General features: G+C 34.2%; 42 protein-coding genes, 1 tRNA gene and 1 pseudogene. 28 read left to right on the top strand and 16 right to left on the bottom strand.

Going from position 1 to position 44,350, the window contains the following annotated elements:
* Positions 1-145: 145 nt before the first annotated feature.
* The 3 genes from aroL (at position 146) to argA (ending at position 3,719) form a co-directional block, all read left to right on the top strand.
* Positions 146-658, top strand: a complete 513-nt coding sequence (gene aroL, locus A9G44_RS06175) for a shikimate kinase AroL (RefSeq protein WP_065609839.1) — start codon at positions 146-148, stop codon at positions 656-658.
* 244 nt (positions 659-902) lie between these two features.
* Positions 903-2,102, top strand: coding sequence for an MFS transporter (locus A9G44_RS06170; RefSeq protein ID WP_065609833.1), 1,200 nt, complete (start codon positions 903-905; stop codon positions 2,100-2,102).
* Positions 2,103-2,390: 288 nt separating this feature from the next.
* On the top strand, positions 2,391-3,719 hold the full coding sequence (gene argA, locus A9G44_RS06165) for an amino-acid N-acetyltransferase (RefSeq protein WP_034913441.1): 1,329 nt from the start codon (positions 2,391-2,393) through the stop codon (positions 3,717-3,719).
* A gap of 101 nt (positions 3,720-3,820) precedes the next feature.
* Here the strand turns inward: argA and mutH are convergent, their stop codons facing one another.
* The 3 genes from mutH to A9G44_RS06150 all read right to left on the bottom strand — a co-directional run bounded on the left by mutH (position 3,821) and on the right by A9G44_RS06150 (position 5,714).
* A complete protein-coding gene (mutH, locus tag A9G44_RS06160) occupies positions 3,821-4,492 on the bottom strand; it encodes a DNA mismatch repair endonuclease MutH (protein ID WP_065609831.1) in 672 nt (223 codons plus the stop codon).
* Positions 4,493-4,568: 76 nt separating this feature from the next.
* Complete coding sequence (locus A9G44_RS06155; RefSeq protein WP_065609830.1) at positions 4,569-5,117, bottom strand: NADPH-dependent FMN reductase; 549 nt, start codon at positions 5,115-5,117, stop codon at positions 4,569-4,571.
* A 60-nt stretch (positions 5,118-5,177) separates the two neighbouring features.
* Positions 5,178-5,714, bottom strand: coding sequence for a Dps family protein (locus A9G44_RS06150; RefSeq protein WP_034913453.1), 537 nt, complete (start codon positions 5,712-5,714; stop codon positions 5,178-5,180).
* A gap of 273 nt (positions 5,715-5,987) precedes the next feature.
* Here A9G44_RS06150 and srlA point away from each other — a divergent pair, with 273 nt between their 5' ends.
* From srlA to srlR, 6 genes are all read left to right on the top strand, one after another.
* Positions 5,988-6,536, top strand: coding sequence for a PTS glucitol/sorbitol transporter subunit IIC (gene srlA / locus A9G44_RS06145; protein ID WP_034913455.1), 549 nt, complete (start codon positions 5,988-5,990; stop codon positions 6,534-6,536).
* Positions 6,537-6,557: 21 nt separating this feature from the next.
* Positions 6,558-7,544: a PTS glucitol/sorbitol transporter subunit IIB gene (srlE, locus tag A9G44_RS06140; RefSeq protein ID WP_065609829.1), complete on the top strand. Its 987-nt coding sequence runs from the start codon at positions 6,558-6,560 to the stop codon at positions 7,542-7,544.
* 93 nt (positions 7,545-7,637) lie between these two features.
* Positions 7,638-8,009 (top strand): PTS glucitol/sorbitol transporter subunit IIA, encoded by a 372-nt coding sequence (srlB, locus tag A9G44_RS06135; RefSeq protein ID WP_257006588.1) that lies wholly within the window; start codon positions 7,638-7,640, stop codon positions 8,007-8,009.
* Between the two features lie 12 nt (positions 8,010-8,021).
* Positions 8,022-8,801 carry a sorbitol-6-phosphate dehydrogenase gene (gene srlD / locus A9G44_RS06130; protein ID WP_034913467.1) on the top strand — a complete coding sequence of 260 codons (780 nt, stop codon included), beginning with the start codon at positions 8,022-8,024 and terminating at the stop codon, positions 8,799-8,801.
* Between the two features lie 78 nt (positions 8,802-8,879).
* Entirely contained in the window at positions 8,880-9,239 is a 360-nt protein-coding gene (locus A9G44_RS06125; protein ID WP_034913471.1) for a transcriptional regulator GutM, read from the top strand.
* A 98-nt stretch (positions 9,240-9,337) separates the two neighbouring features.
* Positions 9,338-10,120 carry a glucitol operon DNA-binding transcriptional repressor SrlR gene (gene srlR / locus A9G44_RS06120; protein WP_034913476.1) on the top strand — a complete coding sequence of 261 codons (783 nt, stop codon included), beginning with the start codon at positions 9,338-9,340 and terminating at the stop codon, positions 10,118-10,120.
* A gap of 136 nt (positions 10,121-10,256) precedes the next feature.
* On the opposite strand, the gene serA is transcribed toward srlR, so the two are convergent.
* Both serA and rpiA read right to left on the bottom strand, forming a co-directional pair.
* Positions 10,257-11,498: a phosphoglycerate dehydrogenase gene (serA, locus tag A9G44_RS06115; protein WP_065609827.1), complete on the bottom strand. Its 1,242-nt coding sequence runs from the start codon at positions 11,496-11,498 to the stop codon at positions 10,257-10,259.
* A 79-nt stretch (positions 11,499-11,577) separates the two neighbouring features.
* Positions 11,578-12,234 carry a ribose-5-phosphate isomerase RpiA gene (rpiA, locus tag A9G44_RS06110; RefSeq protein ID WP_065609826.1) on the bottom strand — a complete coding sequence of 219 codons (657 nt, stop codon included), beginning with the start codon at positions 12,232-12,234 and terminating at the stop codon, positions 11,578-11,580.
* A 210-nt stretch (positions 12,235-12,444) separates the two neighbouring features.
* Between rpiA and A9G44_RS06105 the strand changes: the two genes are divergently transcribed.
* The 4 genes from A9G44_RS06105 to A9G44_RS06090 all read left to right on the top strand — a co-directional run bounded on the left by A9G44_RS06105 (position 12,445) and on the right by A9G44_RS06090 (position 15,574).
* The gene (locus tag A9G44_RS06105; protein WP_034912338.1) at positions 12,445-13,338 is read left to right on the top strand and encodes a LysR family transcriptional regulator ArgP; all 894 of its coding nucleotides are present in this window, start codon (positions 12,445-12,447) and stop codon (positions 13,336-13,338) included.
* 106 nt (positions 13,339-13,444) lie between these two features.
* Positions 13,445-14,518 carry a uroporphyrinogen decarboxylase gene (hemE, locus tag A9G44_RS06100; protein ID WP_065609825.1) on the top strand — a complete coding sequence of 358 codons (1,074 nt, stop codon included), beginning with the start codon at positions 13,445-13,447 and terminating at the stop codon, positions 14,516-14,518.
* Positions 14,511-15,128, top strand: coding sequence for a YjaG family protein (locus A9G44_RS06095; RefSeq protein WP_065609823.1), 618 nt, complete (start codon positions 14,511-14,513; stop codon positions 15,126-15,128). The genes hemE and A9G44_RS06095 overlap by 8 nt, the downstream gene beginning before the upstream one ends.
* Before the next feature lie 173 nt (positions 15,129-15,301).
* Positions 15,302-15,574, top strand: coding sequence for an HU family DNA-binding protein (locus A9G44_RS06090; RefSeq protein WP_034912351.1), 273 nt, complete (start codon positions 15,302-15,304; stop codon positions 15,572-15,574).
* A 169-nt stretch (positions 15,575-15,743) separates the two neighbouring features.
* Here the strand turns inward: A9G44_RS06090 and ybaK are convergent, their stop codons facing one another.
* The 10 genes and pseudogenes from ybaK to A9G44_RS06040 form a co-directional block, all read right to left on the bottom strand.
* Positions 15,744-16,229, bottom strand: coding sequence for a Cys-tRNA(Pro) deacylase (gene ybaK, locus A9G44_RS06085; RefSeq protein WP_065609822.1), 486 nt, complete (start codon positions 16,227-16,229; stop codon positions 15,744-15,746).
* Between the two features lie 121 nt (positions 16,230-16,350).
* Positions 16,351-17,139: a hypothetical protein gene (locus tag A9G44_RS06080; RefSeq protein ID WP_065609821.1), complete on the bottom strand. Its 789-nt coding sequence runs from the start codon at positions 17,137-17,139 to the stop codon at positions 16,351-16,353.
* Between the two features lie 73 nt (positions 17,140-17,212).
* Positions 17,213-19,285 carry a glycine--tRNA ligase subunit beta gene (glyS, locus tag A9G44_RS06075; protein WP_065609820.1) on the bottom strand — a complete coding sequence of 691 codons (2,073 nt, stop codon included), beginning with the start codon at positions 19,283-19,285 and terminating at the stop codon, positions 17,213-17,215.
* A gap of 10 nt (positions 19,286-19,295) precedes the next feature.
* The gene (glyQ, locus tag A9G44_RS06070) at positions 19,296-20,228 is read right to left on the bottom strand and encodes a glycine--tRNA ligase subunit alpha (RefSeq protein WP_034912362.1); all 933 of its coding nucleotides are present in this window, start codon (positions 20,226-20,228) and stop codon (positions 19,296-19,298) included.
* 311 nt (positions 20,229-20,539) lie between these two features.
* Positions 20,540-21,496 carry a tRNA dihydrouridine(16) synthase DusC gene (gene dusC, locus A9G44_RS06065; protein WP_065609819.1) on the bottom strand — a complete coding sequence of 319 codons (957 nt, stop codon included), beginning with the start codon at positions 21,494-21,496 and terminating at the stop codon, positions 20,540-20,542.
* The gene (locus A9G44_RS06060) at positions 21,493-22,266 is read right to left on the bottom strand and encodes a molybdopterin-synthase adenylyltransferase MoeB (RefSeq protein ID WP_065609818.1); all 774 of its coding nucleotides are present in this window, start codon (positions 22,264-22,266) and stop codon (positions 21,493-21,495) included. Before A9G44_RS06060 ends, dusC begins: the two co-directional genes overlap by 4 nt.
* An 81-nt stretch (positions 22,267-22,347) precedes the next feature.
* On the bottom strand, positions 22,348-23,667 hold the full coding sequence (locus tag A9G44_RS06055) for an amidohydrolase (RefSeq protein WP_065609817.1): 1,320 nt from the start codon (positions 23,665-23,667) through the stop codon (positions 22,348-22,350).
* A 20-nt stretch (positions 23,668-23,687) separates the two neighbouring features.
* On the bottom strand, positions 23,688-24,137 hold the full coding sequence (locus tag A9G44_RS06050; RefSeq protein ID WP_065609816.1) for a hypothetical protein: 450 nt from the start codon (positions 24,135-24,137) through the stop codon (positions 23,688-23,690).
* On the bottom strand, positions 24,137-24,925 hold the full coding sequence (locus A9G44_RS06045) for a DUF3100 domain-containing protein (protein WP_034912385.1): 789 nt from the start codon (positions 24,923-24,925) through the stop codon (positions 24,137-24,139). Before A9G44_RS06045 ends, A9G44_RS06050 begins: the two co-directional genes overlap by 1 nt.
* A gap of 34 nt (positions 24,926-24,959) precedes the next feature.
* Positions 24,960-25,395 (bottom strand): annotated as a pseudogene (locus tag A9G44_RS06040) (cysteine hydrolase family protein).
* A gap of 284 nt (positions 25,396-25,679) precedes the next feature.
* Here A9G44_RS06040 and aspS point away from each other — a divergent pair.
* The 5 genes from aspS (at position 25,680) to A9G44_RS06015 (ending at position 31,069) form a co-directional block, all read left to right on the top strand.
* The gene (gene aspS, locus A9G44_RS06035; protein ID WP_065609815.1) at positions 25,680-27,437 is read left to right on the top strand and encodes an aspartate--tRNA ligase; all 1,758 of its coding nucleotides are present in this window, start codon (positions 25,680-25,682) and stop codon (positions 27,435-27,437) included.
* Between the two features lie 9 nt (positions 27,438-27,446).
* The gene (gene nudB / locus A9G44_RS06030; protein WP_065575376.1) at positions 27,447-27,899 is read left to right on the top strand and encodes a dihydroneopterin triphosphate diphosphatase; all 453 of its coding nucleotides are present in this window, start codon (positions 27,447-27,449) and stop codon (positions 27,897-27,899) included.
* A gap of 11 nt (positions 27,900-27,910) precedes the next feature.
* Entirely contained in the window at positions 27,911-28,327 is a 417-nt protein-coding gene (locus A9G44_RS06025; protein ID WP_034912393.1) for a hypothetical protein, read from the top strand.
* Positions 28,328-28,419: 92 nt separating this feature from the next.
* Entirely contained in the window at positions 28,420-29,883 is a 1,464-nt protein-coding gene (gene ubiD, locus A9G44_RS06020) for a 4-hydroxy-3-polyprenylbenzoate decarboxylase (protein ID WP_065609814.1), read from the top strand.
* A gap of 121 nt (positions 29,884-30,004) precedes the next feature.
* Complete coding sequence (locus A9G44_RS06015) at positions 30,005-31,069, top strand: SEL1-like repeat protein (protein ID WP_065609812.1); 1,065 nt, start codon at positions 30,005-30,007, stop codon at positions 31,067-31,069.
* Positions 31,070-31,092: 23 nt separating this feature from the next.
* Here the strand turns inward: A9G44_RS06015 and ppc are convergent, their stop codons facing one another.
* Entirely contained in the window at positions 31,093-33,750 is a 2,658-nt protein-coding gene (ppc, locus tag A9G44_RS06010) for a phosphoenolpyruvate carboxylase (protein ID WP_065609811.1), read from the bottom strand.
* A gap of 345 nt (positions 33,751-34,095) precedes the next feature.
* Here ppc and A9G44_RS06005 point away from each other — a divergent pair, with 345 nt between their 5' ends.
* The 10 genes from A9G44_RS06005 to A9G44_RS05960 all read left to right on the top strand — a co-directional run bounded on the left by A9G44_RS06005 (position 34,096) and on the right by A9G44_RS05960 (position 44,324).
* Positions 34,096-34,587 carry an NADH-quinone oxidoreductase subunit J family protein gene (locus A9G44_RS06005; RefSeq protein WP_034912407.1) on the top strand — a complete coding sequence of 164 codons (492 nt, stop codon included), beginning with the start codon at positions 34,096-34,098 and terminating at the stop codon, positions 34,585-34,587.
* Between the two features lies 1 nt (position 34,588).
* The gene (gene nuoK / locus A9G44_RS06000) at positions 34,589-34,891 is read left to right on the top strand and encodes an NADH-quinone oxidoreductase subunit NuoK (protein ID WP_034912410.1); all 303 of its coding nucleotides are present in this window, start codon (positions 34,589-34,591) and stop codon (positions 34,889-34,891) included.
* 107 nt (positions 34,892-34,998) lie between these two features.
* Positions 34,999-36,735 (top strand): NADH-quinone oxidoreductase subunit 5 family protein, encoded by a 1,737-nt coding sequence (locus tag A9G44_RS05995; protein WP_162162651.1) that lies wholly within the window; start codon positions 34,999-35,001, stop codon positions 36,733-36,735.
* Positions 36,736-36,752: 17 nt separating this feature from the next.
* Positions 36,753-38,297 carry a complex I subunit 4 family protein gene (locus A9G44_RS05990; protein WP_065609810.1) on the top strand — a complete coding sequence of 515 codons (1,545 nt, stop codon included), beginning with the start codon at positions 36,753-36,755 and terminating at the stop codon, positions 38,295-38,297.
* Positions 38,298-38,303: 6 nt separating this feature from the next.
* Positions 38,304-40,040: an NADH-quinone oxidoreductase subunit N gene (locus A9G44_RS05985; protein WP_065609809.1), complete on the top strand. Its 1,737-nt coding sequence runs from the start codon at positions 38,304-38,306 to the stop codon at positions 40,038-40,040.
* Positions 40,041-40,226: 186 nt separating this feature from the next.
* Entirely contained in the window at positions 40,227-40,556 is a 330-nt protein-coding gene (yajC, locus tag A9G44_RS05980; protein ID WP_065609808.1) for a preprotein translocase subunit YajC, read from the top strand.
* A 68-nt stretch (positions 40,557-40,624) separates the two neighbouring features.
* Positions 40,625-42,481, top strand: a complete 1,857-nt coding sequence (gene secD / locus A9G44_RS05975; protein WP_081298275.1) for a protein translocase subunit SecD — start codon at positions 40,625-40,627, stop codon at positions 42,479-42,481.
* Positions 42,482-42,496: 15 nt separating this feature from the next.
* Positions 42,497-43,492: a protein translocase subunit SecF gene (gene secF, locus A9G44_RS05970; protein ID WP_065609837.1), complete on the top strand. Its 996-nt coding sequence runs from the start codon at positions 42,497-42,499 to the stop codon at positions 43,490-43,492.
* 125 nt (positions 43,493-43,617) lie between these two features.
* Positions 43,618-43,693, top strand: a tRNA-Ala gene (locus A9G44_RS05965).
* Positions 43,694-44,015: 322 nt separating this feature from the next.
* Positions 44,016-44,324, top strand: a complete 309-nt coding sequence (locus A9G44_RS05960; RefSeq protein WP_218837544.1) for a chorismate mutase — start codon at positions 44,016-44,018, stop codon at positions 44,322-44,324.
* Positions 44,325-44,350 lie beyond the last annotated feature (26 nt).

Genomic DNA, 44,350 nt, shown 5'->3' with positions numbered 1-44,350 from the left:
GATTTTATAGAGGTTTTGTTTAATTATATAAAAAATATATAGTTATATATTTTTTATATAATATGTAAAAAATTTGTTGCAAAAATAAGAGCGAATCACTAGCATGGTTAATATATTCTATAAATCTGAAAAGATAAAACCCGATATGAATAAAACAATTTTTTTAGTTGGTGCACGCGCTGCAGGTAAAACAACGATGGGAAAGATGTTAGCAAATAAGCTATCGTTTTCTTTCATTGATACCGATAGATATTTACTAGAAACTACCCAAAAGACGGTAGCCGAAATTGTTGAAAAAGAAGGTTGGGAAGGATTTAGAGCAAGAGAGAGCCAGGTGTTGATTGATACAACTAAACCTAATAGTGTCATCGCAACTGGTGGAGGCATGGTATTAGCTGAGCATAACCGGAATTTTATGAAACAAAATGGTACAGTTATCTTTTTATCTGCACCTGCGGCAACATTAGCTGCGCGTTTAATGAAAGATCCTAATATTGCTCAACGACCATCACTAACGGGTCTATCTATTTCTGATGAAATGGAAAAGGTATTGGCTGAAAGATTACCTTTATATCATGATGCTGCACACCATGTGATCAATGTTGATCAAGATGAAAGTTTGATTCTTGCAAAAATGTTTGAAATACTTCAAAACTAATTTAACTTCTTTTAATAAAAATACCACTTTTTAAGCGGTATTTTTATTAATAATAGGAAAAAATAAATTTTTAAAATTTAACCAAGATTCTATATAAGTTTAATTTTTGAATAAAATTTTATTGTTTTTTAGAACCAAATAAAAGCTAAGTAACAAATTTATACTTACTATCTTTCTGATTAATATTGATACTTGTATATTGAATAGAATTATAATTTTATGTTTTACATATGGAGTATGACAAGTGGATAATCGAAAGGTCAATTCTTATGGAATTGCTGGATCTATATATGCGAATTATATAATACAAAGTATTGCATTAATTGTGATCATGCAATTCTCAAATGATATATCGAAACAACTTAATATTGATCTAATCGGTATTGGTAAAATTGCTTCGGGTATAGGAATTGGAAAAATATTATTAATGTTTGTTGGTGGTGTATTGTCAGATAAATTTGGTCGCAAACTATTTATTTGTCTAGGTATGGCTTGTTATGCTATTTTTTTTCTAGGAATGCCTTTTTGTACTAATATAAATATTGCTTTTTGTTTAGCTATTGCTATTGGGGCAGGAAATTCTTTTTTAGATACTGGTTCAATGCCTGCATTAACAGAATGTTTTCCAAACTCATGTGGTACAGCTAGCGTATTGATCAAGGCTTTCATTTCAATGGGGTCTCTTGTTCTTCCATTTATTGTTGTTTTTTGCCATCAATACCAAATATGGTATGGTTGGGTTTTTTTCGGTTTTGTTGCTTATTTAATAATTAATACACTGTTTTTACTTCCTAAGCAGTTTCCACATATAGATACACCCATTAAAAGTAATGAATGCTCACAAAGTTATTTTATTGGAAAACCTAATTTTGGATTTGAAGGTATTTTATTAATTATTATGGGATTTACAACAACAGCAACATTCGTTATTGTTTTGCAGTGGTTGCCAACTATCGCTATCAGAGCTGTTAATATGAGCGAACCTGATGCTAATCAACTGATTAGTTATTATAGCACTGCCTCAATTATTTCTGTATTTGTTACGGCTTTTGTAGTCAAGCATCTATTAAAACCTATCTTTTGTATCATTATTTTGCCTGCCTTATCTGCGTTGATATTAATTATTTTTTATTTTAATGTTTCACCAGCAGCGTGTGTTATTGTCGCAATAGGAATGGGATTTACTGCTGCAGGTGGTGTACTTCAATTAACTTTGGTTGTTATGCAACAAATGTTCCCAACAAGAAAAGGTCTTGCTGTAGGTTGTATGTATACTTTTAGCGGTCTATCATTTGTTATCATTCCGCTTATAGTACCAGAATTAGCTATGTTCAATGTAAGTTATGCCATTTTAATTGACTTTTTTATTGCGATATCAAGTGTAATACTTGGCTCAATTATCTTTTATCGTTTTAAAAAGGTCGTTGATATAACAAAAATATAATTTTATATATTTTAAAGGTAATAATGTTAGAAAGTATGCCAATATGGCATGCTTTTTTTCGATATTAACATCCCATAGCATTTTAATTTATTTTCGTATTTAACAATTCAATATTTTGTTAATCCATTATTAATTAATTAAAAATCATTAAGCTTAAGCCATTAACTTTTATTAATAGCAAATTTTAAGCTTATTATTAGATTCTTAAAATATTTCTTGCCATAAAACTAAAAATAAATAAAAATACATAAAAAATGAATAACTATTCAATTTTAGGTGGTTGTAAAAATGAAAGAACGTACAACTGAGTTAGTTGATGGCTTAAGACATTCGGTACCTTATATTAATGCACATCATGGCAAAACGTTTGTAATTTTGCTTACAGGTGCAGTATTAAAAAGTAATAATTATTCAAGCATTATCAGTGATATTGGTTTACTTTATAGTCTTGGTATTAAACTTGTTATTGTTAATGGTGCTCGCAATCAGATTGATGAATCTTTAAAAAATCATAATATCACACCTAAATATTATAAAAATACGCGTATTACAGATGCAACAACACTAGACATCATTAAACAAGTTACTGGTTCATTACAACTCAATATTACCGCAAGTTTATCAATGAGTTTAAATAATACTCCACTACAAGGAGCTCATATCAGTGTTGTAAGTGGTAATTTTGTGATTGCACAACCTTTAGGAGTAGATGATGGGGTTGATTATTGTCATACAGGTAAAATCCGTCGTATAAACAACGAAGCTATAGCTGAACAATTAGATCGTGGCTCAATTGTGTTACTAGGCCCTGTTGGCGTTTCGGTTACTGGTGAAAGTTTCAATTTAGCGTCTGAGGATGTCGCAACCGAAGTTGCTATTCGCTTAAAAGCGGATAAATTAATCAGTTTTTGTGCTGAACAAGGAGTACTTGATGAAAACGGTTGTGTTATTACCGACCTTTATCCTGTTGATGCGGATAATTATGTCAACAAAAAAGAGCAGCAAGGTAAACCTTTATCTAGTGAAGCACGTTTTTTACGTGCAGCATCTAAAGCATGCCGTAGTGGAGTCAGACGAAGCCATTTGGTAAGTTATTTGGTTGATGGCTCAATTTTACAAGAATTATTTTCTCGTGACGGGATTGGAACACAAGTAGCGATGGAACATTCTGAACAAGTGCGTTTAGCAACTATTAACGATATTGGAGGAATTTTAGAACTCATACGCCCACTTGAAGAACAAGGTATTTTGGTTAAACGTTCACGTGAGCAGTTAGAAATGGAGATCGATAAATTTACTATTATTGAACGTGATAATATGACAATTGGTTGTGCTGCGCTTTATCCATATCCTGAAGAAAAAATGGGAGAAATGGCCTGTGTAGCTATTCATCCTGATTATCGCAATTCATCTCGAGGAGATGACTTAATTGAAAAGTTAACAGAAAAAGCAATCCAGCTAGGGCTCGAGAAAATATTTGTTTTAACTACACGTAGTATTCATTGGTTTAGAGAAAAAGGTTTTAATCCAGCAGAAGTAGATGATTTACCTATTAAAAAGAAAAAACTTTATAATTATCAAAGAAATTCTAAAATTTTAATGCTTGATATTCTTTGAACTATATTTAAAATAGATCTGGGAGCAACTAAAATTTTTAATATTATAAATTAGGTATTAAATAATGGGATATTAATGCCAGCTATAAAAAGTAATTAAAATTAGTATGTTACAACAGTATTTAAAATTTGCATTGTAAATGCTTTTTTTAAATAAAATCCACGTGGTCGAGTTAAAATGATATCACCATTTTCACTAATTGCTTCCGTAAGAGCTTGTCCATTGGCTGCTTTAGGTCTAATTTGTAAATAAGTACCATATCGAGCGGTAATTTTTTCAACATGCCCTAGTGCTATCATATCCATTAACTCTTCCCAGTCTTGTTTGAGCTGTTGTTCTTGTTCTTGAGTTGGTGTCCACATAATAGGTTTTCCAACTTTTCTATTTGCGAGAGGAATAGTTCTTTCACCTTCTATCGGAATCCAAAGCACTTTTGCAAGTTTATATCTGACATGGCTTGTCTCCCAAATAACGCCATGATTAGCCATTAATGGTGTGACACTAACAAAGGTTGTTTCAAGTGGTTTAGCGTGTTTATCAACAGGAATAGTTTTAAGCTCTATACCAAGATTAGCAAAATCTTGCTCAGCTTTACTACCAGCATTTGCTCCTAAAAAAGTTTCAATAAGATTGCCTACCCAACCCTTTTGTTTATTTAAATTATTCGGTATAGGTATGTTTAAGTATTGTGCTATCTCGCCAAAAGTATAACCTGCTGCTAACTGAGCTCGTTGCAATAATTCTTGTTCACTATTAGGAAAAAATATAGGCATAGCAAAAAATAGTTAACTTACTTGTTAAGAAAACACAGTCAATTATATTGACTGTGAATATTAAAATAAAGAGTTATTAGCTTAACTTTTCAATCCAACTTGCATAGCTATTAATAATAAGGGATAAGAATTCTTTACTTTTTTCAGTAATATTACCACTTTCATCAAAAGCAGAAGCTACATTACCAATATAAGCTTCAGGCTGTTGTAATGTCGGCATATCAAGAAATACTAATGATTGACGAAGTTGATGGTTAGCGCCAAACCCACCAATTGCACCTTGTGAAACGGAAACAATTGCAGCGGCTTTTTTAGACCAAATGCTCTTACCATAAGGACGAGAACCAACATCTATTGCATTTTTGATAACAGCAGGAACTCCACGATTATATTCTGGTGTCACAAAAATAACACCTTGACAATCGGCTACTTCTTTGCGGAAACGAGTATAAGAGGCAGGAGGGGTATCATTATCAATATCTTCATTATATAAAGGTAAATCGCCAATTTGAATAATTTGTAATGAAAGTGATGGTGGTGCGATTTTTTGAAAAACTTTTGCTACTTTTAAGTTATAAGAGTCTTTGCGTAAACTCCCTACTAGTACAGCAATTTTTTTACTCATCTTAAATCTCCACTTTTTTATAAGAGGTATTTTTAATACCTCTTAAATTAATAGTATTTGTTAATGTCCTGATGAGTCGACTTTTCGGCCTGCTTCAAATAAGAACCACGCACGTTGTTCTGTTTGATCGATCCACTCTTCAATTAAACTGGCAGTAGCGGTATCATTGTATTTATCACAAATATCATGTGCAACACGCATACGTTCTGTTAGTTTGACATTATCTTGGCATAGCTCGGCAAGCATATCTGATGGTTCAACGAAATCTGCATCATTATCAGAAATACTTTGTAATTTAGCAATGTGACCAATTGAGCGTAGAGTTGTGCCACCTAACTTACGGACGCGTTCCGCAATCGGATCTGTCATTGCAAATAGCTCTTCACCTTGATCATCTAACATTAAGTGGTAATCACGGAAATGAGGGCCACTAACATGCCAATGAAAGTTTTTAGTTTTTAAATATAAAGCAAATACATCTGCTAAAACAGAATTCATTGCTCCAGAAATATCTTTTGATGCCTTTTGTCCTAAATCAGTAGGAAACAAAATAGCTGATTGTTGTAGTTTTTTAGCAGAAGCCGTACTTTTAGCCATGATATATTCTCCTTTAAATTGAATAATAAATACCCGTATTGACAAAATTACGCCAACTTAATGTGAATGTCCAATAAAAAACGTTAATTTTTTACTATCATTGCTATTTCAGTAACCTATGGCTTTTTTATCTCTTACTTTTTCTTGTTTCTATTTATTTGAAACAATATCTTTCAAAATAAAAGAAAATGTTTCAAAGTGTGATTTAGTTAAAAGTTTTTGTGTTTCAAAATTGATAGCATTAATGCGAAATTTAACTCAATAGGAGACAATATGATTGATGCTATTTCATTTGGTGCCGAATGGTTTATTGGTTTATTCCAAGAAGGCGGCAAGGTATTTGTGGGTATGGTAACAAGTATATTACCATTATTAATTTCATTACTCGTTGTGATGAACGCAGTGATTAAATTTATTGGGCAAGAACGTATTGAACGTTTAGCGCAAGCTTGTGCGGGCAATCCTGTTTCTCGATATCTATTATTACCACTTATCGGAACTTTCGTATTTTGTAATCCAATGACATTAAGCCTAGGCCGGTTTATGCCAGAGTTTTACAAACCGAGTTATTATGCAGCTTCATCTTATAGTTGCCATTCAATGAATGGACTCTTTCCACACGTTAACCCTGGTGAACTTTTTGTTTATTTGGGAATAGCGGCCGGTTTAACTACCCTAAATTTACCTTTAGGCCCTCTTGCTGTGAGTTATTTCCTTGTTGGTTTAGGTACTAACTTCTTTAGGGGGTGGATTACTGACTTTTGTACTGCCATTTTTGAAAGAAAAATGGGCATCAAGTTAGAAAGAAAAGTTCATCTATAATAAAAATAAGGAATATAAAAAATGGCAAAATTTATCCAAATTGAAAAAGGCGAAGCAGGTTGGGGTGGACCTTTGGAGCTTCCAGTTATTGCTGGTAAAAAAATTGTTTATATTGCAGCAGGTACTCGTCCAGCCATAGTTGACACTTTAGTTGATCTAACAGGTTGGGAAGCTATTGATGGTTTTAAAGATGGCGAGCCGCCTAAAGAAGAAATTGGTGTTGCTGTGATTGATTGTGGAGGAACATTACGTTGCGGAATTTATCCAAAAAATCGTATACCAACTATCAATATTCATGCCACAGGTAAATCAGGCCCTCTGGCTCAATATATTGCTGAAGATATTTATGTTTCTGCGGTAAAACCTCACAATATCAAGCTAATAGAAAAAGAAGGCGATGTTGTAAGCGAACCAGCAACAAACGATAAATCGTCTGAATTTAAAGATTATGACAGCAGCAAAAAAATTACTGAACAAAGCGATGGTTTGTTAGCAAGAATTGGTATCGGTATGGGGGCTGGTGTTGCTGTCTTCTTCCAAGCTGGCCGAGATACAATTGACACTGTACTGAAAACAATACTTCCTTTTATGGCGTTTGTATCGGCACTAATTGGTATCATCATTGCGTCTGGATTGGGTAACTTTATTGCGCATGGGCTAGTACCACTGGCAAACAATCCGCTTGGATTGGTTATTTTAGCCTTAATTTGTTCATTTCCATTACTTTCCCCATTCTTAGGTCCTGGTGCGGTTATTGCTCAAGTTATTGGGACATTAGTTGGTGTTCAAATTGGACTTGGTAATATTCCACCTCATTTAGCATTACCAGCATTATTTGCCATTAATGCACAAGCAGCATGCGACTTTATTCCTGTTGGTTTATCACTTGCTGAAGCTAAACAAGATACAGTTCGAGTAGGGGTACCATCGGTGTTAGTTAGCCGCTTTTTAACTGGTGCGCCAACAGTATTAGTTGCATGGGCGGTATCGTTATTTATCTATCAATAGATTGTTTAAAAAATGGGATGGTTCCATCCCATTTTAAACTAACGTTAAAAATAAAAAGCTTGGATTAAGTGAAAGCAAGAAATAAGAAGGTTAATGATGTCAAATATTATCTATCAATCAAAAATTAGTCAAATTGGTGAGTTTGCTCAAGATGCATTAACGGATGGTATGTTAATCCTGTTTAAAACTGGAGCACCAGCAGATTTAGCGGATTATTGTTTTGTGCATAGTCATGATGATTTAAAACAAGATTTACAAGTTGGGCAGACCATTTATCTAGGTAAACAGAGTTACAAAATTACCGCGGTGGGTGATGTTGCTAGCGTTAATTTCCGTGAATTAGGTCATATCACATTAAAATTTGATGGTAATAGTCAAGCCGAATTACCAGGAACCATTCATATAGAAGGTGAAACTCCAAGTCAGCTTTTTGTGGATGATGAAATTAGAATTGTAAATGATTAAGGAACATAGAAAATGAAACAAGTAGCAGTTGTTATAGGTGGCGGACAAACTCTTGGTGAATTCTTATGTAAAGGTATCGCTGATGCTGGATACAAAGTTGCCGTTGCAGACTTGAATGCCGCTAATGCAAACAAAGTTGCAGATGAAATAAATCAAAAATATGGCGCTGGCACAGCAAAAGGCTTTGTTGTTGATGCAACCAAAGAAGCTAGTGTCATCAAGTTAGCGCAAGACGTTGAAGCTATATTTAAACATTCTGACTTATTAGTCTACAGTGCAGGAATTGCACGTGCAGCTCCAATTACCAGTTTTGCATTAAGTGATTTTCAATTATCGGTTGATGTCAACTTAACTGGTTATTTCTTATGTGCGCGTGAATTTGCAAAATTAATGGTAAAACATAATACCGCTGGTCGTATTATCCAAATCAATTCGAAATCTGGAAAAGTGGGTAGCAAACATAATTCGGGATACAGTGCAGCCAAATTTGGTGGTGTAGGATTAACACAATCACTAGCCCTAGATCTTGCTGATTGCGGTATTACTGTAAACTCATTAATGTTAGGTAACTTATTAAAATCCCCTATGTTCCAATCGTTAATACCACAGTATGCTAAAAAATTAGGTATTCCTGAAAACCAAGTGGAACAAGTTTATATTGATAAAGTCCCTTTAAAACGAGGTTGTGATTATCAAGATGTACTTGATGTATTGCTATTTTATGCAAGTGATAAAGCATCATATTGCACAGGGCAATCAATCAACATTACTGGTGGACAAGTGATGTTCTAGTTAAAATAAAGTGCGAAAGTTAATTTAAACTTATCGCACTTTTTATTCTAGCTTAAATAAAATGGAAAAATATTAAATATGACGACCACTCTAGTTGCTATAGCACTTATTGCTTGGTGTATTCAAATTATTTTTAGTTGGTTTCAAATTCGTCGTTTCAATAAAGCGTTTCTAGCTTTACAAAAAGGTTGCTACTTAGGTGTCGGTCGCAGTAAAAGTAAACGATTTAGACCAAGAGTATTAATCGCAATTTCATTAGATGAAAATAAAGTTGTGATTGATTCTATCATAATGAAAGGGATCACGGTATTTGCATTGCCTAAATCTATTTCCCAGCTCCATGGCTTATCTGTATCAGAAATAATCCCAGAAAAAATATTTCCAAACGACCTAATATCACAAAGTGCGTTGATTGTTGCCTTAACAGCAAACAATTAATAATTATCTTTTATTTTGAAAAGTAATTTCTTTCATTATAAAGTATAATGGTTTGCAAAATAAAATTTCCTATATACTAATAATGATGGAATCATAATATGAAAGTAAGGCAACGACAAACAGCCATTTTAGAATACCTGCAAAATCATGGGCAAGTTAGTATCGATGAATTAGTTGAGCATTTCAAAACGACTGGAACTACAATTCGTAAAGATCTTACTCAACTCAGCCAAAGTGGTCTAGTTTTACGTACCTACGGCGGTGCCATGTTAAACCGTGAAATTGGTGATAGAGCTATTGATCATAAAACCTACATCAACATTGGATCTAAAAAATCAATTGCATACGAAGCAGTTAAATTGATCCAAGAAGGTGACTCAATTATTTTTGATTCTGGAAGTACTGTTGCTCAGATGATTCCTATACTGACAAGTTTCAATAATTTGACTATTATGACCAACAGCTTACACATTGTAAATGAACTCGTTGCGCATAATAATGATCATACTATTATCTTATCTGGTGGCACTTTTCGCCGTAAATCGGCCTCTTTTCACAGTAACAGCGCATCAACTGCGGCCATATTTGAATCTTACACTTTTGATAAACTATTTATGGGGGCTGATGGGATTGATTTAGTAGGGGGCGTGACAACATTTAATGAAAGCTATCACGGCAGTGTTGCCATGAGTAAAGCTGCGGCAAAATTAATATTATTAGCTGACTCAACCAAGTTTGGCAGGCGTAGTCCTAATGTTGTGTGTGACTTAAATGCTGTTGATACCATCATCACCGACAATAAATTAGATGACAAATATTATGAAGCACTCATACAACGAGGCATCAAAGTCATTAAAGTAGAAGTAATTGATAAAGAATAAAAAATAGCATTGTTTAAATGTTGCATTAGCGGGAATCTATTTGAGTGATGCAAATTATTAACAAAACAAATTTAATTTACTCAAAATTAAAAACCCGCTAAAGCTGAGCGGCTAACAAGCGTACCGACTTATCACCTTAAAATAACAATCTAGCACGAATTGTTCCTGGCACGTTTTTCAGTTTAGCTAACAATTCTTCAGCCTTACTTTGTTTAACTCTATCGATATCAATAACAACATAACCAATCTGAGGATCAGTTTGTAAATATTGTGCTGAAATATTAAGCCCTTGTTCAGCGAATAACGTATTGATAGCAGTTAGAACACCAGGTTGGTTACTATGAATATTAATAAAACGACTAGAGCCTTTAGCTGGAATAGGTAAAGAGGCTTCAGGAAAATTAACTGCTGAAAGTGTTGCACCAGTATCAGAATATTTAGCTAGTTTACTTGCGACCTCAATCCCAATATTTTCTTGTGCTTCGCTAGTTGAACCACCGATATGCGGAGTAATAATTACATTATCAAATTGACATAATGGAGATTCAAAAGGGTCGTTGTTACTAGCAGGCTCTGTTGGAAAAACATCAATAGCTGCCCCACTGAGTTTATTGGCTTTCAGAGCTTTAGTTAAAGCATCAAGATCGATAACTTTACCGCGTGAAGCATTGATTAAAATTGCGTCTTGTTTCATTGCATCAATTTCGTTATCACTAATCATTTTGATGGTTGTTGGATTTTCTGGTACATGCATTGAAACAATATCGCTTATTGCTAGTAATTCTTTCATTGTTGAAACTTGTTTAGCATTGCCCAAAGGTAGTTTTGTTTCAATATCATAAAAATAAACATTCATCCCTAACGATTCAGCCAAAATACTTAGTTGGCTACCAATATGCCCATAACCAATAATACCTAAATTTTTACCACGAGCTTCGTGTGAACCCGTCGCAATCTTATTCCATTTTCCACGGTGTGCTTTAGCATTTGCATCTGGTACTCGACGAAGTAATAATATTGCTTCGGCTAATACTAGCTCTGCTACAGATCGCGTATTTGAAAATGGTGCATTAAAAACAGGAATCCCTTTTATTGTCGCTGCATCAAGATCAACTTGGTTGGTACCTATACAAAAACAGCCAATGCCAGCAAGTTTAGGTGCAGAATCGATAATATCCTTAGTTAATTGTGTTCTTGATCGGATCCCAATAAACCGAACATCTTTCAGAGCTTGCTTAAGTTCTTCAGGTGATAATGCGCTTTTATGATATTCAATATTGGTAAAGCCGGCGGATTTTAATATTTCAATTGCGCTAGGGTGAACTCCCTCAAGTAATAAAAACTTATTTTCATCTTTGGTTAAAGTTTGAATAACCATTATTTCCTCTCTTTCCTTCAGCATACAAATTGGTACTTATAACTAAATACCATTATTAACTTTATTGTAGTAAATGATTTTATCTCAGCTCTTTTACACCCGTACTGCATCCAACAAGCGCAATATCAGCGCCTTTATTGGCAAATAATCCAACAGTAACCACACCTGCAATGTTATTAATTCGGTTTTCAAGCTCCATTGGTTTGGTAATGACAAGATCATGAACATCTAAAATCACATTACCATTATCAGTTATAACGCCTTGACGATATATTGGTTTACCGCCCAGCTTATATAACTCACGAGCAACATAGGAACGTGCCATTGGGATCACTTCAACCGGTAATGGGAATTTACCTAATACATCAACAACTTTTGATTCATCAACAATACAAATAAATTGTTTAGCAATGGCTGAAACAATTTTTTCGCGCGTTAAAGCTGCGCCACCACCTTTAATCATTTGCAACTGGTGATTAATTTCATCTGCACCATCGACATAGACATCCAAATAATCGACTTCATTACAATCGAGAACAGGAATACCATAGCTTTTTAATTTTTGGGTGGATGCTTCCGAACTAGATACAGTACCTTTGATTTGATCTTTTATTGTAGCTAATGCATCAATAAAATGGGATGCAGTAGAGCCTGTTCCTACACCAATAAAAGAATCAGGTTTGATAAATTTTAAGGCTGACCAGCCTACGGCCTTTTTTAATTCGTCTTGTGTCATAATATCACCCCTATTTTGAGGATAATTTTTCTTAAAAAAAATAAAATTTTGAAAGCAAAATTGTTGAAGATATGGCATAGTACCCAATTAGAAAGCAAAAATCATTAGGATTTTAAGAATTAAATCAACTTTGTGATAGGTTTAAAACTTATTACGATATTAAAGTAGATTAAATATTTGAGCAATGATCAAATCATTAATAAAGAGATTATGAAGCGTCCAGATTATAGAGCGTTACAAGCATTAGATGCGGTGATAAAGGAACGAGGATTTGAAAGAGCTGCTGATAAATTGTGTATTACACAACCAGCAGTTTCGCAACGTATCAAGCAATTAGAAAGCTTTTTTGGTCAACAACTGCTAGTTAGGACCATTCCTCCGAAAGCAACCAAACAAGGTGAGCACCTGCTTGGTTTATTACATCAAGTTGAATTATTAGAACAGCAATGGTTAGGTGATAACGAGCAAAATGCCACACCGCTGTCGTTATCTATTGCGATTAATGCTGATTCTTTAGCAACTTGGTTTTTACCTGCGTTAAAACCAGTTTTAGATAAAAATATCTTACGTTTTGATATTCAAGTCAAAGATGAAGAACATACGTTAGAATTATTGCGTTTAGGGACTGTGGTTGGTGCGATTAGCATTCAAGCTAATCCTTTACCAGGTTGCTTGTCTGATTTATTAGGTGCTTTAGACTATATTTTTGTGGCTTCACCTGATTTTGCTAAAAAGTACTTTCCAACTGGGGTGACTCGATCATCTTTATTAAAAGCGCCTGCTGTTGCATTCGATCATTTAGATGATATGCATCAAGCCTTCTTACAAGAAAACTTTAACCTTACGCCAGGCAGTGTAATTTGCCATATCACTAGTTCATCTGAAGCTTTTGTGCAATTAGCTAAACAAGGTTCGGCATGCTGTATGTTACCAAAGTTGCAAGTTGAGCAAGAATTAAAAAATGGTGAATTAATTAACTTAACTGATGGGTTATATCAAAGACGTATGCTATATTGGCATCGTTTTGCTCCTGAAAGCAGTGTAATGCAAAACATCTCTGAAACCTTGATTCGTTATGCACAACAAACATTATCACAGCCTTAGGATTTAGATCACAAAGAATAAATATATTAAGTGATTTTTATACTGAAACACATACTTACCTGAAACTTTTTAACAAAATAAAGTCTATATTTAAAGAGCTGAAGATATGAGCCAATTAAAAAATGATCGTTATTTACGAGCTTTACAATGTTTGCCTGTAGACTATACACCAGTTTGGATGATGCGACAGGCTGGTCGTTATTTACCTGAGTATCGTCAATTAAGGTCAAAAGCGGGTGATTTTATGACGATGTGTCAAACGCCAGAATTAGCTTGTGAGGTCACCTTACAACCATTACAACGATTTGAGCTTGATGCTGCTATTATTTTTTCTGATATTTTAACAATCCCTGATGCTATGGGGCTTGGCTTATATTTTGAATCGGGTGAAGGACCTAAATTTAAAAAATCGATATCTTGCATATCAGATATTGAACAATTACCCATCCCAGATCCAGAGCAATCACTTAAATATGTGATGGATGCGATTCGATTAACAAAAAAAGAACTCAATGGTAAAGTTCCACTAATTGGTTTTTCGGGAAGCCCATGGACACTAGCCACCTACATGATTGAAGGAGGCAGTAGCAAAGCATTCACCAAAATTAAAAAGATGCTTTATAGTGAGCCCAAAGCGTTGCATCAACTACTTGAAAAACTCGCAAACAGTATCGCATTATATTTAAATGCACAAATTCAAGCGGGAGCACAATCGATTATGATTTTTGATACTTGGGGCGGCGTATTAAGTCATCAAAGCTATCAAACATTTTCACTTGACTATATGCAACAGATCTTATCGCAATTAAAACAAGGTAAAAAAAGTCAAGATATAACCTCGTACATTCCTGTTACTTTATTTACTAAAGGAGGAGGAATATGGCTTGATCGTATTATTAATACTGGTTGTGATGCGGTGGGAGTGGACTGGACTTTAAATTTAAGCCAGATTACTCAAAAAGGGAAAATAGCAGTACAAGGGAATTTAGATCCTTCCGTTTTATATGCAAGAAAGCAAACAATTGAATCTAACGTAGAGGCCGTTCTTAATGAATATGGCTATCACAATGGGCATGTTTTTAATTTAGGGCATGGTATTCACCAAGATATCCCTGTAGAGAATGTACAGCATTTGATTGAAGCGGTACATCGACAATCAAAAAGGTTTCATCATGATTAAAAATCCTGTTCAATTAAGGCTAGAAAAGTTACCACAATGGAAACAACGTTTATTTATGGTCTGCTTATGTGAACGAATGTATCCCAACTTTGTTTTTTATTGTCAGCAACAACATTGCTATCAACAACAAAACGAAGATGATGCTAAGAATTATAAAAAAATACTGGATCTTGTTTGGGAATCGCTATTAGTTGAAGATGTAAAAATTAATTTTGATTTACAGCTTGAAAAATTAGAACTCATTATTCCAACTGTAACAGATGACAGTCCTTATATGGTTTATCCAGCCATCGATGCTTGTCATGCGCTTGGCGAAGTTTTGCACTCTTACTTGAGTGGTGAAATCGCCGAACATACCGCTAAAGTCAGTAGCATATCAGCAACTACTATTGCTGAATTTGAAATGACCAGAACAAATGTTACTCTTTCAGAAGATGAACAGCAAACTTTACCTAGTGTTATTGATGAATTTGATTTGCAGTGGGAAATATTTCGATTGCTACGCGAAGAAAATAATGAAATGAATGAGTTGATAAAAGGCTTGAAAGATGAAATTCGAGCAGCGGGAACTAGCAATATTGGTGTTTTTTTGAGCTATCAAGGCGTTTAAAGTGTAATTTTTAAAATTTTTATTAAATTTTTCTTTAATATTGGACAAATATAGACTACATTTAACAGCAATGTAATCTAAGCAACGTTTACAGTAACGAAGCTAGAATATTAAGTTTTATCTTCGTTTATAATGTTAACTTTAACAATAAAATAATATGTAAGGATATACCCATGAATAAAACAGAACTTGTTGACGCTATTGCTAGCAAAGCTGATATTACCAAAGTAGCTGCAAAAACGGCGTTGGAAGCTACATTAGCCGCTATTACTGAATCATTGAAAGCTGGTGAGCCAGTTCAATTAGTTGGTTTTGGTACATTTAAAGTTAATTCTCGTAAAGCTCGTACTGGTCGTAATCCAAAAACTGGTAAAGAAATTAAAATTGCAGCAAGTAAAGTACCAGCATTCGTATCAGGTAAAACTTTAAAAGAGGCAATCAAATAAGTTGCTTTTTCTTACTGTCAACTTGATTGATAGAAGTATTAGGTCATAGGGTATAGTCTTATGACCTTATCAACTCAATAAAAATACATTATTTTAAGGCAAATTGCTTTCGCTTTTTCTTGTTTATAAGTAGTATTAGAACCAAATTAAAATTATATTACTAATAATTTTAAGTGGTTATTTCAACCCATTTCGCTTGTAATATATCAATCAAATCTTGAGGCACAATTTCAATTTCTAATCCTCTTCGCCCGCCTGATATAAACATTGTTGTGTGCTCACTTGCACTTAAATCAATGAGTGTGGGTAGTTGTTGTTTTTGACCGAGTGGACTAATTCCTCCCACCAAATAACCTGTTACCTTTTGAGCTAAATTAGGATCAGCTAAATCTATTTTTTTACATTTTAGTGCTTTTGCGACTTTTTTAAGATCCAAATGACTATCGACAGGCAATACACAAACCGCTAACGTCTTATTATTACCGTTTAAACTCACAATCAAGGTTTTAAATACCTGTGCTGCTGTAACATTCAAACTGGGATCAAGTTTATCAACCGCTTCTTGCCCATAGTTAGTTTGGTTGGGATCGTGTTTATATTGGTGGATATTAAATTTTATTTTTAACTTTTTAAGTAAATCAATTGCTGGAGTCATAGCTTATATCCAATAGATTTAGTTAAATCAAAATAGTATATGGCAAATGATATCCTTACCAAAATAGAGTTGGTAAGGAAATGAATAACAATTAAAGAATTAATTTGTGGTCTTCTTGATTTTAATTATCACTGTTAGGTGGTGCTACTGAGTTAGAGGAATTATTTGCCAGCGTATAAAGACGATAGAAAAAGCTAGTAACAAAAATATCAAAAAAGATACTACAGAAAGAGAAGATTGTATCAAGGACAAAATTGTCACTATCGAACTCAATAGCTAATTGAGCAAAAACCATCACAAATGCTAGGTAAATTAATACCATCAAAATAGCTGAGCGCCACTGTGTTTTTGATAACTGAATGCTTAATGAAAGTGAGTCAAGAATATTGTTTTGACCAGGTTCAACCAGCGAAGCAAAAAAGAAGTTACAAAAAATAATTAAAATCAGGATTGGAATCAGTAGTACTAAAAAAATTAATATAAAAATAAGTGCTTTAGGTAAAAGTAAATTTAAACTAATAAGCACTATAGATAACATAAATGAGACTAAAAATATAAAGACACCAATGATAAGATAAAAAAGAATAATTTTTAATGTATTTGATAACGCTTTAGACAGTAATAGATTTAAATTAAGTTTATCGCTGATATAAAGGTTAGAAATTGTTGCTATACTAATTGCTTTTAAAATAATTCCAATTAGTAATGTCAACATCACGAATAAAACATAGTTAGTTAAATTTCGTGAAAAATAGATTTGTTCGGCTAGATTTTGTTTGTCAAAGAAAGAATTAAAAAACGCATGAATTAAAGCTAGCGTTAGACTAACAAGAACAAATTGCGTAATGCGATTACGAATAAAATTGCGAGTTTGTGTAAAAGTTAAAGAAAAAGAGATTTTTTTTTGCATTTCTATGTAAGTTCCTTATATGTGGTAACTGGCTTAGTTACCACTATTATTTTTGAATGATTAAATTCGTAAATTAAGCTTGCAATAATGAAATATCAGCTACTTTCAAGAATAAGTTTTGTAGCTTTTTCAAAAGCGCTAATCGGTTAAGTCTAATCTCTTCATTGTCAACCATAACCATGACTGAATCAAAAAATGCATTCACCGTCTCTTTTAATGACGATAATTCAATTAACGCATCTTGATAACGGCTTTCACTAAAGTAAGGTGAAAGTTTATCGGTTAAAATCGCCAATTTTTTAGCTAACTCGCCTTCAGCACCTGCTTCTAGCAAGGCTGCATTGATCTGCTCAGGAATAGTAACCTCAACTTTAGATAAAATATTTGACACTCGCTTATTAGCTTCGGCTAATGACGAGGCTTCGGGCAAGGTTCTAAAGTGAGTGACTGCCTTAACGCGTGCATCAAAATCAGCGGGTTTAGTTGGATTAAGTGCTAAAACTGCTTGAATCGTATCAATTGCAAAGCCTTGTTCTTGATACCAAGCTCGGAAACGACTCTGCATAAAATTAACAATATCGTCAACTATGTTTTTATTATTAAGCTTATCGCCATATAATGATGCGGCATAATTGGCTAATTCAACTAGATCTAAAGGCAGTGCCTTTTCAACAATAATACGTAAAACACCAATAGCCGCGCGACGCAATGCAAAAGGATCTTTATCACCTTTAGGATGCTGACCAATACCAAAAATGCCGGCTAAAGTATCCAATTTTTCAGCGATAGACACTGAACAAGAAACAGCAGTACTTGGTAATTCATCACCAGCAAAACGCGGTTTATATTGTTCTTCAATGGCGGTTGCAACTTCAATACTTTCGCCATCTTTAAGGGCCAAATAACGCCCCATAATACCTTGTGTTTCAGGGAATTCAAAAACAGTATTAGTCACTAAATCGCATTTTGTTAATTTGCCCGCTCGTTTGGCTTGCTCAACATCAGCCCCAATTTTATCGGCAATAAAGCCAGATAACGACTCTATGCGAATTGCTTTATCCTTAACTGTTCCAAGCTGTTGTTGAAATAAAACTGTTTCAAGGCGAGGCAAACGGTCTTCTAAACGTTGTTTTAAATCAGTTTGATAAAAGAATTCAGCATCGGCAAGGCGAGGGCGAACTACTTTCTCATTACCCGAAATTACAACTTGTGGATCTTTTGACTCAATATTAGCCACAAAAATAAAGTTTGGTAATAATTTGCCTTGTTTATCATAAACAGGAAAGTATTTTTGATCGCCTTTCATGGTATAAACCAATGATTCAGCAGGAACCTCTAAAAATCGCTCCTCAAATTTAGCAGTTAACACAACAGGCCATTCAACTAGAGATGAAACTTCTTCAAGCAAATTATCTGTTAAATCTGCTTTACCATTTAATTTTGCAGCTTCTTCTTCAGCTTGTTGTTTAATAATAGATTTACGTTTATCGTAGTCAGCAATTACTTTACCACGTTGTTCCAAAATTTCAGGATACTGGTCTGCATTATCAATAGTGAACTCTTGCTCACCCATAAAACGATGGCCACGAATAATGCGATCTGATTTAATCTCTAAAATCGTACCAGGCACAAGCTCATCACCATACAACATAGTAACAGTATGACATGGACGAATAAATTCAACTTGACGAGCTGCCCAACGCATTGGTTTAGGGATAGGTAATTTACTTAATGCGGTTTTAACCATATCACATAACAAATTAACAACTGGCTGACCTTTTTGATTTTGAGTATAAGAAAGCCATTCACCTTTATCGGTTTGTATACGCTCAGCCTGATCAACTGTAATACCACAACCACGAGCCCAACCTTCAGCAGCTTTAGTTGCATTGCCATTGGCATCAAAGGCTGCGCTGACCGCAGGACCTCGTTTAACTATTTGACTATCGGGTTGCGTATCATTCAAATTCAAAACTTTTAATGCTAAACGACGAGGCGATGCATACCAAAGCACCTCACCATGTTCTAAATTGGCATTATCAAGCTGCTGTATAAAATTAGCCGCAAAGCTTTCTGCTAACGTGCGGAGTGATTTTGGTGGTAACTCTTCGGTACCAATTTCCACTAAAAATGTTTTTTGCATAATCTTCTAATTCCTACTTTGATGCACTTTCGTTAGATTGTGAATTTTGGCACATAGGGAAGCCAAGAGCTTCACGTGATGCGTAATAGGCTTCCGCCACCATTTTGGTTAATGTTCTGATGCGCAAAATATAACGTTGTCGCTCAGTTACTGAAATTGCTTTACGAGCATCAAGTAAATTAAAACAGTGGGCCGCTTTTAAGATGCGTTCATAAGCGGGTAGTGGCAGTGGTTTTTCTAACTCAAGCAAAAACTTGGCTTCTTTTTCGTGTTGTTCAAAACAATAAAATAAAAATTCAACATTTGCATATTCAAAATTATAAGTGGACTGCTCAACTTCGTTTTGATGAAACACATCGCCATAAGTTGTTTTACCAAATGCACCATCACTCCAAACCAAATCATAAACACTATCCACGCCTTGAATATACATTGCTAAGCGTTCAAGTCCATAAGTGATTTCACCAGTAACTGGCTTACATTCAAGCCCACCAACTTGTTGAAAGTAAGTAAATTGGGTTACTTCCATACCATTTAACCAAACTTCCCATCCAAGCCCCCAAGCACCAAGGGTTGGGTTTTCCCAATTATCTTCAACAAAACGGATATCATTAACAGTTGGGTCAAGACCTAATTGTTTTAACGAACCTAAATAAAGCTCTTGAATATTATCAGGAGAAGGTTTTAAGATAACTTGAAATTGGTAATAATGCTGAAGCCTATTTGGGTTCTCACCATAGCGGCCATCGGTTGGGCGACGTGATGGTTGAACATAAGCCGCATTAATAGGTTCTGGCCCCAGCGCTCGTAGGCAAGTCATTGGGTGAGATGTCCCCGCACCAACTTCCATATCCAAAGGCTGAATCACAGTGCATCCCTGATTAGCCCAGTAGTCTTGTAACGTAAGAATTAACCCCTGAAAGGTTTTGACATTAAACTTTTGCATGATGTTATCTTTATGGTTGAATTGATATTTCGATAATTTAAATAGTGCTATATATTATACTTTTTATCAATACTTGTGAAATGCCTAATCAGGCTCTGCCTAATATTGAATAACTAATTGATTTTTCTGCAAAAATAAAAAAATTAAATAAAATCAATACCCTACCTGAACGTTTTTTATGGAAAAGTAGGACAACATATAACCTTTTCTGATTAACATTAATTAATCGTTTAATATCAAATGAATAGACTATATTTTATTAGTAATATGTTATTTAGCTTATTTAATCGTTGGCAAAATATCCTCGATTTTTATGTATTATTTTTGTTGCTATTAGTTAAAAATTGACAAATTTCTTGTTGTGATTTGAGTGTTCTAATGTTTTGTAATATTTCTGACGCTTGAACATAGTGCTGTTTTAAATAAGTAAGCCATTGTTTGATGCGAGCAGAGTGATAAAAAGGTTTAGCATTATCAATAGATGATGTTGCATAGTGAATTAAAATTTCCATCACTTGTTGCCAATTTAATGCTGACTGTTTAGTTCGAATCATATTAGCTAGGTTTGGAATAGTTAAAATACCTCGCCCTAGCATAATGTCATTAGTTTGGCTTTGGCTTATGCAATTTTCTGCATCTGCAATAGAGAAAATTTCACCATTAGCAATAACAGGAGTTTTTAAGTGCTGTTTGATTTGGCCTATTGTTTGCCAATCTATTTTTTCAGTTTTATAGCCGTCTTCTTTGGTCCTTCCGTGAATTGCTATTTCGTTGGCTCCGGCAAGTTCAATTGCGTTGGCAATTTCGTGGCAATGTGATTTATTATCCCAACCTAAGCGAATTTTGACTGATAATTTATTTGTTGCACCTATAGCTTGTCGTACTTGGCTGACAATATTAAATATCTGCTCTGGATATTGTAATAAATAAGCGCCACCATGGCTGCCAACTACAGTTTTGGCAGGGCAACCAAAATTGATATCTATGCCATAAGAACCTAATTCGATAGCTTTAACGGCATTTTCAGCCATCCACTCTGGCGACTGTCCTAAAATTTGGACACGAACTGGCGTGCCAGATTTGGTTTTTCCATTATTGTAAAGTTCAGGACATAGGCGATAGAAAGTCCTATTTGATAATTTGTGATTGGTCACTCTGATAAATTCTGTAACACAATAATCAAATTGGTTAATTTCAGTTAAAAGTTGTCTGACTTGATAATCAAGTACTCCCTCCATAGGAGCTAAAATAATTCGATTAATTTTCATTGAGAAACCTGATTGGTATTACCATTACCACAAACAGGACAATTAGGTTGTTTGGTAAATTTAACTTGGCTAAACTCCATTGTCATTGTATCAATCATTAATACACGACCAATTAATGGTTTTCCATATTGAGTTAACACTTTTATCGCTTCTAAGGCTTGCATGGAACCAAACATTCCAACAAGCGGAGCCATGACGCCGGTCTCAACACAAGTGAGTTGATCTTTACCAAATAAGCGACTTAAACAGTGATAACAGGGTTCATTAGATTGGTATGTAAATACACTTAATAACCCCTCCATACGGATTGCCGCTCCAGAAACTAACGTTTTTTTTACTTGAAAGCAACAGCGGTTAATTTGCTCTCGTGTCACTAGGTTATCCGTACAGTCTATGACAATATCATGTTGTTTAATAAGTGAAATAAGCTTATTATCATCAAGTCGCTGATTTACTGTTTCAATTAACGTATTGGCATTTATATTGGTTAAGGTCTCTTTTGCCACCTCGACTTTGTATTGATTAATAAAGCTTTCGGTATATAAGATTTGTCGATTTAAGTTGGATTTTGATATGGTGTCAAAATCAACTAACGTTAATTTGCCTAAACCTGATGCGGCTAAATAGAGTGATGCAGCGCAACCAAGTCCGCCTAAACCAATGATCAGTGCTGAACTGTTTTTCAATATTTGCTGTTTATCAATATCGAAATCACGCAATGTGATTTGTCTATCATAACGAAACAATTCTTGATCAGTAAGTTCTAGCATATTGTGCGACTATTATTGTGGTTAATTATGAAGAAGCATTATAACAGAAACTTGGCACAACAATATGCCAAGCTATTAAGATTATTTGTCAAAGCCAGATAGAAAGGTTAAATATTCATCTTTGGTCATTAGTGGTTTATATTCTGACATCAGCTTCTGTGCAGGTTTGGCATCATCATAAAGTAAATCAATAATTGTACATGCCATCATTTGCGCAGGACGGATGTAAGCCATTTCTTCATCAAATACCGTATAATCTTTACCATGTAAAACACCTCGAACTGAACCAATCCATGGGTGGCTAACAGGCATAATGTGAGATAAATCTCCAGTATCCGTACTACCTGTCATATGAGGCGCAATCCAAACATTATCAGCACCAATTAGATCTTGTGCATTACTTTGTAAAAAGTCATTAAGCGTTGGGTTGTTTTGCAAAGGTAAATAACCTGGTAGATCTTTAATTTCACACGTTGCCCCAACAGCCATTGCTCCAGCTTTTAATGCTTGATTTATTCGCTCATTGGCATCAATCATGGCAGGCACATTGCCTGCGCGCACATAGCTTTCCATTCTGACATCGCTTGGAACTACATTTACTAAATCACCACCTTGGGTAATAATTGGATGGAATCTAATGTAGTCTTTTTCTTGAAATGTTTCACGAATAGCATGCACCCCCATCATTCCCATCATCGCAGCATTTAAGGCATTCACGCCAGCATGAGGCGCTGCAGCTGCATGTGCTGCCTCACCTTTATATTTAATTAATTTTCCGATAAAACCATTGCTAGTTGTTGATATTTCGATAAAACCATTTTGGCGTTCATTAGGTACACTAGTTAAATGTATTTGTAATGCCATATCAATATCGTCAAACTCGCCACGTGAAATTAACTCTGGTTTGCCACCAATATATTTGATTTTACCTTCTTCTATTAAGCGATTTCGATAAGTTATTTCAACATATTCTTCTGCTGGAACGGCAAATGGTACGACATCGCCAGCTAAAAATTGCATAGCCCCTGAATCAATTAATCCCATCGTTACTGCCATCATATTGGCAATTTGAGCATTATGTCCACAGCAGTGCGCAGCACCAGATGTTTCGTCAGCAGCAGGGTGATCTGCACAAATAATAGCATCAAGCTCGCCGATAACGGCAATGCTATATTTACTACCTTTTCCTCCTTTTAGGCGACCTTTTACTCCTGTTATTGCTAATTTATTTTTAAATGGAATACCTAGTTTTTCAAAAGTTTGCTCAACTTTTTGAGCTGTTTTGTGTTCTTTATAACCAAGTTCAGGTTCTACCCAAATTGATTCAGCAATCGCCTTAATATCGGCTTTACGGTTTGCAATTGCACTACAAACCTTTTTTTTAAGTTCTTCTTTTGTCATAAATTAAATCCTAGTGCAAATTAGATAACACCTTCCCAATGCAAGGTGATTTGAGCAATGATTGCTGCCAAAATAAAAGTGCCTGAAAATACCGCTAATGAAACAGGAATAATTCGCCATGAGATACTTTTAAATAATGCTAAATCTTTACCAATAGCCAATCCAGCATAAGCAAGCACTGGGGTACAAACCGCCAATAAAGAAACCTTGTCAGTAAGTGAAACAACTTGTTCATGAAAAGGGAAAATAGGTGATGAAGCCACTGCGGCTACAACTGATACCCATAAAATAACTGGAAATTTGTTTAATACTGGAATTTTGCCAACAAAATAACCAACAATTGATATAACAACTAAAATTGATAACGCTTCTAATGACAGTATAAAATCAATTTTGTAACCTACTGTATTACCAGCAGCCATAATAATGGCAACTAAGATCAGTAAAAATATTGTTTCTAAACTTTTCATTATAGTGCTCCTTCTTTGTTACGTCGTAAACGCGAAAAAATGTTATATAAGAAAGAGGCAAATGGTAGTGAAAATAATGTATAAATATAAATGCCAACAACACTCGACATTAAGTTTGCTGTTGTTGCATAGGCTTTGATTTCACTAGCCATTTCTGGATAAAGGTCACTTATTGGAGCAAGTGATGCCGCCATCATACTACCACTTCCAACCCCAGCTCCCATGGCTAAAGCATAAGGATGGAGAATATCTAGTTTTGCCATCACACTGGCTAGTATACTCATCCAAATAGCGCCATAAAGTGTGCCACAAACATACATCGCCATAACGCCTCGACCTTCAGCGGAATCCAATCCATATTTATCTGCAACAATTGCTATATTCGGTTCGCGAGCAACAGAATAAGTTGCACCTACAGCTTCACGTTTCATGCCTAATATCATTGCTAGTGGCAAACCCAATAAAATCGTACCAGCAAAATGGCCTAATTCCTGAAAAATTAATGCTAACTTAGCATCTTTTAGAATCATATCAATCTTAGGACCGACAGAAACGCCAAGCTTGGCAATAAGTAACATCAAAGTTACAATCATAATGGCGCTGGCATTATTCATATTGTTTAGTTTTAATATCTTTAATTTGGGAACACTTATTACTCCACCAATGATCATGGCGTATAACATCGGATACACTGCGATAATCCAAATAGACTGCTTACCGATAAACTCACATGCCAAAACAACGACTAATGCAAGTAAATGCACTTTATAATCTCGTAAAACTTTCATTCTTACTCCTTAATTTATTTAAAATATTTTTAAATTATCGTTGCCCTAATGTATTTTTAAAATGATCTAAAGCCCATTGATGACCGATTGGATCAACGCTGGTTACAGCATTTTTCGCGTAATCGTAAATCAAGATCCGTCTCGCAAAAAGCTGAATAGTGGCGCTTATTTATCCAATAGATATGATTAGTATTTTTATATTTTTGATAAAGGTTATTTAAACTACCAAATAATTGTTGTACTAAAGTAGCAATTATATTATGAGGCGGAAAAAGAGAATATTCAGGGTGAAATCTATCAGAAGGGTCATTAGAATCGATAGCAAAAACGACAAAATTATTATTTTTTATAAATGATTCTGCTACGTTTAGCATTTCTGCTTCAATTTTTTGACCAGCTAGGCCTGTAGTTAAAGCTCCATTATCAGCAACAAAATCATTCGTATAATCAATTGAAATTAACGCTTTCATATCAAGTAAATAAACTATTAAATAATATTAAAGCTTATTAATAAATATTTGATATGACAAGTTATTTTCAATAAGTAATTTGATTATATTTTTTATAAAATTAAGATCTAATTGGTATCTTTTTGAATTTAATTTATTTTATAAAAACTTTTATAAAGTAAATTTATTATCAAAAACTAACTATAAATAAATTAAATGAAAATTATTTTAAATCATGGTCTTTATACCCTGATAAATTGCTCTATAATAATTATTATTTTGCTAATAGTACACAGGATATTTTAATGAGAACAATTTATTGCGGACAACTCAATGCAAGTTATATTAATCAAGAAGTAACATTATGTGGTTGGGTCAATAAACGCCGAGACTTAGGCGGTATGATTTTTATCGATATGCGTGATCGTGAAGGTATTGTACAAGTTTTTTTTGATCCTGATTATCAACAAGCATATCAACTTGCTGGTGAACTTCGTAATGAATTTTGTATCCAAATTAAAGGCAAAGTAAGAGCTCGTCCGGAAGGTCAAATCAATAAAGATATGGCAACCGGAGAGGTTGAAATTTTGGCAACTGAATTGAAAATATTTAACCGTAGCGATGTATTGCCTCTTGATTTCAATCAAAACAACAGTGAAGAGCAACGTCTAAAATATCGTTATATTGACTTGCGTCGCCCTGAAATGGCAACGATCTTTAAAACGCGAGCTAAAATTACCGCATTTGTTCGTTCATTTATGAACGAACATGGTTTTTTAGATATTGAGACACCAATGTTAACCAAAGCAACTCCTGAGGGCGCACGAGATTACTTGGTTCCAAGTCGAATTCATAAAGGTGAGTTTTATGCGCTGCCACAATCGCCACAATTATTTAAACAATTGCTAATGATGTCAGGATTCGACCGTTATTATCAAATTGTAAAATGTTTTCGCGATGAAGATTTAAGAGCCGATCGTCAACCTGAGTTTACGCAAATCGATGTTGAAACTTCATTTATGACAGCAGAGCAAGTGCGTGATGTTATGGAGAAGATGATTCGTGAGCTTTGGTTACATGTGAAAAATGTGGATTTAGGTAAGTTTCCTATTATGACTTTTGCTGAAGCGATGCGTCGCTTTGGAAGTGATAAACCTGATCTGCGTAATCCGCTTGAAATTATTGATGTGGCTGATTTGGTTAAAGATGTTGATTTTAAAGTGTTTTCAACACCAGCTAACGATCCGAAAGGACGCGTTGCGTTGCTTTGTGTTCCAAACGGTGCACAATTAACACGTAAACAACTTGATGAATATACGCAATTCATTTCAGTTTACGGCGCAAAAGGTATGGCTTGGATTAAAGTTAATGAACGTAGCAAAGGGTTAGAAGGTGTACAAAGCCCAGTTGCTAAATTCTTTAATGAATTGCAAATGGAAGCACTGCTTAATCGTGCCAATGCTAAAGATGGTGATATTTTATTATTTGGTGCCGATAGCTATAAAGTAGTGAGTGATGCGTTAGGGGCATTACGTTTAAAAGTTGGTAAAGATTTAGGTTTAACCGATGAAAGTAAATGGGCGGTACTTTGGGTTATTGATTTCCCGATGTTTGAACAAACAGATGAAGGTTTAAGTGCTATGCATCATCCATTTACGTCACCAAAAGATTATACACCAGAAGAACTTCTGAATAATCCTGAAAATGCTGTTGCAAATGCTTATGATATGGTAATCAATGGTTATGAGGTTGGTGGTGGATCGGTTCGTATTCACCGTAGCGAAATGCAACAAGCTGTCTTTTCAATTTTAGGTATTAATGAACATGATCAACGTGAGAAATTTGGTTTTTTACTTGATGCATTAAAATATGGCACACCTCCTCATGCAGGATTGGCATTTGGATTAGATCGATTAAGTATGTTATTAACTGGAACGGATAATATTCGCGATGTAATAGCGTTTCCTAAAACTACAGCAGCAACTTGTTTACTTACTGATGCTCCAAGCCCAGCCAATATTGCAGCATTGACTGAACTTGGTATTGAAGTAAGTAAAAAATAGTGATATTTGATGCGAAAATTCAAAAAACCTGAATCTGTTCTGGTGGTGATTTTCTGCCAGATAACAAACCGTTGTCTTATGTTACAGCGCCAAGACGACCCATGTTTTTGGCAATCAGTAACAGGTAGTATGGAAAATAATGAGCTACCACGAGAAACAGCAATTCGTGAGGTTTTTGAAGAAACAGGCATTGATATTATAGGGCAAAATCTTGAGTTAATTGATGCAAAGTATTCCGTTGAATTTGAGATTTTCCCGCAATTTAGACATAAATATGCACCAGAAGTTAAGCTAAATAAAGAACATTGGTTTTATCTGCCTATTATTAATGAGATAATACCAGTACTTACTGAGCATTTAGATTATCAATGGTTAACAATTGATGAAGCAATCAATCTTACTTTATCTCCAAATAACAGTGAAGCTATTGGTAATATTCACAATTTGATTAAATCTAATTAAGAGGTTTGAAAATGAAATTAAGCCTATATGCCGTTGCGTTGTCCTGCTTATGTTTTTTTGTACCAACTTGTAATGCCGATATAAATATAACAAAGTGTCAACCTAATCAAAATGATTATATTATTTTTGATGAGTATGACGTTAAAATATCAGAGAAGATAATTGATTATAAATTACATGATCAACCTGAAAAACGTGAAAATAGTATTATTCAGATATTTGCTAATGAAAATAGTGATGATCGAAATGACTGGATAGCCTCGTTTCTATTTGATGATCAATCTGAACAATTTTTATTTTATCAAGCTGAGCAAGATAAATTTATTGAAATCGATAAAAAACAATTTGATGCCTTATTACCTAAAATAGTTGAGTGTAATCAAAATAAACAAGTACCTATATATAGTGAAAACTTTGATGCAGACTAGTTAAATATCAAAGCTACATTAGTATTAAGTATTAAAAATGATTTTAGGATTTGGTTAACTAAAGACTATTAAGTAACAGGGAGTAGTAATAAATGAATTTTTCAAATTTTAGAGATTTTTTAGATTATCTTGAACAACAAGGTGAATTAAAAAAAATTACTTTTCCTGTTAATCCTTATCTCGAAATGACCGAAATTGCTGATCGTGTTTTACGTAATGGAGGCCCTGCTTTATTATTCGAAAATCCGATTGGTTATGATATGCCTGTTTTATGTAATTTGTTTGGTACCGCTAAACGTGTTGCAATGGGAATGGGGCGTGAAGATACTTCAGCTTTGCGTGAAATTGGTGAGTTATTGGCATTTTTACGTGAACCGGAACCCCCTAAGGGCATACGGCAATTTTTTAATGTATTACCTAAGTATAAACAAGTACTAAATATGCCTGTCAAACATCGTTCTTCAGCACCATGCCAAGAGGTGATTTTTAAGGATGATGAGGTGGATTTGACTCGCTTACCTATTATGCATTGCTGGCCCGATGATGTAGCACCTCTGTTATCATGGGGACTGACTATTACTAAAGGCCCTTATAAAGATCGACAAAATGTGGGCATTTATCGCCTGCAACTTTTAGGAAAAAATAAATTGATCATGCGCTGGCTTTCACATCGTGGTGGTGCACTTGATTTTGCCGAATGGCAACAAGCACACCCAAACGAAAGATTTCCAGTTAGTATTGCTATTGGAGCTGATCCAGCAACCATTTTAGGTGCAGTGACACCAGTGCCAGATACTCTACCTGAATATGCTTTTTCTGGATTATTACGTGGTAGCCGAACAGAGGTAGTCAAATCGTTATCGAATGATTTAGAAGTTCCAGCTAGTGCAGAGATAATTCTTGAAGGTTATATTGATCCTAATGAGTTAGCATCAGAAGGTCCGTATGGTGATCACACAGGTTATTATAATGAAGTTGAGCAATTTTCCGTATTTACCGTAACGCACTTAACTCGCCGGAAAGATGCGATTTATCACTCAACTTATACAGGTAGACCACCAGATGAACCCGCAATCATGGGACTTGCTTTGAATGAAGTTTTTATTCCAATTTTACAAAAGCAGTTTCCTGAAATTGTTGATTTTTATTTACCGCCAGAAGGATGTTCATACCGTATTGCGATTGTTACTATTAAAAAGCAATATCCAGGTCATGCTAAACGAGTTATGATGGGAATTTGGTCGTATTTAAGGCAATTTATGTATACCAAATTTGTAATTGTCTGTGATGATGATATTAATGCACGTGACTGGAAAGATGTAATGTGGGCTATTTCGACACGTATGGATCCTCATCGGGATACGACTTTTATTGATAATACACCGATCGATTATTTAGACTTTGCTTCACCTGTATCAGGATTAGGATCTAAAATGGGTTTAGATGCTACCAATAAATGGCCAGGTGAAACAAATCGTGAATGGGGAAAGATAATTAAGAAAGATCCAAAAGTCATTGCCCATATTGACGAAATTTGGGATGAGTTAGGTTTATAGAATTATCTTTAATCAATATTAATTGTATAAATAAAATAGTCCAAATAAGAATTAAACAAAAACTATTCCCTTATATTGCATTTATGTATAATTATTAAAATTGCTATAATAATTAAAAAATATGAAAAAAATTCAAATATTGTTAGTACTATTGTTATCTATTTCTTATAGTGCAATGGCTACAAATTATAAGACGCAATCAGATGATACTCAATTAAAGCTTAAAGCGTCAGATTCATTGCTCCCTTCTTTACGTTTGTCTGCAGAAAAAGGGAACTCAGAAGCTCAGTACTCATTAGGAAATATTTATAAACAAGGATTAGGTGTTGAGGTTAGTGATGTTCGAGCTTTTTTCTGGTATAAAAAAGCGGCTGAACAAGGGCTTGCCAAAGCACAAAATAATTTAGCATTTATGTACCAAAGTGGTTTAGGTACTGAACCTGATTTAAATGAAGCATTTAAATATTTTAAATTAGCGGCAGATCAAAATTATGCATTAGCTAAATATAATTTAGCTTTAATGTATAAAGAAGGCAATGGAGTAGAAAAAAACATACCGACTGCGATTGATTATTTTACACAGGCTGGTGATGAAGGTATTTATGACGCTTATCTAAATCTTGGTATTATGTATTTTTTTGGTGATGGCGTAAAAGAAGATCGCATGACGGCAGCTGATTGGTTTAGTAAAGCAGCTAAAGATAATATTCCAGAAGCACAATATTATTTGGGGTTAATGTCTGAAAATGGCGATGGTTTAACCCAAGATTATGTGGCAGCTAGCTATTTTTATACACAAGCGGCAGAGCATGGCCATGTATTAGCGATGTACAATTTAGCAATTATGTATGTAACAGGTACAGGAACTAAACCGGACAATACGCAAGCGGCATATTGGTTCACTAAAGCCGCTGAAGCTGGTAATGCTGATGCTCAATATAATATTGGTGTGATGTATGATGTAGGTGGAGGAGTGCCTAAAAACGAGGAAAAAGCCGTTGAATGGTATCTAAAAGCTGCAGAGCAGGGAAGTGTTGATGCTCAATATAATTTAGGTGTTAAATATCTAGAAGGCGAAGGTACGGATAAAGATCAAGAGCGTGCTATTTATTGGTTTACTAAAGCTAGCGAGCAAGGAGATCAAGACGCTAAAGCTTATTTAGAACAATTATTACCGGAAAATTAAAAAAGGCATTAGCCTTTTTTAATTTATCCAGAGTTTCTCATACCCGCTGCGATTCCTGAGATGGTGATCATTAGCCCTTGTTCAACTATGATGTTTTCATTATTATTATCATTATCGTTGTTTTTTCGTGAACGACTCAGTAACTCTACTTGTAACAAGTTTAATGGCTCAATATAAGTATTACGTAAGGCCACCGACTGCGCTATCCAAGGTAAATCAGCCATTAGGCTAATATCATCAGTAATAGTTAATACTGTATTGATATCTTGGGTTAGCAAATTTCTTAATTCTTCACCTAATGGCCATAATGCAGGATCGACTAAACGTTGTTCGTAATATTGGTGAATATTTGGTGCAGATTTTGCGTAAACCATTTCAAGCATACCTAATCGGGCATTAAAGAAAGGCCAATTGTGGTACATCTCTTTAAGAATGTTTTGTCTGCCTTCTCCAATAACAGCTCTAAGTGCACTACCTGCTCCGAGCCAAGATGGCACCATTAAACGGTTTTGTGTCCAAGCAAAAATCCAAGGAATAGCACGTAAACTTTCAATCCCTCCACCTGTTCGGCGTTTTTGTGGTCTTGAGCCTAGTGGTAATCTGGCTAATTCAACCTCTGGTGTTACTGCTCTAAAATAATCAACAAATTCAGCTCGTTCTCGTACATAACTACGATAACAATGGCATGAAATTTCTGACATTTCATCCATAATATTGCGCCATTCCTGTTTAGGTGCTGGTGGTGGTAATAAGTTGGCTTGTAAAATAGCAGAAGTATAAAGCATAAGACTACTAAGAGCCACTTCTGGTAGACCAAGTTTAAAGCGGATCATTTCACCTTGTTCAGTAACTCTAAGTCCTCCTTTTAATGATCCTGGTGGTTGCGAAAGCAGTGCGGCATGAGCTGGTGCGCCCCCTCGACCAATTGATCCTCCTCGTCCATGAAATAACACTAAATTGATATTATATTTTTCAAATAAATTAACTAATTCCTCTTGTGACCGATATTGTGCCCAAGACGCGGAAAAAGTACCTGCATCTTTAGCCGAATCAGAATAACCTATCATTACCATCTGTTTACCTTGAATTTTATTGTAATACCAAGGGATATCCAGTAGTTTTTGCATGACTGATTTAGCATTATTTAAGTCTTCTAGAGTTTCAAATAACGGTACTATGGGAATGTGTTTGTGGCAGTCAACGATTTTTAATAATAAATAGACCGCTAAAATATCAGAAGGGGCTTTAGCCATTGATATTACGTAAGAGGCAATTGATTCTTCGCCCGCTTTCTTTATTACACGACAAGTATCTAATACTTCTTGAACCATTTGATCTGGTTGCCAACTGTAAGGTAATAATGGTCGATTTGATTGTAATTCTGCTAATAAAAACGCTTGTTTTTCTTCTTCAGACCATTGAGCATAGCTACCTAAGTTAAGTTCTTTGGTTAATGCGTCAAGCGCTTCTGTATGTACTGAACTGTCTTGACGGATATCTAATCTGACTAATTGTAACCCAAAGCTTTTTATACGACGCAGTGTATCTAACAATGGTCCATGAGCAATTGTTGACATTCCATTGTCAATTAACGATTCATAACATACATAAAGCGGATTCCACAACTGCTCATTTTTAATCAAAATATCGCAAGGCGCTAATATAGGTTCATTATTCAATAAAGCTTCAATATAGTTGTGAGTTTTGATTAAACGTGTTCGTAACTGCTTCATTACAGCTCGATATGGCTCTGAAACGTTTTTGTTTTTTTCATCTAACAGTTCAATGACCGAATTACTGCATTCCGTCATTGAAAGTTCACGAACAAGTATTTGAATATCTGCTAAAAATAACTCAATTGCCTTTAATCTGGCTTGTAACATGACTTTTTCAGTTACTTTTGCTGTGACATTTGGGTTACCATCACGATCACCCCCCATCCATGAGGTAAATTTAATAGGGACATTATCAACGGATAATTGTTCATCAAACGCATCAACTAACTGATCATTAAGTTCACGTAAGAATAGAGGTACCCCATTCCATAGACTATCTTCAATGACTGAGAATCCCCATTTTGCTTCATCAATTGGAGTAGGTCGTTTTTTACGTATTTCGTCAGTATACCAAGCCTGACAAACTAACTGCTTCAAACGTCGCATAATACGCTCAATTTCGTAGTCAGCTAAATCATCATGGTCCAGTTGTGATAGACAGTTATTTATAGCAGTATAAGTATTAATCATCGTTCGGCGATTAATTTCGGTCGGATGTGCGGTTAACACTAATTCAATTGACAAATCATTAATTTCTTTTGTAATAGTTTGATTTGAAAAATTAAGGTTTTTTAGTGTGCTAAATAATTCGGTCATTTTTTTAGGACTACTAGAAGCTTCCCCATGGGGTGAAATACCATAATACTCAGCGGCTGTATTGACCAAATTCAAAAACTGATTGAATGCCCGTGCAACGTGTAATAAATCGTCATCATTAAGGTTTTCTATTAATTTAAGTAACTCATTATGAGCTTGAGTATCTCCTTGTTGAGCTGATTTTGATAATTGTCTTACCATTTCAACTAAATCAAATGTTTCATTACCGGTAGCACGTTTGATTGCGTTCCCTAGTAAAGTACCTAACATATTGACATTACTTCTCATTGATGAGTATTGGTTATTCATGATTTTCTCGTCTTCGATTTTATTATGCCTAAGCACCTTTAAGCTGTATGAATCAAAATGACAATTTAATGGGATAGGTATAATGTTGATTAATGTGCATAAGTTATACTTTATTACAATTTGATTTTGAATTTAAATAATAAAATTTTATGGTTTTTATTTGTTTTAGTTGTTTTAATTATATCTATCATGAAAAATTAGACTTCGAATGTTTATTCGATATTAGAAATATTCATTAGAAAACTTATTTAACAGGATTATTTTTTATGAATACAGTGGTAAACTGTATCTTGATATCATTTGGGTATATACTAGCTATATTATGAATACACATTGGATTATTTAATGATTGCTGTTTTTTATATCGCGTCGATTATTGCTGTCGTTGCTAGTATAAAAGTAATTAGTAGTTTACGTGTTGATAAAGCAATTTTATATCTTGTTATTTCACTTTTTGCTTCAGCATTAATATTTATTCTACTTAATACATATTATTCAGCTATTTTATATATTTTACTGTTTATTGGTGGATCGGTAACTCTTTTTTTACTTGTCGCTTCAATTTTGAAAATTAAAGATGATAATGTTGAAAACCACAAGCAAGGAATTAGTCCTAAAATCTGGTTAGGTCCACTTGTCTTAGCATTTGTATTATTAGTCGCCCTAATTTATAGTGTAGTAAGTACTGACTATTCAGAACTGAAAGAGTCTCATGAATTAATGCATGAAATGTCTAAATATGCATACATTTTGATAGCTGAATTGGCACTGTTTTTACTATTGGGCGCAGTTGTGATTGCTTATCATTTTATGCATCGGCTTATGTTGGAGAAATAATATGATTCCACTCATACATAGTCTTATTCTTGCTTCTATTTTATTTGTGATTGGTTTGTTAGGAATAATGATTCGACGCCATTTCTATTTTTTATTACTTAGTCTTATTATTATGAATAATGGGGTTATAGTTGCGTTGTTTGCAGCAAGTAGCTATTGGCAACAATCTGATGGGCAAGTACTTGCTATTTTAGCAGTAATAACTGCCTTAGCCGAAGTTTGTGTCGGTCTTGCATTGATGATAAAACTATTTTACCGTCGAAAAACATTTAATATTGACTCATTGAGTGAAATGAAAGGATGAATTTACTTTATTTAACTATTATTGTTCCCTTATTTTCTTTTTTAGTATTGGTGAGCTTGGGAAGACATATCAGATCAATTAATGTGATAATTATTGGTATTACTACTATGCTGATAATAGCATTAATTACTGTATTTTCTTGTATCGATTTTAGTTCAAATACAGTACCTGATATGACCTTAGTTTACACTCGACCACTGTGGAATTGGTTTTCGGTAGGTGACTTTTCAGTACCTATTTCCTTAACCTTGGATGGATTATCATTAACCTTTTTAGCGTTGATTTCATTTTTTGGTTTTTGGGTATATTTTTTTGCAGCTTGTGATTTAACTTCAAAAAAAGATATTTATACCTTTTATGCTTACAGTAATTTATTAATTGCTAGCATATTAACTATAATATTGGTCAATAATTTGTTTGTTATGCTAATGGGTTGGGAAGGTTTGAGTATAAGTGCTTACTTGCTCATTGGTATTTACTATAAACAGCCTCGTAATGGTTATGCTGCAGTTAGAGCATTTGTGATTATGCATTTAACTGATATTTTTCTAATTATTGGTATATTTTTACTGTATCAAACTCTAGAAACATTAAATATCCGTGACGTTTTGACGCAAGCACATGATAATTTGGCTGTTGATTCTGATATCATATTTTGGATTACTCTAATGCTATTTCTTGGGGCAATGGGCAAGTCGGCATTATTTCCTATGCATTCATGGTTTGCTGAAACAACATTAGCTCCAATGCCTGCGATGGCTTTATTGCAATCTTCAACAGTAATTTTAGCTGGTGTGTATTTAGTTTTAAGACTTAGTGATTTGTTTATGATGTCGAGCGATGTTCTTGCTATTATAGCAATGATTTCATCATTGACTATATTATTTGCTAGCACCATTGCATTAGTGCAGTATGATATTAAACGAATTGTTACATATATTAATTTAACGCAAATTAGCTATTTATTTTATGCTTTTTCAACAAAAAGTTGGAGTTTATCTCTTAATTGCTTAATTAATTATGTCGTAACAAGCACATTGCTAATTTTAGCTTCATCTATTTTAATTAAGAAATGTCAAGGTGAACGAGATATCAGTAAACTAGGTGGTCTAATTAAAACGTTTCCGATGTTATATGCGATATTTTTGTTAATCATGCTATCACTTAGTGCTATGCCTTGGGTTTCATCATCATTTTATATTAAAGGCGATATCATATTGGGTTTAATGACTCAAGATAAATTGATATTAGGAACCATTGGTTTGTTTGGTATTTTACTTTCTAGTTTGGGTATTTGGCGCTTAATTTCAATGGTTTTTTATCGTAAACAAAAACAGTATGATTTTACTAAAACCAAGTGGTTAAGTTATTTACCAATTTTCATCTTATTAATATTTACTACAGCTTTATTTATCTATTTCCCATTACCAACTCAAGGTATTATTCCGATAGCTGAGTTAGATACTAATGGGCAGTTACCTTTTCAGCTACTGCTAGCAGCAGTGACTGGATTGAGTTTTTTGATTGCTTATATTTTATATGCTCATCCAAATAGCGAAGTACAAGAAATTCTAAATACACCAATGGTTAAATTCCTTTTACGTTTATGTAATAGTGATTGGCATTATGATTATTTATTGCATACTTTATTTGTTAAACCTTATGTCTATTTAGCCCATTTTTTGAAAAAAGATCCACTAGCTTTTTGGGATAATTGGATAATGAGGGGGATCAAAAAAGTAAACGCGTTCACCGTTGATCTAGAAAATGGGCAAATTCGGTGGTATATGGTTTCGATGGTTATAGGTAGCATTTTCATATTAATGCTACTGATTTTTATTTAATAAAGGTGTAATCATTCATGTTATTATGGCTCGTTTTTTTACCTGTAATAGGCGGATTTATTGGTTGGTTATGCCATGTATGTTTACAAAGAGGCGTTGTTTCTGTCAATGTACAAATGCGTTGGTCAAAATTACCAATAATTGTAGCTTTTATTACTATTTTTCTTACATTGTTGATGTCAATATTATTATGGATAGATGCTATAAATATATTAAATCAAGGGGGAAATTGGGTAAAAGAAGTTAATCTAGAATGGATCCCTTTATTAGGCATTCATTTTCATCTTGTCTTAGATGGTTTATCTATGGTTGTTATTACCTCAACCTTATTTATTGTATTATTGACTATTATCTATTCTAGTAAAGAAAGCTTAAACAATCTTGGCCTATTTTACTTATGTCTATTATTTATGACATCGGCAATCATGATGTTATTTGTAATCACTGACTTATTTTTAATGTTTTTCTTTTGGGAAGCTGTAGCAATCCCTATCTATTTTTTAATCTCCTTATGGGGACGACGAGATTCAAGTTCGCAATTGCGTTTTAATGGTGCAAGTAAATTCCTGATTTATACTCAAGTGAGCAGTTTACTTATGCTAATTTCGATAGTTTCATTAGCTTTGATTAACTGGAATTTAACAGGACATTGGACGTTTGATTATCAAGAATTAACCAAAACACCAATTTCAAGTTATACCGAATTTTTAATTATGCTAGGATTTTTAGCTGCTTTTATCGTTCGCATACCATTTGTTCCATTTCATGGTTGGTTTATTGAAGCTCATATCGAATCTTCAACAACTGGCTCAATGATGATTAGTGGATTATTACTTAACACAGCTGCATTTGGTTTATTGCGTTTTGTTATACCACTATTTCCTAATGCATCAATCATTATTATGCCGTTAATGTTAGCATTTGCACTACTTACGGTTGTTTATGCTGCTTTACTTGCTTTTAACCAAACTGATATTAAAAAGCTAATAGCTTATATTCATATTGCTTTAATGGGTTTTGTAACTGCAATGATCTATAGTGGTTCTGTTCTTGCTTATCAAGGTGTGGTTATTCAAATGATAGCCATCAATTTAGCAATCGTCGGCATGTTTATAATTAGTGGATTATTAGTTGAATGTTATTCAACGCGAAACATAAATCAATTTGTTGGGCTTAAAGAAAGAGTGCCTTATTTATCTTCTTTTACTCTGTTTTTTATATTGGCAGTGTTAGGCATTCCCGGTACGGCTAATTTTATTGGGAATTATATGATGTTGCTTGGTAGTTATAATGCTTTTTCCTATTATACAATTTTACTAGTAATTGGTTTATTATTACTGTCCATTTCGTTTATTGTACGTATACAACCAATTTTTTATGGTGTAGTTGATAAAGGAGCTGCAACAAAATGCCGGCTTAGTAAGAAAGATCTTTTATTATTATCAACTATTTTAAGTGTACTTATTTTTATCGGTTTATATCCTCAAGTGGTTTTAGATATGTCTTATTCTGTCGTGAATCAAACACAACAATACATAACCACAGAGCGGGTAGGGGAGTAATAACCTATGATAGCTTTATCACCCATTCTTGTATTAAGTCTAGCCATCATCGTTTTTTTAGCTTTACTATTTGCTTTTAAATTAAGTACCAAAGGATGTGCTATTTTAACAGTATGCGGATTAACCTGTGCTTTAATTTGCTCTGTGATGGTTGGATATAAAATTTCTTTTAGCACTCAAGCTATTACTAATATCAGCAGTGATAATATGCAAATATCAGCATCGATTTCGGAGTCCGCTAAAGAACAAACTCGATCGAGTGAAGAAACTATTGCAATTGATACGGTGTCTACAGAAACGACCGAATCATCTAATGAAGATGAAACTATAAATATTGATAGTAATACCGAAAATAATAGCATTGACAATAAAAATATCGATATTAATTCTAATGTTGTGAATAATTCGAATATTGATGACGAGTCAACAGATGAGTGGAAAGCACACCATATCACAGCTCTATTTACTTGTGATGGCTATGGGCTACTTTACACCAGTTTGATTTTAATGATATCTATTTCCGTTGCATGTTTTGCTTATCGCTGGTTTAAACAAGAACAGAATCATCATGGATTATTTTATTTAATTTTACTTTTCATGGCATTAGGTGGTGTAACACTTGTTTACTCAAGCCATTTAATTGCATTTTTTATTGGGATCGAACTGTTATCTATTCCATTTGTTGGATTAATTGGTTATCAATATACGCAGACTCATTCGTTGGAAGCAGCAGTTAAATACATGATTTTATCTGCTATCGCCAGCGTGTTTTTATTAATGGGGATTGCTTTTTATTATGCAACTACCGGAGAACTCACTTTTAGTGGCTTAAGCTATCAACTCTCAACAATGTCTTATCCAAGTTTATTATTATTGATAGGTGTATGCTTAATGCTAGTCGGCATTGGTTTTAAATTATCTCTTGTACCATTTCAACTTTGGTTACCAGATGTTTATCAAGGTGCACCAACAATAGTCGCCTTATTATTATCAACAGTCGGAAAAGTTGCAATTTTTTGTGCTATAGCAAGACTATTTTTATTGGCACCTATTGTTAACAATGAAACTATTCGTATTATTTTAGTTATTATGGCGTTTTGCTCTATTTTGTGGGGCAACTTATTGGCGCTAATGCAAAGTAGTTTAAAGCGACTATTAGCTTATTCATCAATAGCACATTTTGGTTATTTATTAACGGCTTTAATAGCTGTGCAATATCAAGTATTAGCATTAGAAACTATTGGTGTTTATCTAATTGGCTATATTTTAGCTAATATCTGTATTTTAGGCGCGATCAGTTTAGATTCACACTCTGATGAACTTCAAGATCATGAAAACGAAATTGACCTATCAGGACTATTTTGGCGAAGGCCAATCCTAGCATTAGCCATGGGAGTTGGACTTTTATCTTTAGCGGGAACTCCCTTAACTGCGGGATTTGTTGGACGATTTTTACTGGTGTTATTAGGTGTAACAGCCGAATTATGGTGGTTAGTCGCTGCCGTTGTTATTGGCAGTGCATTAGGTCTTTACTTCTATGCTCGCTTAATTATAAACCTTTATATAAGACCTGTTTGTCGTGATGATCTAATATCAAGCAAATCTTCAATTAAATTAAAATGGACTGATATTAGAATAAGTGAATTAATCATTGTGTTATGTGCCTTATTGACGATGCTTTGTGGAATATACCCTAAATGGCTATTTAATTTAGTTAGTATGGCGCAATATTTGGCAACCTAATTAACATTTATCTGCCACATCGTTTTATTGGTGGAATTATATCAACCTAGGTAGTATTGAATGCTTTGTTTTTATACTAGAACGCATAGTTACCTGAAACTTTTTGACAAGAAATAGTTAATAATAGCTTAATTTATTATGTTATAATTCCGACCTTTAAAATTTATTTTAATCAAGAGGACCAATATGGACTTTTTAATCTCTAATGCTTATGCTACTGATGGGCAAGCCCCTGGAAGCAATCTTTATTTTTTTATCATGTTAGTAGTTTTTGGGCTATTTTTCTACTTTATGATTATGCGACCTCAGCAAAAACGTGCTAAAGCACATCGTGATTTAATGGCATCAATTTCAAAAGGTGATGAAGTATTAACTAACGGTGGACTTATTGGGCGCGTATCAAAAGTTAACGAAAATGGTTACATTGCGTTAGAATTAAATGATACGACTGAAGTTGTGATCAAACGTGACTTTATTACATCAGTCTTACCAAAAGGGACAATGAAATCACTATAATAGAGATAGTATTTATTAGCTATTATTGTTCATTGTATTAATTACCTAATACCACAAGAGAATATGTCGTGTTAAACCGTTATCCTTTGTGGAAGTACATTATGTTGGTCGTTGTAATTTGCCTCGGCCTTCTTTATGCACTTCCAAATATTTATGGTGAAGATCCTGCTATACAAATTTCAGGATCAGATACAGCTGAAATTAACGTTGCTACGCAAGATAAAATCAAAAAACTTTTAACTGATAATCATATCAAACCAAAATCACTGGTTTACGAAAATAAGTCCATTTTAATTCGTCTTGGTGATAACGATACGCAGCTTAAAGCAAAAGAAATTATATCAGAAGCATTAGGTGAGCAGTATATCGTTGCATTAAATTTAGCTCCAGCAACACCAACTTGGCTTACGGTGTTAGGTGCTGAACCAATGAAGCTTGGTCTCGATTTACGTGGTGGTGTTCACTTTTTAATGGAAGTCGATATGACAACCGCATTAAGTAAACTCACTGAACAATCCATTGAAAACATAAAAACCGAATTTACTAATAGCAAACTAAATTATAAAACGATCAGTAAAGATAGTAATCAGCAAATTTTAATACAATTTGATAATACTGAAGATCGCAATAAAGCTATCACTAAGATCAACGGTATACAAGATTTCAAAGTTGTTTCTCAAAGTGATAATGCTATTGTAATTAATGTTAGTGAACAACGGTTACAACAAGCCAAAAATGATGCTGTACAACAAAACACTACAATTTTACGAAATCGTGTTAATCAGTTGGGTGTAGCTGAACCAATTGTTCAACGCCAAGGAGCAGATCGTATAGTTGTTGAATTACCTGGTATACAAGACACAGCATTAGCTAAACGTATTTTGGGAGCAACGGCAACACTTGAATTTAGACAAGTTAATGAAGAAAGCTCTCCTAACTTGCCAGCTATCTTAAAGGGTGATATGCGTGTTCCTTATGGCTCAGAAATTAAATATATGGAGAACGGTCGTCCAGTACTACTTTATAAGCGTATTGTATTAACAGGGGATCATATAACTGATTCTTCATATCGTGTTAATCAATATGGCCAACCCGAAGTTGCAATCACTCTTGATGGCTCGGGGGGTAAAAGAATGTTTGATTTTACCCAAAAAAATCTTCATAAAGCAATGGCAACCTTGTTTGTTGAATACAAAGATACTGGTAAACGTGATGAAAACGACAAACCAATTCTTGAAAAACAAGAACGTGTTATCAATGTAGCAACGATTCAAGGTATTTTTAGTGACCGTTTTCAGGTAACCGGTATTGGTAATATTGATGAAGCTAAAAATTTATCATTATTATTACGTGCAGGGGCTTTAATTGCTCCGATTCAAATCATTGAAGAGCGCACTGTTGGACCATCAATGGGGCAAGAAAATATAACTCAAGGGTTAGAATCTTGCGCATGGGGTTTAGTGATTTCAGTCATTTTTATGTTAGTGATGTATCGTCTGTTTGGCGTATTTGCTAGCCTTGCATTAGTTGCTAACTTAATTTTAATTGTTGGTGCAATGTCTTTACTTCCTGGAGCAACGTTAAGCATGCCAGGTATTGCGGGTATTGTGTTAACCGTTGGCATGGCTGTTGATGCCAACGTACTGATTAATGAAAGAATAAAAGAAGAACTTAGCAATGGACGCAGTGTTCAGCATGCAATTAATGAAGGGTATGCTGGTGCTTGGAGCAGTATTTTTGACGCCAACCTAACAACATTAATTACAGCTGTTATTCTTTATGCTGTTGGTACAGGCTCAATTAAAGGCTTTGCCATTACATTAGGCATCGGTATTGTAACATCAATGTTTACATCGATTGTTGGTACTCGCGCATTAGCCAATCTTATTTATGGCGGACGCCGTGTTAATAAGTTATCAATTTAGAGGTTTATTGTGGTTATTAATAAAAAAGAAAATCATGATGTTAGAGATTTAAATCATGGTCGCAGAGTCCTCGACTTTTTAAAATTTGGCTTTATTGCTTTTGTTATTTCAATGTTATTGGTAGTTGCATCGTTTGTGGTTATTTTTGTTAAAGGATTTAATCTAGGACAAGACTTCACTGGCGGTACGACAGTAGAACTCACAGTAACAAAAGTGGTTAACCTTGATGACCTTCGTAACAGTTTACGCGACGCTGGCTATCATGAGCCGATAGTGCAATATTATGGTAGCAGTAAAGATATCATTATTCGATTACCTTCAGCTAAACAAGAAGATGGCAGTACGTCATCAGCTATTGATAATGCACTAGGTACAAAAATTTCCAATTTAATACATAAAGATATTGATGCCGATGCTCAAATCAAACGTATTGAATTTGTAGGACCAACAGTAGGCTCTGAACTTGCCCAAGATGGTATATTGGCAATCTGTGCCGCATTAGTGTGTATTCTAATCTATATTGCCTTTCGTTTTGAATGGCGATTTGGTACTGGTGCGGTTGTTGCCTTAGCGCATGATGTTATCATCACCGCAGGTTATCTATCATTATTTGAACGAGAACTAGATTTAACTATCATTGCTGCAATGTTATCGATAATTGGTTATTCGCTCAATGATACCATTGTAGTTTTCGACCGAATTCGTGAGAATTTTAGAAAGATTCGACGAGCAGATCCTTACGATGTTATCAACATCTCGTTAACACAAACATTGCACCGTACTTTGATGACGTCAGGTACAACCCTTGCAGTGGTCGTTATTCTTTATATTTTCGGTGGTTCAATGTTAAAAGGTTTCTCTGAAACATTAGGCGTTGGTATTGTGCTTGGTACAATCTCATCAATTTATGTAGCGGCTTATATGTCACTCAAATTAGGCGTAAAACGTGAACACTTTATGCCCCCTAAAATTGAAGCAGAAGGGGCAGATCAACCTTCAATATTGCGTTAATTATGTGAACTCTGCCATTAATTGGCAGAGTTTCATTAGACTGTTTTTCAAACAAATAGTACCAAACTAATTGACACTTATCGTTTAGTTGCATATTATTAGCCACAGTTTTATCCCTTTCATTTGGGGCCATAGCTCAGCTGGGAGAGCGCAACGCTGGCAGCGTTGAGGTCAGGGGTTCGATCCCCCTTGGCTCCACCAATTCAATATTCTGTAAGATCCTTTAAAACCCATTAAAATACAAAAAATCTGTAAATCCTTTACTAGAAGGATATAAACAAAATTTTCAGTTATATTATCGTGTTATTGGGCGGTATCAATGTAAAACGAAATTGATTTAATAAATAAAAAATCAATTAATTATTAAATATCTCCAAATATTAAACTCAATTCTATTAAAAGCGCACAATCAATTTTGTATATATAAATATAGTGCAACGATGACACCTACTAAGTGATACTTTTGTGTATAATCTAATAGTGATAGGATATAAAAAGTTAAATAAACAAAAGGTATAAAATCGTGACTTATAAACCTACCCAAGCGCCAAACAAATGTGAGAATATGAACCACATTCGTGCCGAAATAGATCAGATTGACCATTCCATAATTAAATTGTTTGCTACACGCTTTGAATACGTCAAAGCTGCCAGTAAGTTCAAAAAAAATACTACTGATGTACAAGCTAAAGAACGTTTTGACAGTATGCTACGAAAGCAATGGTCGAATGAATTAGGGCTTAATGGTGAAGTAATCAAAGATCTATATGCAAATCTAGTACGATATTTTATCGATGAAGAATTGAAATATTTCAAAAACAAAAATAAATAAAAACAGAAATTTTATTAAAAATAGTT

It is taken from the genome of Gilliamella sp. Occ4-3 (assembly GCF_001690675.1).
Taxonomy (GTDB): Bacteria; Pseudomonadota; Gammaproteobacteria; order Enterobacterales; family Orbaceae; genus Gilliamella; species Gilliamella bombi.
The sequence above is the reverse complement of the archived record's forward strand: the minus strand, read 5'-3'. Positions and strand labels throughout refer to the sequence as shown.

Excerpts from the sequence above, each read along its gene's own strand:
- aroL (WP_065609839.1), top strand. The coding sequence starts at position 146 with ATGAATAAAACAATTTTTTTAGTTGGTGCACGCGCTGCAGGTAAAACA.
- A9G44_RS06155 (WP_065609830.1), bottom strand. The coding sequence starts at position 5,117 with ATGAGTAAAAAAATTGCTGTACTAGTAGGGAGTTTACGCAAAGACTCT.
- srlA (WP_034913455.1), top strand. The coding sequence starts at position 5,988 with ATGATTGATGCTATTTCATTTGGTGCCGAATGGTTTATTGGTTTATTC.
- serA (WP_065609827.1), bottom strand. The coding sequence starts at position 11,498 with ATGGTTATTCAAACTTTAACCAAAGATGAAAATAAGTTTTTATTACTT.
- A9G44_RS06045 (WP_034912385.1), bottom strand. The coding sequence starts at position 24,925 with ATGAAAGTTTTACGAGATTATAAAGTGCATTTACTTGCATTAGTCGTT.
- ppc (WP_065609811.1), bottom strand. The coding sequence starts at position 33,750 with ATGAATAACCAATACTCATCAATGAGAAGTAATGTCAATATGTTAGGT.
- A9G44_RS05985 (WP_065609809.1), top strand. The coding sequence starts at position 38,304 with ATGATAGCTTTATCACCCATTCTTGTATTAAGTCTAGCCATCATCGTT.
- A9G44_RS06095 (WP_065609823.1), top strand. The coding sequence starts at position 14,511 with ATGATTAAAAATCCTGTTCAATTAAGGCTAGAAAAGTTACCACAATGG.
- ubiD (WP_065609814.1), top strand. The coding sequence starts at position 28,420 with ATGAATTTTTCAAATTTTAGAGATTTTTTAGATTATCTTGAACAACAA.
- mutH (WP_065609831.1), bottom strand. The coding sequence starts at position 4,492 with ATGCCTATATTTTTTCCTAATAGTGAACAAGAATTATTGCAACGAGCT.
- A9G44_RS06050 (WP_065609816.1), bottom strand. The coding sequence starts at position 24,137 with ATGAAAAGTTTAGAAACAATATTTTTACTGATCTTAGTTGCCATTATT.
- aspS (WP_065609815.1), top strand. The coding sequence starts at position 25,680 with ATGAGAACAATTTATTGCGGACAACTCAATGCAAGTTATATTAATCAA.
- A9G44_RS06015 (WP_065609812.1), top strand. The coding sequence starts at position 30,005 with ATGAAAAAAATTCAAATATTGTTAGTACTATTGTTATCTATTTCTTAT.
- A9G44_RS06060 (WP_065609818.1), bottom strand. The coding sequence starts at position 22,266 with ATGCTAGAACTTACTGATCAAGAATTGTTTCGTTATGATAGACAAATC.
- A9G44_RS05995 (WP_162162651.1), top strand. The coding sequence starts at position 34,999 with ATGCTGATAATAGCATTAATTACTGTATTTTCTTGTATCGATTTTAGT.
- A9G44_RS06150 (WP_034913453.1), bottom strand. The coding sequence starts at position 5,714 with ATGGCTAAAAGTACGGCTTCTGCTAAAAAACTACAACAATCAGCTATT.
- yajC (WP_065609808.1), top strand. The coding sequence starts at position 40,227 with ATGGACTTTTTAATCTCTAATGCTTATGCTACTGATGGGCAAGCCCCT.
- A9G44_RS06055 (WP_065609817.1), bottom strand. The coding sequence starts at position 23,667 with ATGACAAAAGAAGAACTTAAAAAAAAGGTTTGTAGTGCAATTGCAAAC.
- srlB (WP_257006588.1), top strand. The coding sequence starts at position 7,638 with ATGATGTCAAATATTATCTATCAATCAAAAATTAGTCAAATTGGTGAG.
- A9G44_RS05990 (WP_065609810.1), top strand. The coding sequence starts at position 36,753 with ATGTTATTATGGCTCGTTTTTTTACCTGTAATAGGCGGATTTATTGGT.
- glyQ (WP_034912362.1), bottom strand. The coding sequence starts at position 20,228 with ATGCAAAAGTTTAATGTCAAAACCTTTCAGGGGTTAATTCTTACGTTA.
- A9G44_RS06105 (WP_034912338.1), top strand. The coding sequence starts at position 12,445 with ATGAAGCGTCCAGATTATAGAGCGTTACAAGCATTAGATGCGGTGATA.
- hemE (WP_065609825.1), top strand. The coding sequence starts at position 13,445 with ATGAGCCAATTAAAAAATGATCGTTATTTACGAGCTTTACAATGTTTG.
- A9G44_RS06090 (WP_034912351.1), top strand. The coding sequence starts at position 15,302 with ATGAATAAAACAGAACTTGTTGACGCTATTGCTAGCAAAGCTGATATT.
- nuoK (WP_034912410.1), top strand. The coding sequence starts at position 34,589 with ATGATTCCACTCATACATAGTCTTATTCTTGCTTCTATTTTATTTGTG.
- A9G44_RS06080 (WP_065609821.1), bottom strand. The coding sequence starts at position 17,139 with ATGCAAAAAAAAATCTCTTTTTCTTTAACTTTTACACAAACTCGCAAT.
- srlE (WP_065609829.1), top strand. The coding sequence starts at position 6,558 with ATGGCAAAATTTATCCAAATTGAAAAAGGCGAAGCAGGTTGGGGTGGA.
- argA (WP_034913441.1), top strand. The coding sequence starts at position 2,391 with ATGAAAGAACGTACAACTGAGTTAGTTGATGGCTTAAGACATTCGGTA.
- A9G44_RS06125 (WP_034913471.1), top strand. The coding sequence starts at position 8,880 with ATGACGACCACTCTAGTTGCTATAGCACTTATTGCTTGGTGTATTCAA.
- dusC (WP_065609819.1), bottom strand. The coding sequence starts at position 21,496 with ATGAAAATTAATCGAATTATTTTAGCTCCTATGGAGGGAGTACTTGAT.
- rpiA (WP_065609826.1), bottom strand. The coding sequence starts at position 12,234 with ATGACACAAGACGAATTAAAAAAGGCCGTAGGCTGGTCAGCCTTAAAA.
- srlR (WP_034913476.1), top strand. The coding sequence starts at position 9,338 with ATGAAAGTAAGGCAACGACAAACAGCCATTTTAGAATACCTGCAAAAT.
- A9G44_RS06025 (WP_034912393.1), top strand. The coding sequence starts at position 27,911 with ATGAAATTAAGCCTATATGCCGTTGCGTTGTCCTGCTTATGTTTTTTT.
- A9G44_RS06005 (WP_034912407.1), top strand. The coding sequence starts at position 34,096 with ATGATTGCTGTTTTTTATATCGCGTCGATTATTGCTGTCGTTGCTAGT.
- srlD (WP_034913467.1), top strand. The coding sequence starts at position 8,022 with ATGAAACAAGTAGCAGTTGTTATAGGTGGCGGACAAACTCTTGGTGAA.
- nudB (WP_065575376.1), top strand. The coding sequence starts at position 27,447 with ATGCGAAAATTCAAAAAACCTGAATCTGTTCTGGTGGTGATTTTCTGC.
- ybaK (WP_065609822.1), bottom strand. The coding sequence starts at position 16,229 with ATGACTCCAGCAATTGATTTACTTAAAAAGTTAAAAATAAAATTTAAT.